Annotated in this window: 44 protein-coding genes and 3 rRNA genes (2 of these 47 running past the window's edge); 24 read left to right on the top strand and 23 right to left on the bottom strand. The window is 51.7% G+C overall.

Features of this window, described 5'->3' with window-relative positions:
* Positions 1–952 carry the 3' portion of a PilT/PilU family type 4a pilus ATPase gene (locus ACWI0H_RS01940; RefSeq protein ID WP_485874655.1) on the top strand. Its footprint begins 224 nt before the window's first position, so 952 of the gene's 1176 nt are visible here — the last part of the coding sequence; the start codon falls outside the window, past its left edge; it ends in the stop codon at positions 950–952.
* Positions 953–974: 22 nt separating this feature from the next.
* Here the strand turns inward: ACWI0H_RS01940 and ACWI0H_RS01945 are convergent, their stop codons facing one another.
* Positions 975–2114, bottom strand: a complete 1140-nt coding sequence (locus ACWI0H_RS01945) for an anhydro-N-acetylmuramic acid kinase (RefSeq protein WP_485874656.1) — start codon at positions 2112–2114, stop codon at positions 975–977.
* A gap of 145 nt (positions 2115–2259) precedes the next feature.
* On the opposite strand from ACWI0H_RS01945, the gene tyrS reads away from it, so the two are divergent.
* The 6 genes from tyrS (at position 2260) to ACWI0H_RS01975 (ending at position 10146) form a co-directional block, all read left to right on the top strand.
* A complete protein-coding gene (gene tyrS, locus ACWI0H_RS01950) occupies positions 2260–3459 on the top strand; it encodes a tyrosine--tRNA ligase (protein ID WP_485874657.1) in 1200 nt (399 codons plus the stop codon).
* A gap of 467 nt (positions 3460–3926) precedes the next feature.
* Positions 3927–5459: ribosomal RNA gene (locus ACWI0H_RS01955) — 16S ribosomal RNA — on the top strand.
* A 318-nt stretch (positions 5460–5777) separates the two neighbouring features.
* Positions 5778–8669: ribosomal RNA gene (locus ACWI0H_RS01960) — 23S ribosomal RNA — on the top strand.
* Between the two features lie 151 nt (positions 8670–8820).
* Positions 8821–8936, top strand: a 5S ribosomal RNA gene (rrf, locus tag ACWI0H_RS01965).
* Together the 16S, 23S and 5S rRNA genes form the textbook arrangement of a ribosomal RNA operon.
* 330 nt (positions 8937–9266) lie before the next feature.
* Complete coding sequence (locus ACWI0H_RS01970; RefSeq protein ID WP_485874658.1) at positions 9267–9455, top strand: hypothetical protein; 189 nt, start codon at positions 9267–9269, stop codon at positions 9453–9455.
* A 115-nt stretch (positions 9456–9570) separates the two neighbouring features.
* Positions 9571–10146 (top strand): isochorismatase family protein, encoded by a 576-nt coding sequence (locus ACWI0H_RS01975; RefSeq protein WP_485874659.1) that lies wholly within the window; start codon positions 9571–9573, stop codon positions 10144–10146.
* Positions 10147–10170: 24 nt separating this feature from the next.
* Here ACWI0H_RS01975 and yaaA read toward each other — a convergent pair whose 3' ends face one another.
* Complete coding sequence (gene yaaA, locus ACWI0H_RS01980) at positions 10171–10950, bottom strand: peroxide stress protein YaaA (RefSeq protein ID WP_485874660.1); 780 nt, start codon at positions 10948–10950, stop codon at positions 10171–10173.
* Between the two features lie 131 nt (positions 10951–11081).
* A complete protein-coding gene (locus ACWI0H_RS01985; protein ID WP_485874661.1) occupies positions 11082–12113 on the bottom strand; it encodes an NADP(H)-dependent aldo-keto reductase in 1032 nt (343 codons plus the stop codon).
* 246 nt (positions 12114–12359) lie between these two features.
* Between ACWI0H_RS01985 and ACWI0H_RS01990 the strand changes: the two genes are divergently transcribed.
* Together ACWI0H_RS01990 and ACWI0H_RS01995 are read left to right on the top strand one after the other, a co-directional pair.
* Positions 12360–12854, top strand: coding sequence for a tetratricopeptide repeat protein (locus tag ACWI0H_RS01990; RefSeq protein ID WP_101146652.1), 495 nt, complete (start codon positions 12360–12362; stop codon positions 12852–12854).
* Between the two features lie 33 nt (positions 12855–12887).
* The gene (locus tag ACWI0H_RS01995) at positions 12888–13400 is read left to right on the top strand and encodes a hypothetical protein (RefSeq protein WP_101146651.1); all 513 of its coding nucleotides are present in this window, start codon (positions 12888–12890) and stop codon (positions 13398–13400) included.
* 31 nt (positions 13401–13431) lie between these two features.
* Here the strand turns inward: ACWI0H_RS01995 and ACWI0H_RS02000 are convergent, their stop codons facing one another.
* From ACWI0H_RS02000 to ACWI0H_RS02025, 6 genes are all read right to left on the bottom strand, one after another.
* Positions 13432–13974, bottom strand: a complete 543-nt coding sequence (locus tag ACWI0H_RS02000; RefSeq protein ID WP_101146650.1) for an LOG family protein — start codon at positions 13972–13974, stop codon at positions 13432–13434.
* A 45-nt stretch (positions 13975–14019) separates the two neighbouring features.
* Entirely contained in the window at positions 14020–14541 is a 522-nt protein-coding gene (locus ACWI0H_RS02005) for a DUF501 domain-containing protein (RefSeq protein WP_035586146.1), read from the bottom strand.
* A complete protein-coding gene (locus ACWI0H_RS02010; protein WP_008956368.1) occupies positions 14513–14839 on the bottom strand; it encodes a hypothetical protein in 327 nt (108 codons plus the stop codon). The genes ACWI0H_RS02005 and ACWI0H_RS02010 overlap by 29 nt, the downstream gene beginning before the upstream one ends.
* Before the next feature lie 52 nt (positions 14840–14891).
* Entirely contained in the window at positions 14892–15293 is a 402-nt protein-coding gene (locus ACWI0H_RS02015) for an acyl-CoA thioesterase (RefSeq protein WP_101146649.1), read from the bottom strand.
* A gap of 97 nt (positions 15294–15390) precedes the next feature.
* Positions 15391–16197, bottom strand: coding sequence for a hypothetical protein (locus ACWI0H_RS02020; RefSeq protein WP_485874662.1), 807 nt, complete (start codon positions 16195–16197; stop codon positions 15391–15393).
* 108 nt (positions 16198–16305) lie between these two features.
* Positions 16306–16737 carry a hypothetical protein gene (locus ACWI0H_RS02025; RefSeq protein WP_101146657.1) on the bottom strand — a complete coding sequence of 144 codons (432 nt, stop codon included), beginning with the start codon at positions 16735–16737 and terminating at the stop codon, positions 16306–16308.
* 37 nt (positions 16738–16774) lie between these two features.
* On the opposite strand from ACWI0H_RS02025, the gene ACWI0H_RS02030 reads away from it, so the two are divergent.
* A complete protein-coding gene (locus ACWI0H_RS02030) occupies positions 16775–17950 on the top strand; it encodes a MalY/PatB family protein (RefSeq protein ID WP_101146647.1) in 1176 nt (391 codons plus the stop codon).
* Here ACWI0H_RS02030 and ACWI0H_RS02035 read toward each other — a convergent pair.
* From ACWI0H_RS02035 to ACWI0H_RS02045, 3 genes are all read right to left on the bottom strand, one after another.
* Entirely contained in the window at positions 17947–18891 is a 945-nt protein-coding gene (locus tag ACWI0H_RS02035; RefSeq protein WP_485874663.1) for a co-chaperone YbbN, read from the bottom strand. The genes ACWI0H_RS02030 and ACWI0H_RS02035 overlap by 4 nt on opposite strands.
* 473 nt (positions 18892–19364) lie before the next feature.
* Positions 19365–21074 carry a UvrD-helicase domain-containing protein gene (locus ACWI0H_RS02040; RefSeq protein WP_485874664.1) on the bottom strand — a complete coding sequence of 570 codons (1710 nt, stop codon included), beginning with the start codon at positions 21072–21074 and terminating at the stop codon, positions 19365–19367.
* Positions 21074–22819 carry an ATP-dependent nuclease gene (locus tag ACWI0H_RS02045; protein WP_022520324.1) on the bottom strand — a complete coding sequence of 582 codons (1746 nt, stop codon included), beginning with the start codon at positions 22817–22819 and terminating at the stop codon, positions 21074–21076. The genes ACWI0H_RS02040 and ACWI0H_RS02045 overlap by 1 nt, the downstream gene beginning before the upstream one ends.
* 416 nt (positions 22820–23235) lie before the next feature.
* Here ACWI0H_RS02045 and ACWI0H_RS02050 point away from each other — a divergent pair, with 416 nt between their 5' ends.
* The 3 genes from ACWI0H_RS02050 to ACWI0H_RS02060 all read left to right on the top strand — a co-directional run bounded on the left by ACWI0H_RS02050 (position 23236) and on the right by ACWI0H_RS02060 (position 31321).
* The gene (locus ACWI0H_RS02050) at positions 23236–24078 is read left to right on the top strand and encodes a hypothetical protein (protein ID WP_485874665.1); all 843 of its coding nucleotides are present in this window, start codon (positions 23236–23238) and stop codon (positions 24076–24078) included.
* 309 nt (positions 24079–24387) lie between these two features.
* Positions 24388–25347 (top strand): toll/interleukin-1 receptor domain-containing protein, encoded by a 960-nt coding sequence (locus ACWI0H_RS02055; RefSeq protein ID WP_485874666.1) that lies wholly within the window; start codon positions 24388–24390, stop codon positions 25345–25347.
* A gap of 598 nt (positions 25348–25945) precedes the next feature.
* Entirely contained in the window at positions 25946–31321 is a 5376-nt protein-coding gene (locus ACWI0H_RS02060; RefSeq protein ID WP_485874667.1) for a hypothetical protein, read from the top strand.
* 7 nt (positions 31322–31328) lie between these two features.
* Here the strand turns inward: ACWI0H_RS02060 and ACWI0H_RS02065 are convergent, their stop codons facing one another.
* Both ACWI0H_RS02065 and ACWI0H_RS02070 read right to left on the bottom strand, forming a co-directional pair.
* Positions 31329–32210, bottom strand: a complete 882-nt coding sequence (locus tag ACWI0H_RS02065; protein ID WP_101147618.1) for a hypothetical protein — start codon at positions 32208–32210, stop codon at positions 31329–31331.
* A 212-nt stretch (positions 32211–32422) separates the two neighbouring features.
* Entirely contained in the window at positions 32423–32572 is a 150-nt protein-coding gene (locus ACWI0H_RS02070) for a DUF4113 domain-containing protein (protein ID WP_101147619.1), read from the bottom strand.
* Between the two features lie 366 nt (positions 32573–32938).
* Between ACWI0H_RS02070 and ACWI0H_RS02075 the strand changes: the two genes are divergently transcribed.
* Together ACWI0H_RS02075 and ACWI0H_RS02080 are read left to right on the top strand one after the other, a co-directional pair.
* On the top strand, positions 32939–33262 hold the full coding sequence (locus ACWI0H_RS02075) for a type II toxin-antitoxin system RelE/ParE family toxin (protein ID WP_101147620.1): 324 nt from the start codon (positions 32939–32941) through the stop codon (positions 33260–33262).
* Between the two features lie 26 nt (positions 33263–33288).
* Positions 33289–33582 carry a helix-turn-helix domain-containing protein gene (locus ACWI0H_RS02080; RefSeq protein WP_008958885.1) on the top strand — a complete coding sequence of 98 codons (294 nt, stop codon included), beginning with the start codon at positions 33289–33291 and terminating at the stop codon, positions 33580–33582.
* Between the two features lie 581 nt (positions 33583–34163).
* On the opposite strand, the gene ACWI0H_RS02085 is transcribed toward ACWI0H_RS02080, so the two are convergent.
* Together ACWI0H_RS02085 and ACWI0H_RS02090 are read right to left on the bottom strand one after the other, a co-directional pair.
* Positions 34164–36497, bottom strand: coding sequence for a TOTE conflict system archaeo-eukaryotic primase domain-containing protein (locus tag ACWI0H_RS02085; protein WP_101147621.1), 2334 nt, complete (start codon positions 36495–36497; stop codon positions 34164–34166).
* A gap of 116 nt (positions 36498–36613) precedes the next feature.
* On the bottom strand, positions 36614–36907 hold the full coding sequence (locus tag ACWI0H_RS02090; RefSeq protein WP_157826565.1) for a lysozyme inhibitor LprI family protein: 294 nt from the start codon (positions 36905–36907) through the stop codon (positions 36614–36616).
* Positions 36908–37023: 116 nt separating this feature from the next.
* On the opposite strand from ACWI0H_RS02090, the gene ACWI0H_RS02095 reads away from it, so the two are divergent.
* Positions 37024–37284, top strand: coding sequence for a hypothetical protein (locus tag ACWI0H_RS02095; protein ID WP_157826566.1), 261 nt, complete (start codon positions 37024–37026; stop codon positions 37282–37284).
* A 227-nt stretch (positions 37285–37511) separates the two neighbouring features.
* On the opposite strand, the gene ACWI0H_RS02100 is transcribed toward ACWI0H_RS02095, so the two are convergent.
* Complete coding sequence (locus ACWI0H_RS02100; RefSeq protein WP_485874668.1) at positions 37512–38039, bottom strand: hypothetical protein; 528 nt, start codon at positions 38037–38039, stop codon at positions 37512–37514.
* 161 nt (positions 38040–38200) lie between these two features.
* On the opposite strand from ACWI0H_RS02100, the gene ACWI0H_RS02105 reads away from it, so the two are divergent.
* Positions 38201–39454, top strand: coding sequence for an IS256 family transposase (locus tag ACWI0H_RS02105; protein ID WP_054641842.1), 1254 nt, complete (start codon positions 38201–38203; stop codon positions 39452–39454).
* Between the two features lie 207 nt (positions 39455–39661).
* On the opposite strand, the gene ACWI0H_RS02110 is transcribed toward ACWI0H_RS02105, so the two are convergent.
* The 6 genes from ACWI0H_RS02110 to ACWI0H_RS02135 form a co-directional block, all read right to left on the bottom strand.
* Positions 39662–39802: a hypothetical protein gene (locus tag ACWI0H_RS02110; protein ID WP_485874669.1), complete on the bottom strand. Its 141-nt coding sequence runs from the start codon at positions 39800–39802 to the stop codon at positions 39662–39664.
* Between the two features lie 46 nt (positions 39803–39848).
* Positions 39849–40364, bottom strand: a complete 516-nt coding sequence (locus tag ACWI0H_RS02115; RefSeq protein ID WP_232774954.1) for an opioid growth factor receptor-related protein — start codon at positions 40362–40364, stop codon at positions 39849–39851.
* Positions 40361–40876 carry a gamma-glutamylcyclotransferase family protein gene (locus tag ACWI0H_RS02120; protein WP_071695207.1) on the bottom strand — a complete coding sequence of 172 codons (516 nt, stop codon included), beginning with the start codon at positions 40874–40876 and terminating at the stop codon, positions 40361–40363. The genes ACWI0H_RS02115 and ACWI0H_RS02120 overlap by 4 nt, the downstream gene beginning before the upstream one ends.
* 41 nt (positions 40877–40917) lie before the next feature.
* Entirely contained in the window at positions 40918–41952 is a 1035-nt protein-coding gene (locus tag ACWI0H_RS02125; RefSeq protein ID WP_101147624.1) for a helix-turn-helix transcriptional regulator, read from the bottom strand.
* 41 nt (positions 41953–41993) lie between these two features.
* Entirely contained in the window at positions 41994–42614 is a 621-nt protein-coding gene (locus ACWI0H_RS02130; RefSeq protein ID WP_101147625.1) for a DUF2201 family putative metallopeptidase, read from the bottom strand.
* 112 nt (positions 42615–42726) lie between these two features.
* The gene (locus ACWI0H_RS02135) at positions 42727–43962 is read right to left on the bottom strand and encodes a PcfJ domain-containing protein (RefSeq protein ID WP_101147626.1); all 1236 of its coding nucleotides are present in this window, start codon (positions 43960–43962) and stop codon (positions 42727–42729) included.
* Between the two features lie 887 nt (positions 43963–44849).
* Here ACWI0H_RS02135 and ACWI0H_RS02140 point away from each other — a divergent pair.
* The 7 genes from ACWI0H_RS02140 to ACWI0H_RS02170 form a co-directional block, all read left to right on the top strand.
* Complete coding sequence (locus tag ACWI0H_RS02140) at positions 44850–46274, top strand: DUF262 domain-containing protein (protein ID WP_101147628.1); 1425 nt, start codon at positions 44850–44852, stop codon at positions 46272–46274.
* Positions 46271–48268: a DUF262 domain-containing protein gene (locus ACWI0H_RS02145; RefSeq protein ID WP_101147629.1), complete on the top strand. Its 1998-nt coding sequence runs from the start codon at positions 46271–46273 to the stop codon at positions 48266–48268. Before ACWI0H_RS02140 ends, ACWI0H_RS02145 begins: the two co-directional genes overlap by 4 nt.
* Positions 48269–48701: 433 nt before the next feature.
* Positions 48702–49867, top strand: a protein-coding gene (locus ACWI0H_RS02150; RefSeq protein WP_485874670.1) for an IS3 family transposase whose coding sequence is annotated in 2 segments (ribosomal slippage) — positions 48702–48963 and positions 48963–49867 — 1167 coding nt in all. Because the reading frame shifts where the segments join, the coding sequence is not laid out codon by codon here.
* Positions 49868–49935: 68 nt separating this feature from the next.
* Positions 49936–51420 carry a sigma-54 interaction domain-containing protein gene (locus tag ACWI0H_RS02155; RefSeq protein ID WP_485874671.1) on the top strand — a complete coding sequence of 495 codons (1485 nt, stop codon included), beginning with the start codon at positions 49936–49938 and terminating at the stop codon, positions 51418–51420.
* A gap of 55 nt (positions 51421–51475) precedes the next feature.
* Complete coding sequence (locus tag ACWI0H_RS02160) at positions 51476–54862, top strand: type I restriction endonuclease subunit R (RefSeq protein ID WP_485874672.1); 3387 nt, start codon at positions 51476–51478, stop codon at positions 54860–54862.
* Between the two features lie 2 nt (positions 54863–54864).
* Positions 54865–56685 (top strand): DNA recombination protein RmuC, encoded by a 1821-nt coding sequence (locus tag ACWI0H_RS02165; protein WP_485874673.1) that lies wholly within the window; start codon positions 54865–54867, stop codon positions 56683–56685.
* Between the two features lie 64 nt (positions 56686–56749).
* Positions 56750–57671, top strand: partial view of a type I restriction-modification system subunit M gene (locus ACWI0H_RS02170; protein WP_485874674.1) — the 5' portion only. It continues 680 nt past the right edge of the window; the window shows 922 of its 1602 coding nt (coding positions 1–922); the start codon lies at positions 56750–56752; the stop codon falls past the right edge of the window.

Consider the following 57671-nt stretch of genomic DNA (forward strand, 5'->3'; position numbering starts at 1 on the left):
CGAACGGTTTGCCAGTGAGCATGAAGCGAACTTCGCGCTGAGTCGCGAGGGCAAAGGGCGTTTTCGGGTCAGCGCGTTTCAGCAGCGCAACCAGATGGCGATGGTGGTACGCAGCATCGCGATTGAAATTCCTCGCCTGGAGGCGCTAGGCGTGCCGGAGCAGTTGGCTGAATTAGCTCAGGCCAAACGCGGGCTGGTACTGGTGGTAGGCGGTACGGGAACCGGCAAATCAACGACTCTGGCAGCGATGATTCAGCAGCGCAACGAGACCGTCGGCGGTCATATCATCAGCATCGAAGACCCGATTGAGTACCTGCACCCGCACAAGCGTGCGATTGTGAATCAGCGGGAAGTGGGGATAGATACCGAGTCATTTGAGGTGGCGCTAAAAAATACCCTGCGTCAGGCGCCGGATGTGATTCTGATTGGTGAAATCCGCACCCGGGAAACCATGGAGCACGCACTCACCTTCGCCGAAACCGGCCACCTCTGTCTGGCAACGCTGCACGCCAATAACGCCAATCAGGCGTTGGAGCGCATCATTCATTTTTTCCCCCATGAACGCCATGAGCAGATATGGATGGATCTTTCGTTGAATCTGCGTGCGGTCGTTGCTCAGCAACTGCTGCCCACGCTTGCGGGTGGGCGCCGTGCAGCCATTGAGATCATGCTGCAGTCGCCGCGCATTGCCGACTTGATCCGTAAAGGGGAGGTCGCCGAGATTAAAGCAGCGATGGCCAAGTCCCGCGATGCCGGCATGCAGACCTTCGATCAGGCGCTGCATGATCTGCATCAAGCGGGGCATATCAGTAGAGAGGTGGCCATGGCACACGCCGACTCGGCTAACGACCTGCGCATGCTGCTCAACGTTAGTGATGCTAAGGGGCGCAATCTCTCGTTAGATGAACAGGTGCCGAGCCATTTAAGCCTGCGCGATGGCGATGATTACTAAGCGTTAACTGCGCAGCAAAAAACTACGCAGCATAAATGCCGCCCAGCACCCGCAGGCCCTGCGCACCGGTGACCGAAGGCAAGTTGCCAGGCAGGTGATTCAATCGCTGATGAGCCAGCCAGGCAAAGGCGCCGGCTTCTATCCAGTCTTCAGGCCAGCCATATGCCGATGGCGAAGTCAGCGTGGCCCGAGGCAGGTGATGGGCAAGGCGCTGCATTAAGTAGCCGTTGTGAGCACCGCCGCCAGCGGTGATCAGCATGAGCGGGCCGTCGTCGATCCGCAGTTGTTCAATCCCTTGGGCGACACTGACGGCTGTGAGCTCGGCCAGCGTCGCCTGTACATCAGCGGCGGCTTCCTGGCCGCTGAGATGTTTTCGTAGCCAATCCAGATGAAATAGCTCACGCCCTGTGCTTCTCGGCGGCGGCTGCTGGAAGAACGGTTCGGATAACAGTCGAGCTAACAGCTTCTCATCTATCTTTCCGCTAGCCGCCCATGCGCCGTCCCGGTCAAAGCGGCCGCCCTGATGCAAGGCAAACCAGCCATCCAACAAAACATTCGCGGGCCCGGTATCAAAACCGATTACTGGATCGCTCGGCTGGCTTGAAAGCCAAGTGAGGTTGGCAAAGCCGCCCAGGTTAAGTACCAACTGATGCGCGTCTGCTCGCCCAAACAGCGCCTGATGAAAGGCCGGTGCCAGCGGGGCGGCCTGTCCGCCAGCGGCTAGGTCTCGGCGGCGAAAATCGGCGACCACCGTGCAGCCGGTAATTTCTGCCAGCAGGCTTGGATTATCCAACTGAAGCGTATACGCCGGCCCACCGTTGTGGCCTGTGGGGGCGTGTTCAATGGTTTGGCCGTGGCTACCGATGGCGCTGATTTGTTCTACGCCCACTGAAAGGGGTGCTAATAGGCGTTGTACGGCGCGGGATTGGCATTGGCAGAACGCGTGTTCCGCTGCTGCGAGTTGCGCGAAACTTACCTGCTCTGCATGACACAGTGTGAGCAGCAGGCGATGTAGCTCATCTGGCATGGGTTCGGCATGGGTGGCCAATAAACGCGGCGGCGAGCCATTTTCGATAGCGATAAGTGCCGCATCAATACCGTCCAGACTAGTGCCGGACATCAGGCCAATATAGTAAAGCGGCGAAGCGTTAGGCGTTTTCATAAGCAAACTCGTACAAAGCGGGGCTGAGGCTAAACCTGGGTCAGCGCTAAACCAAGGCTCAACCAAGGCGAACGAGCATGGTAACATCGTCGGTTATTTATCACCTGAGCCCGGTATGGGCGGTTCTTTATAGTGGAGAGAGGCAATGAGTGAGGTGGATCAGGCTTTAGCGCTGTTATCGCGCGGTACGCATGAAATCCTGGTAGAGGATGAGTTAAAAAAGAAGCTGGCCTCCGGCCGCAAACTGCGTATTAAAGCGGGTTTTGATCCCACGGCCCCTGACCTGCACCTGGGACACAGCGTGTTATTAACCAAAATGCGCCAGTTTCAAGACTTAGGCCACACGGTTATCTTTTTGATCGGCGATTTCACCGGTCGTATTGGTGACCCCACCGGTAAGAACGTGACGCGCAAACCGCTCACCGAAGAGGACGTGAAAGCCAACGCCGAAACTTACAAAGAGCAGGTGTTTAAAATCCTCGACCCTGAAAAGACCGAGGTACGTTTTAACGCCGAGTGGTTTAGCGAGCTCACCGCCGCCAAAATGATCGAGTTGGCCGCCCAAAGCACCGTTGCCCGTATGCTGGAACGGGACGACTTTGAAAAGCGCTATAAGGCCAATCAGTCCATTGCTATTCACGAATTTCTCTACCCGCTGGTACAAGGCTACGACTCGGTAGCGCTTGAGGCGGACGTGGAGCTGGGCGGCACCGACCAGAAGTTCAACCTGCTAATGGGGCGTGAGATTCAAAAGCACTTCGGCCAGGAACCCCAGGTGGTCATTACCATGCCGCTGTTGGAAGGTTTAGACGGCGTGCAGAAGATGTCGAAGTCCTTGGGCAACTACATTGGTGTCGATGAAGCGCCGGGTTCGATGTTCAACAAACTGGTCTCCATGCCGGATAGCTTAATGTGGCGCTACTTTGAGTTGCTCTCTTTGAAATCGAACGAAGAGATCGACGCGCTTCAGCAGAGCGTTGAGCAGGGCGCGAACCCACGGGATATAAAGATGGAGCTGGCGCGAGAGCTGATTGCCCGTTACCACGGGGACGAAGCAGCCGCCAATGCGCACAAGTCTACGGGTAATCAGTTGGCCGATGGCGAACTCCCAGAAGATCTGCCGGAAGTCACGGTCGATTTCGAAGGCAGCGAGCAAGCGCCCATTGCGGCAGTGCTTAATAGAGCAGAGCTTGCGAACAACAGTGCCCAAGCCAAAGATATGCTGGGTAATGGCCGGGTCAAGGTCGACGGCGACGTCGTTGCCAAAGACACCATGCTGGCAACAGGTAAGAGCTATGTGATTCAGGCGGGTAAGAAACGTTACGCCCGTGTGACACTTATTTGAACTTTCTGTGCTTATTTTTCAACAACCTCATTGCCAACCCGTCAGTGAGGTCGTATAGTACGCATCCGCTGCCGGGGACGCCAAGCGTTACCAGCGGTGAATAAGGTGTAAAAGCCTTGGTTTGTCAGGAAGTTAGCGCAAGTTTCATCGCTCGCTTCGTTCCGCTAAGCACAGCGGTTGACAACCACCAGGAAATGCGTAGAATACGCCTTCCTCGCTGAGGTAAGCCAAGTCAACGGCTCGCCAGGTTGCTTTCACAGTGACCAGGACAGCGAAACCGCTCTTTAACAATTTGATCAGGTAATTCATGTGGGCGCTTGCTGACGTTGGTGACAAATCACCAAATATCAAGGCAAGCGAACATATCGATACTCTTCGGAGTATCACAGTGAATTCGTTTGAACCTTGAGCCAAGTTTGATCCGCTTTTGTCACTTTCGAGTGACGAGTAAGGATCACAATGATTGTAAACTGAAGAGTTTGATCATGGCTCAGATTGAACGCTGGCGGCAGGCCTAACACATGCAAGTCGAGCGGTAACAGATCTAGCTTGCTAGATGCTGACGAGCGGCGGACGGGTGAGTAATGCATAGGAATCTGCCCGATAGTGGGGGATAACCTGGGGAAACCCAGGCTAATACCGCATACGTCCTACGGGAGAAAGGGGGCTTCGGCTCCCGCTATTGGATGAGCCTATGTCGGATTAGCTAGTTGGTAAGGTAATGGCTTACCAAGGCGACGATCCGTAGCTGGTCTGAGAGGATGATCAGCCACATCGGGACTGAGACACGGCCCGAACTCCTACGGGAGGCAGCAGTGGGGAATATTGGACAATGGGGGCAACCCTGATCCAGCCATGCCGCGTGTGTGAAGAAGGCCCTCGGGTTGTAAAGCACTTTCAGCGAGGAAGAACGCCTATCGGTTAATACCCGGTAGGAAAGACATCACTCGCAGAAGAAGCACCGGCTAACTCCGTGCCAGCAGCCGCGGTAATACGGAGGGTGCAAGCGTTAATCGGAATTACTGGGCGTAAAGCGCGCGTAGGTGGCTTGATAAGCCGGTTGTGAAAGCCCCGGGCTCAACCTGGGAACGGCATCCGGAACTGTCAGGCTAGAGTGCAGGAGAGGAAGGTAGAATTCCCGGTGTAGCGGTGAAATGCGTAGAGATCGGGAGGAATACCAGTGGCGAAGGCGGCCTTCTGGACTGACACTGACACTGAGGTGCGAAAGCGTGGGTAGCAAACAGGATTAGATACCCTGGTAGTCCACGCCGTAAACGATGTCGACCAGCCGTTGGGTGCCTAGAGCACTTTGTGGCGAAGTTAACGCGATAAGTCGACCGCCTGGGGAGTACGGCCGCAAGGTTAAAACTCAAATGAATTGACGGGGGCCCGCACAAGCGGTGGAGCATGTGGTTTAATTCGATGCAACGCGAAGAACCTTACCTACCCTTGACATCCTGCGAACCCGGAAGAGATTCCGGGGTGCCTTCGGGAACGCAGAGACAGGTGCTGCATGGCTGTCGTCAGCTCGTGTTGTGAAATGTTGGGTTAAGTCCCGTAACGAGCGCAACCCTTGTCCTTATTTGCCAGCACGTAATGGTGGGAACTCTAAGGAGACTGCCGGTGACAAACCGGAGGAAGGTGGGGACGACGTCAAGTCATCATGGCCCTTACGGGTAGGGCTACACACGTGCTACAATGGCCGGTACAAAGGGCTGCGAGCTCGCGAGAGTCAGCGAATCCCTTAAAGCCGGTCTCAGTCCGGATCGGAGTCTGCAACTCGACTCCGTGAAGTCGGAATCGCTAGTAATCGTGAATCAGAATGTCACGGTGAATACGTTCCCGGGCCTTGTACACACCGCCCGTCACACCATGGGAGTGGACTGCACCAGAAGTGGTTAGCCTAACGCAAGAGGGCGATCACCACGGTGTGGTTCATGACTGGGGTGAAGTCGTAACAAGGTAGCCGTAGGGGAACCTGCGGCTGGATCACCTCCTTAAACGATGCGTCACGCTCAGTAAGCGTCCACAATGAATTACCTGATCAGAATGCTGTTGATACGCAGTGATAAGCGAGTCTGTTTTTTTCACGTTAAAAAGAAAAAATAGCTTTTAAGGTTTTATAAATCTTTAAAGGTCCTTTTCTTCTTTTTAAGTCGAAAGAACGCTTATCACTGCTTATAGCAGTCGCTCTTTAACAATGTATATCATGCTGACAAGAACACTTCGTAAGAAGTGGTCTTAAATTGTGATACGCGTCAGCGTATCCGGCAAAATGAAACGTGATCATTGCGAGTCCAGACTCCTTCGGGTTATAGGGTCAAGCAATGAAGCGCACACGGTGGATGCCTAGGCAGCCAGAGGCGATGAAAGACGTGGTAGCCTGCGATAAGGTTCGGTGAGGTGGCAACAACCTGTGACCCGGACATCTCTGAATGGGGAAACCCACTCATCATAAGATGAGTATCGTGCATTGAATACATAGATGTACGAGGCGAACCAGGGGAACTGAAACATCTAAGTACCCTGAGGAAAAGAAATCAACCGAGATTCCCCTAGTAGCGGCGAGCGAACGGGGACCAGCCCTTAAGCATGTGACTGATTAGGCGAACAGATTGGGAAGTCTGGCCGTAGCGGGTGATAGCCCCGTAGTCGAAAATCTGATCATGTGAAATCGAGTAGGTCGGGGCACGAGAAACCTTGACTGAAGACGGGGGGACCATCCTCCAAGGCTAAATACTCCTGGCTGACCGATAGTGAACCAGTACCGTGAGGGAAAGGCGAAAAGAACCCCGGAGAGGGGAGTGAAATAGATCCTGAAACCGTGTGCGTACAAGCAGTCGGAGCCCACTTGTTGGGTGACGGCGTACCTTTTGTATAATGGGTCAGCGACTTATATTCAGTGGCGAGGTTAACCGTATAGGGGAGCCGTAGGGAAACCGAGTCTTAACTGGGCGACACAGTCGCTGGATATAGACCCGAAACCGAGCGATCTATCCATGAGCAGGGTGAAGATTGAGTAACATCAATTGGAGGCCCGAACCAGGATCTGTTGAAAAAGATTTGGATGACTTGTGGATCGGAGTGAAAGGCTAATCAAGCTCGGAGATAGCTGGTTCTCCTCGAAAGCTATTTAGGTAGCGCCTCACGTAGTACCGCCGGGGGTAGAGCACTGTTTCGGCTAGGGGGTCATCCCGACTTACCAACCCGAGGCAAACTCCGAATACCGGTGAGTAACGCGTGGGAGACACACGGCGGGTGCTAACGTCCGTCGTGAAAAGGGAAACAACCCAGACCGTCAGCTAAGGTCCCGAAATCCTGGTTAAGTGGGAAACGATGTGGGAAGGCTCAGACAGCTAGGAGGTTGGCTTAGAAGCAGCCATCCTTTAAAGAAAGCGTAATAGCTCACTAGTCGAGTCGGCCTGCGCGGAAGATGTAACGGGGCTAAACCAGGTACCGAAGCTACGGGTTCATTCTTCGGAATGAGCGGTAGAGGAGCGTCGTGTACGCCAATGAAGGTGAATTGAGAAGTTCGCTGGAGGTATCACGAGTGCGAATGCTGACATGAGTAACGATAAAGGGAGTGAAAAACTCCCTCGCCGGAAGACCAAGGGTTTCTGTTCGACGCTAATCGGAGCAGAGTGAGTCGGCCCCTAAGGCGAGGCCGAAAGGCGTAGTCGATGGGAAACGGGTCAATATTCCCGTACCGGACATGGTTGCGATGGGGGGACGAAGAAGGCTAGGTGAGCCAGGCGTTGGTTGTCCTGGTGAAAGTGAGTAGGCTTGGATCTTAGGTAAATCCGGGATCCTTTAAGGCCGAGACACGAGATGAACTGACCACGGTCAGGAAGTCACTGATGCCACGCTTCCAGGAAAAGCCTCTAAGCTTCAGATCATGTGCGACCGTACCCCAAACCGACACAGGTGGTCAGGGTGAGAATCCCAAGGCGCTTGAGAGAACTCGGGTGAAGGAACTAGGCAAAATGGTGCCGTAACTTCGGGAGAAGGCACGCCGGCGTAGGGTGATGAGACTTGCTCTCTAAGCCCGAACCGGTCGAAGATACCAGGTGGCTGCAACTGTTTATTAAAAACACAGCACTCTGCTAACGCGCAAGCGGACGTATAGGGTGTGACGCCTGCCCGGTGCCGGAAGGTTAAATGATGGTGTTAGCCGCAAGGCGAAGCTCTTGATTGAAGCCCCGGTAAACGGCGGCCGTAACTATAACGGTCCTAAGGTAGCGAAATTCCTTGTCGGGTAAGTTCCGACCTGCACGAATGGCGTAATGATGGCCACGCTGTCTCCACCCGAGACTCAGTGAAATTGAAATCGCCGTGAAGATGCGGTGTACCCGCGGCTAGACGGAAAGACCCCGTGAACCTTTACTATAGCTTCACACTGGACGCTGATGTTGCCTGTGTAGGATAGCTGGGAGGCTTTGAACTCTGGACGCCAGTTCGGAGGGAGCCAACCTTGAAATACCAGCCTGGCATCATTGGCGTTCTCACTCAGGTCCGTTATCCGGATCGAGGACAGTGTGTGGTGGGTAGTTTGACTGGGGCGGTCTCCTCCTAAAGAGTAACGGAGGAGCACGAAGGTACCCTCAGCACGGTCGGACATCGTGCATTGAGTGCAAGAGCATAAGGGTGCTTGACTGCGAGACAGACACGTCGAGCAGGTGCGAAAGCAGGTTCTAGTGATCCGGTGGTTCTGTATGGAAGGGCCATCGCTCAACGGATAAAAGGTACTCCGGGGATAACAGGCTGATACCGCCCAAGAGTTCACATCGACGGCGGTGTTTGGCACCTCGATGTCGGCTCATCACATCCTGGGGCTGAAGTCGGTCCCAAGGGTATGGCTGTTCGCCATTTAAAGTGGTACGCGAGCTGGGTTTAGAACGTCGTGAGACAGTTCGGTCCCTATCTGCCGTGGGCGTTGGATGTTTGAGAAGGGCTGCTCCTAGTACGAGAGGACCGGAGTGGACGACCCTCTGGTGTTCCGGTTGTCACGCCAGTGGCATTGCCGGGTAGCTATGGTCGGACGGGATAACCGCTGAAAGCATCTAAGCGGGAAGCCCCCTTCAAGATGAGACATCCCTGAGGCCTAGAGCCTCCTGAAGGGCCCAGCGAGACCAGCTGGTTGATAGGCACGGTGTGGAAGCGCTGCAAGGCGTTGAGCTAACGTGTACTAATGGCCCGTGAGGCTTGACCCTATAACACCCAAGGGGTCTGGTCGTGATGATGACGTGAAGGTTGAGAGATCAACAGAAAGCCGGATACGCAGCGTGTGGCTCAGGTAACAGAATACCAGGGCGGCAAGCAATGAGACGATCACAAACAGCATGATGTACATTAACAGTTACGCCTGACGACCATAGCACGCGTGAACCACCTGATCCCTTGCCGAACTCAGCAGTGAAACCGCTTAGCGCCGATGGTAGTGTGGGGTCTCCCCATGCGAGAGTAGGTCATCGTCAGGCACCTATTCAACGAAGAACCCAGCCACCCGGTTGGGTTTTTTGTTGCCTGAAAGAAAAACGTAGCGCTCAATAAGCGGGCATGGCGGAGCCTGCTGTGAATGTCATTGCGAGGCGCTTGCGACGACGCAAGCTCACGCCCGCGGCGGCCTATCCCTGAGATTGCGTCACTGCGTTCGCAATAACAAAGCTGTACTCATTTTTGATATTAAAGCAGTCGTTTTAAATATATCTATAACAATAAGTTGCGTATTAGATATGGTATTGTTGCCAAGCAGCATCTAGTATTATATTGCACGTACCCAGAAGTAAAATCTCAGGAGGAGAAACGGTATGACGACGCAATTAGCCAAAAAGCTAGCCATCGCCCTATTTATGGCTTTGATGGCAGGCGGTCTTGTCGCTTGTGATGATCAAGGCCCCGCAGAAGAAGCGGGTGAAAACATTGATGAAAGCACAGAAGAAGCCGGGGAGAGCATGGAAGAGCTCGGCGAAGATATGGAAGATGCAGCCGAGAACTAGGCCGAGCATTTGTTTGTTGAGTTAGCCTAAGCAGTCGCTGAAAAGCGGCTGCTTTATTGTTTGTGTTGCGTCTATTATGGTTAGCCTAAATAACGATAAAAACGGCGGAGGCAACGTGCAACTACAACGCGATAAAAGTCTGTTGTTAATGGTCGATTTCCAGGCGGGCTTGCTGCCTGTAATCGATGGTGGTCAAGAAGCCATTAACGAAGCGGCTTGGCTAGGTGAAATGGCGTGCATGCTTAAGGTGCCTGTATGGTTAACAGAGCAAAACCCTGAAAAATTAGGTGGTACCGCGCCATCTTTAATGGCCGCTCTAAACGACTATCGCCTATGGCAAAAACAGCACTTCGGTGTCATGGCAGAAGCTGAGTTTGAATCAGCATTAAAAGCATCCGGAAAAACGCAGATTGTTCTGTGTGGAACAGAAGCGCATATCTGCGTGCTGCAAACGGGGTTGGGGTTGCTAGCGGCAGGTTACGAGCTGTATTGGCTTAGCGAAGCGTCTGCCAGCCGTCGACCACAAGAGGCTACGTTGGCGCGTGAGCGTGCTTGCGCAAGCGGTGCTGTGGCTGTGACAGCTGATATGGTGGCTTATGAGTGGCTACACCGCTGTGACACAGCGCAGTTTAAAGAGGCGCATCAGCGGTTTTTAAAGCCGCGTTCTTCACGCCCCGTACGTTTTTTCTAGATTTTACTAACCTGGCTATTTGCTTTAGCGATCGGTTTCTTTGCGAGTGAAAACGAAAGTATCTCCCTGAGATGCCGAGGCATCGAAGCGATAACCAGCAACATCGAATGCCTTGAGTTCATCTGGTTCGTTGACTTGCTGCTGAATCATCCAGGCGCTCATCAGGCCACGTGCTTTTTTGGCGTAGAAGCTGATGATTTTAAAGGTTCCGTTTTTCTCATCTTTAAACACTGGCGTAATGACCCGCGCATTGAGCTGCTTGGTATCTACCGCTTTGAAGTACTCGTTCGAGGCGAGATTCACCAGTACGTTGGAGCCGCTTTCAGCAATTGCCTCATTGAGTGCGGGTGTTAGGGTGGGCTTCCAGTAAGCATAGAGATCTTTACCGGCACTGTTAGGCAGCTTGGTGCCCATCTCCAGCCGATAGGGTTGAATTAAATCCAGTGGCCTAAGCAAGCCATATAATCCGGAAAGTATGCGCAGATGCGATTGTGCATAGCGGTTCTCTGCTTCACTAAAATTTTCCGCTTGCAGGCCCGTATAGACGTCGCCTTGAAAAGCCTGGACAGCAGGTTTGGCATTGCTCAGAGTGAAGGGCGGACGCCACTCTTCAAAACGCGCTGCATTCAAGCTCGCTAATTTATCGCTGATCCCCATGAGCTCGCTGATTTGTTGCGGCGAGTAGTCGCGCAAAATAGTGATAAGCGCTTTGCTCTGTTTCAGAAAATCGGGCTGTGACACTTGCTCTGTAGTCGGTGGGGTTTCGAAATCCAGCGTTTTGGCGGGAGAGATAACACTCAGCATCGCATGCTCCTGGTCGTGCTCTGGTAAATAAAAGCTTGATATAAGTGAGCTCAGTATACCAAGCCTCGGCGAAGGCCGAGGCTATAGTGGTGATAGCTTGGTGAGAGTCGACTGTGCTTTTAACGGCTGTTTTAAGGGCAGGGGTTCGGCATGCGGCGGTGAATGCCTTCGATTGCCTCTAGCACGTCGTTGTCCAGCTTGAGGCTTTCGCTGGCAAGATTACTTTCCAACTGCTCCATGGTGGTCGCGCCAATAATATTGCTGGTCAAGAAGCTGCGTGAGTTAACAAACGCCAGCGCCATTTGGGCGGGATCTAGCTCGTGCTTTTCAGCCAGAGCGACGTAAGCCTGGGTGGCCGCTTCGGCTTCCGGCGAAGTGTAGCGCTTGAAGCGCTCATACAGCGTTAAACGGCCTTTGGGTGGCTGCGCGCCATTCAGGTATTTACCTGAGAGTACCCCAAAACCTAGCGGTGAATAGGCAAGTAGGCCGACGTCTTCACGGTGGGCAATTTCAGCCAAACCGACTTCAAAGGAGCGGTTAAGAAGGCTGTAGGGGTTTTGAATAGACGCCACGCGGGGTAAATCCAACTGATCTGCCAACTGCAGGGAGCGCATGACACCCCAGGGCGTTTCATTAGAGAGCCCAATGGCTCGCACCTTGCCTGCATCGACCAGTTCTTTCAGGGCGGAGAGCGTTTCTTCTAACGGCGTCGCATCTTCGTCTTCGCTATGTACGTAGCCTAGCTTGCCAAAGAAGTTGGTTTGACGGTCGGGCCAGTGCAGCTGGTAAAGATCTATGTAATCGGTATTTAACCGCTTTAAGCTTGTATCGATAGCTTGGTGAATATGTTCACGAGTCAGGCGTGGGCCTCCACGGATATGGTCAAGCCCTGGGCCAGCGGCTTTAGTAGCTATAATAAGGTCGTCCCGAGCGCCACGCTGCTTGAGCCAACTGCCGATATAGCGCTCCGTAAGACCTTGGGTAGTGGCCATCGGGGGGACAGGGTACATTTCAGCGGTATCAATGAAATTGATGCCAAATGCCACGGCTCGGTCAAGCTGCTCATGGGCTTCGGCTTCGCTATTTTGCTCGCCAAACGTCATCGTGCCTAAGCAGAGTCGACTGACCTCCATGCCGGTTCTGCCAAGTGGGCGCGTTTGCATTTTTATCTCCTTACTAAGGCGGCATTGCCAAAAAATAAGCCACCCTGGCAGGGTGGTAAACGGCGTATGCATGGCATGTTAGCGAGGCTCTTGGAAAGCAGCAAATTAATGGGGTTGAGTCGTCGCAAAGGCAGGCGTATGCTTGCCAGCCCATCGACCGGCTAAAGGCCGGTTTCTCGTGTGGTTGGTAGCTGTTTTTGGTGGCTGCTGGCCCAAGGTCCCAACAGATAGGCAGGGTGGTTTGCCATGCTGCAGGCATCAACGTTGTTTACTCGGCTAGAATTTCGTCTAGCTAAACGGCTGTTTCATAATCGCTGGCTATTGCCGCGTTCTCCGCGTACCCAGCGTTTAACGATGCGCTTGTTTAAGCGTTGTGCGGAGGCGGGTCACCCTGATGCGCTTTCCGTTTATGGTCATATGCTTTTTCATCGCAGTCAAACGCCTCAGGATAAGGCGCGTGGTGCGCGGTATGTTCTGGAAGCAGCGCATGCAGGAGATGTAAAGTCTCAGTACCAAGTAGCGCAAATCCATGAGCATGGCTGTGTGCAATACCCCCGTCGCGAAGATTATGCGGTGACGTGGTATGCCCGCGCTGCCCAGTCTGGGCATTTTTTAGCCGCCGAGCGTCTTGCCCGAGCTTATCGCCTGGGTGAGCTAGGCTTGACGGTAGATGATGAGCGAGCCGCTTATTGGCAGCGACAGGCCGAACAGCAGCCGCTAGATGACGTGGCCGTCGCATAAGCGCTTTCACGTTTTGATTGAGTGAGGAAGGTTGTGTCCGAGACGCTACCCACAGTACTAGATATTGAAGCCTCCGGATTTGGGCGTGGCAGTTATCCCATCGAAATAGGCATCGCACGGGCTGATGGAAGCTGCTGCGCCTTTCTCATTCAACCGCTAGATGAGTGGACGCACTGGGACCCAAAGGCGGAGCTGCTGCACGGTATCTCTCGTGAGCGCCTCATTCAGGAGGGCTATCCCGTGCGTCAGGTTGCCCACTGGTTAAACGACGAGCTGCGCGAGTTAGGCAAGGCCTACAGTGATAGCTGGGGCTACGACAACACCTGGCTTTCCCTGCTCTTTCATCACGCGGGTATGCTGCCGCGTTTTCGTCTTGAGGCGCTAAGGATACTGCTCAGCGAAGAGCAGCAAGCGTTATGGAGCGACACCAAAGAAGCAATGATCGCCGAACGCGGTATTCACCGTCATCGGGCAGGTGAAGATGCACGTTTGCTACAATTGACTTATCAGCATACCCGCCAGCTCACCGAGCGTATGGGCCGCTAGTAACGTCTCCCTCACTCTTCCCCCGTCAGCACTATAGCTGAGCTTCTAATGCATCAAGCAGTTCATTGGATGTTGCTGCGTCGAGCAGCATGTCACGAGTGGCGGATGCCAAAAAGCCATGGCTGACAGTACTGTCTAAAAAGGTCAGCAGCGGTGAATAGAACTCGTCGATGTTAAGCAGCCCCATGGGTTTTTCATGCAGGCCCAGATAGCCCCACGTCCATATTTCAAACAGCTCTTCAAAGGTGCCAATCCCGCCGGGTAAGGCAATAAAAGCGTCGGCATTAGCCGCCATGGTGGCTTTGCGTTCATGCATATTACGCACCCGAATCAGCTCGCTTAACCCAAAGTGTGCCTGTTCTCGCTCCACTAAGTGTTCAGGCATTACGCCAATGACATTACCGCCTGCCTCCAACACTGAATTCGCCAGCTCACCCATCAGGCCAATGCGTGCCCCACCATAAACCAGCGTGTGACCACGCTCGGCAAGCGTGCGTCCTAGTTTATTGGTCGCCTGCCGGAAAACTGGGCTATTACCCTCACGAGAGCCAAGATAGACACAAATTCGAGCCATTCGCTTTTTCCTAACGCTAAAAATGAAAAGTGACTAATCCGTTACTTAGGGTAGGCAGCGGTCGACCTGGTGGTGTTGATCCATCCATTGCCCTATAACGTTGTTACCGCAAAGGTGATGAGCATACTGAGTGTGCAGACAGCGCACTTGGTGCCAGTTACTAATGCCGCCAATGCCGCGCTCGGTCATTACGTCGGTATAGCCCAACTGAGCGACTTCTTGGCGCTGGGCATCGCTCATATAGTCCCAGCGAGCAGCCACATAATCACGGTGACTTTGCAAATAAGCCTCAAGAAAGTCTGGTTCTTCCTGCAGCCGCTGTTCGAGCGCTTTGATAACGCCCACCGCTTCAATGCGAGAAATTTCTACTTTAAGCACGTCTGAGCAGAGCCAATACAGCGTAGGAAAAGGTTTGCCATCAACGATAGGAGACATGCGTAGCACCAGCGGCGTGCCTTCGCCGTCAGTGGCGGCTACTGCTTCAATGCCACGCGGTGCGCGGCCAAGCTGTTGAGCAATAATGGCGAGCTGACGTTCGTCAGGCGCCTGATTGGTGCGTATCACCATCGGGTTGGTCTCTCACAAATTTGTTTGAGCGGCCAACGGCACGGAAAAAGCAGCGATTGAGCTGTTCGGGCGACGCAACATAGCACCACGTCCGCTCACAGTATTCAGCGGCTCGTGCCATTAGCACATCATAAAGGCGATTGAAGGGGGCATCATAATCGTAGGGGTCTGCCCCAAACAAGCGGATATGCGGATAGTCAGCGAAGCGCTCAACAAAGTAGTGCTCAAGATCCGCTTCAACGGCACGGTGCTGCGCAACGTTGTCAGGGTCTATCCAGAGGTTGTAGCGGATGGCCATAAGCGTGGCTCCTATTGCCCCGGCAGTGCGGGGCAGCGTCGGTCAGGCGTGTTCATTCAGGGGCATCTTGCAGGTGGGCCGTTAACGCCTCACGTAAATTTCCCTCGATGGGCTTGGCACACTTAGCCTGGTGGTCGTACTGCACCATAACGGTGTGACCCAGGTTGGTAAGTGTGCCGTGCTGGCGCGCCTCTTGGGTCACCGTAAACGAACTGTTGCCCAAGCGTGTTAAATACGTACGTATTTCGATGTCGTGACCGTAAAACAGTTCAGCTCGGTAGTCGACTTCCATACGCGCCATAATTAAGCGCCACTTCTTCGGGTTTAAATCAGGCGTGAAGAGTTTGAATAAGTCGTTACGGGCCAGCTCAAACCACGCGGGTAGTCGAGTATTATTGATATGCCCTAGGGCGTCGGTGTCGTAAAACGCTGGCTCAATGGTACGCGTAAACATGGCATGTCCTTGTTATGAACGAAGGGTTATCAATGACTGGTGATTAATGAACGGGATTAGCAGCAGGTCTTCAGGATTAACCCAAGCAAGTGCTTGGTCAAGTGGCACGGCGTCGGTACCACGCCGTCAGTTGCATCCATCCCAATAGCCATAGCGTCGCCGTGGCAAACCCAGCCAAGCTGCCCCACAACAGGCCTAGCGTTGGGTAAGTATAGGAAACACATAGGGTATAGCTCAGCAATGAACCAAGCCCCATCGGGTAGTGTTTGATAACAGTGGCTACTGGGGCCGCGCCGTGATTGAGATGAAGAATCAGCAAAAAAGGCAGCATGGTGACCGGAAAGGCGGCCAGCGTTCCCGCCCAGGCGGGCGGAAGCCAATGCGCTAGGCTCGTAATGGCAAATATGATCGCGGCGGCAAGGCAGGCCCGTGCAGCAAGAGCAGGGAGCGAAAACGATCGACTGGGTGGACTTTTTACATCTGGAATAGCGCGGAACAGGCCACTAAATGCGGCAATAGCCCCTAGTGTTACCAGCGTGCCGCTGAGCCGGGTGAAATCAAATTGGGCGAGTAGCGTGCTGGCGGCTAGCCACGCAGTGAAACCGCCTAGCACACCGCTGGCCATGCCTTTAACGCCTGGTTGACGTCCTGCTACCCAATAACCGGCGCCTAGCGCCATCGTCGCGGTAAACCCAGCCAGCGTATGTACTGCGCTTTGGGTCGCAAAGACGGGTGAAATTTCTAAGCCGATAAAAAATAGCGCCAACGCCGTGCCCAATGGATAACCCGCCAGCAGCCCGGCCATACGTGGACTGGCGCGCACCGCAATTGCCCCTAGCCCCAATACCATACTGATTGAAAGGCCAAGCTTTGCTAGCTGCCAAGTGAGCGGAATTTCTATCATGTAGCGTGTTCCTTGCTGTTATTTTTTGGTGCTATTGGTGTGTCGTTGTTTTATGACGCCATTTAATGGCCTTCACCCTTTCGGTTTTCTAAGCGAGCGTGCTGCCGATTAAACTAAACGCAGCCCTTGCTGGTCGCGCCAAGCGGCTTCTAACGCCTCTTGCAGAGGCGCTTTTAGGTGGGCAGGGAGGGCGTCCTGAGCTGCTTTCAATGAATCAAACGAGCGATTGCGTAGCCAGCAGTATGCCCAGGCGCAGGCTTCGGCATCACTATCGGGAGTCGGGCGGGCAGGCATTTGATTAAGCAAAAATACCGCGGTTTTGGGCGCCCATAGTGGGATCTCATCGGCGCTGGCCGTGCTCCACGTATCAAGTGTTGCGCCGCTGGGCGTGGTCTCGGGTTCGCCCAGCTTTGCCACTCGGGCTGTCTCCGCGAGAATCAACGCCAAGCGATCGGCATCAGCTTGGCCGAGTGCACGCCACTGCCGCAGCAGCGCCGGCAGCCCTGCCCGCATCTTGGTATAAAAGTCATCTTGCGGCATGCTTGGCATCACCCCTGTTCAATAAGTGAGATTTTTCATGGCCTACGATTTTGCCACGCCTGTGGAGCGACGCCACCCAGAAGGTGGCTGGGCATCGCAAAAATGGCACCGCTACGGCGACGACGTGTTACCCCTTTGGGTCGCCGATATGGATTTTCGCTCCCCGCCAGCAGTCGTTGATGCGCTGCAGTCGCGGGTGGCTCACGGTGTTTATGGCTATGGTGAAGTGCCTGCTACGTTAACAGAAACGCTATGTCAGTGGAGCGCCCAGCATTATGACTGGCCCATTCAGCCCGAGTGGCAGCAGTGGTTGCCAGGGGTAGTGCCTGCCTTGCACTTGGCTGCGCTCGCGCTGACCGAGCCTGGCGACGGTGTATTAACAGTCACACCCATCTATCCGCCGTTTCTAGCAGTGGCAGAGCGCACCGGGCGGCTGCCTCAGCAGGCGATGCTCCAAGCGCCTTCGAGCCCCGGTGCGCCTTGGCAGCTCGATATTGCCGCCCTGGAGGCGTCGATTACGCCGCGTACCCGCCTATTGCTATGGTGTCATCCCCACAACCCGACAGGGCGCGTATGGCATCAGGAAGAGCTTGCTGCGCTGGCTGAGCTTGTAGAACGACATGATCTTTGGGTGGTATCCGATGAGCTTCACTGCGACCTGCTATTAGATGAAGGCGCGTGCCACCGTCCGCTGGTGGCAGCATTTCCTGAACTGGCCAAGCGCACAATCACCCTGTGGGCGCCCTCTAAAACCTTTAATTTGGCTGGGTTGACCAGTGCCTGCGCGGTGATCCCTGACCCTGCTCTGCGTCAGCGCTTTGCAGCCGCAGCAAAAGGGCTGCTGCCCGATAGCAACATACTCGGCTTAGTCGCGGCGGAAGCGGCTTATCGGGAAGGTGAGCCGTGGCGGCAGGAACTATTAAACGTACTACGTGAGCATCGTGCGACGCTGGAGGAGCGAGTGGCTAGCTGGCAGAGTGTTCGTTGGAGTACACCGGAATCAACGTATCTAGCCTGGCTGGATATGCGCGAGGCGGGCCTGGGCAATGCGCCCCATAAAAGGCTGCTGAAAGAGGCGGGGGTGGCACTTTCAGACGGGGCTGCCTTTGGCTGCCCCGGCTTTGTGCGGCTTAACTTCGGCACCACCGCTACCCAACTGGAAATGTCATTGTCACGCATGGATGCAGTGCTAAAAAGCAGTGAGACCCGTTAGTAGAGCATGGCAAATAGTTTACGGCGGTAGGTAACGGTCAGCGGATGATCGGCGCCTAATGCATCGAACACCTGCAGCAGCGTTTTACGCGCTGCGTCATCATTGTAGGCACGGTCGTGTTTCATCAGCGCCAGCAGTGCTTCCAGGCCTGCATCGTAATGACCGTCAGCCACTTGGCGCAGGGCGCGCTGGTACTGAGCTTCGCTGTCGGTACGATCGCCCAGGGCTGCGATCTCTTCGGCTGAGAGTGCCTGTTCGCCAAACTCAATGCTGGCGCGCACGCCCCGTGCAGGTGCCGCGTCGCGCTCTTCCGGCGGCAGGTTGTCGAGCACTTCACGCGCCTCGCTGCCACGCCCTTCGGCTACCAGTACCCGGGCGAACGCGACTTGATAAGCGTAGTGTTCCGGGTACTGGCCCATCAGGGTTTGATAAATTTCGCGCGCGCCCGCGATATCGCCTGCCTGCAGTGCTTCTTCCGCCTGCTCTTCGGGGGTGGGGGGCGCTTCGCCGGGGGCGGGGAAGTAACGATTCAACCACTCGCGTACTTCTTTCTCCGGCAGCGCTCCCTGGAAACCATCCACCAAACCGCCCTGGCTAATCAGCTTCACATCGGGCACTGAGCGCACGCCCAGTTGGCCGCCGATTTCTGCATTCGCGTCTATATCGAGCTTGCCGAGCAAAAAGGCGCCTGCGTATTCCACTACCAGTTTCTCGAGCACTGCGAGCAGGGTGCGACTGCTATCGGTGGAAGGCGAATAGCAACCCATCAGTACCGGCACCTGCATGGAGGCTTCCAATACCTGCTGAATATTGCCTGCGTTCAATTCAATGATGACATCTTCAGGACGCACTGCCGCACGCTCATCGGTAGGCGCGGTAGCATCGGTATTTCCAGTATCCGCGGTGAGCGGCTTACCTGAACGGGGATCAATAATCGACATGGGTAGACTCGTCAGCAAAAAATGAACAATAGTTACCCATGATATGCAGGCATGCCCCGGCGGATTCAAGGAAAAAGCAGGAAAATAAAAAGTCAGAGGTGAAAAAAACCGTACCTTTCGGTAATGGTTTTTTCTGGGCGTTTTTACATAACTAGCAGTCACAAAAAACCAATACCTAAAAAGGTATTGGTTTCTTCTATATTTGGTAGCGGGGACCGGATTTGAACCGATGACGGTTATGAGACTGATGAGATAGGGACATATTATATGTCCTAAAATTGCATCTAATGTTCTAAAATCATCATTAAAAAGGGTTTTTTATAGGTTGCATTCGTGGAGGCAGTGTCACTTAAGAACACATGAGGGAATTTATACTTGGCACAGAAGTAGGAGGAATTCCTTGAAAGGAAGTGACCTTCGGGCCAATCACAGGGCACAGTCAAGCTGTTGAGATAGGTCGAACGTAGATGACCTTATGCCTCAGTTTCCTGAAAGCCAAGATCGAGTAATCCTGGCCGTAAATCAACTAACGCACTGGCTGGCACACCAAGCCAAAACAAGTTCCGGGCGCGGGTAACCGCAACATAGCCAATACGCCCGATCTCTGTATCCACGCCGTTCATTAAGCCTTCGGCATGTTCCTTGTTTGTCAAATACAGCACTGCATCCAGGCTTTCTCCCTTCGCCTGATGAACTGTGTCAACGCGAATTCGGGGTCGGTAATTATTCCCATTCAGGTCAGCGGCAGATAGTAACGGTCCATCAGGCAAATCTCTTGTAGTGAGTTTGCTACCAAGCTTATCGACGCTCGTCAGACCACAATCTTTATTAATTTGAGCCAGTAAAGTTTTGACTCTATTAAGTAATAGGGGGTGCCACTGCGCTTTTCCATTGAGCGATACACCGGGCAGTCCCATATCAGGATTGCGAGTAAAAGCCCAGATGAGCCGACGTAACGCCTGATCCTCATGTTGGGATGTTAGCTTAGCCAACATCCCATTTGGAGCATCAACGAGTAGGTTGACGATACCGATAGCCACCAGCCTGAATGCACCTTGATAGTCTTTAAAACGCTCGCGCAGAATTGCAGCCTGTGTAAACCGTTTGACGATGCCCCAGCCCGGAGACCCTTTGTTGCCAGCCAGTTTATCTGCCTGTTTGCGTCCGCGGCAGAGTACCGCCGAACGCTCCAACCTAAGGCCAGCGGCCTCCACTGCTCTCTGAAACGAAACAATGAGTTGCTCTCTGTCATTCTTACCGTAAGCTACAAAGAAGGTACCATGGACTGTATCAGGCGCTTCCCTATCTGCGGCATCGGTTCGTCCGGCCAGATGGTTGGCCAGATCAAGGATTGGTGGCACGGACCGGAAGTTTCTCTTCAATTCGAGGCTATTTACGCCGTCACGTTGCCCGTACTTTGACAAGAACGCCCCATCAGCACTGGCAAATTCATAAATACCCTGATTTGGATCTCCTATCAGCGAGACCTGGCAACCAGCACTCACTAGCTGCTCGATGATGACCTGATGAACCGTTCCGATATCCTGAGCCTCGTCAATCAGGATATGCGGATAACGGCGAACCAGAGCACGCAGAATCCCAGGTTGATCTGCTAACGTGCGATAGCACCAGTAACGCCCGAGGTTGTGTGTGTAGGCACCGATCCGCCCAAGGCGATGCACCACGTCTGCAGCTTGGGCAGTATTGAGCCTGTGCATTTCACTTTTAATATCCGAGTAGCAGAAGTAGACACCTCCAGCGTCAATACCGACCTGCATTTCATTGATAGCGCGCGGGTAAGGATCCGTTTGAAAGGTGAATCCTTTCAGAAATGCTTCTCCACCGGTCACAAGGAAAGCCGTCTGTTGCGCGCCCATCGTCCGATAGGCATGAGGGCGCAACACATTGCTGGTGATGAAAGTATCCAGCGTATTTATGTCCACGCGGTTGTTGACGTTGCTGCTGAGCCCCAGATCTTGATATTCCTTTCGGAAAGTATCTACAGCGACATTGGAGAAGGACAGGAGTGCCACACGTCCACGATGATTACCAAGTTTTTGACGAATATTGGCCAGACGTCGCACGGCAGTGAATGTCTTGCCGCTGCCAGCACAGGCAATTACTGACAAGGGCTCTACTGAGGCATCTATAACCTGCGTCTGCTCTTCGGAAGGGTGGTTCACTACTTGGCCTCCGCTGTTTGACAGGCATGAGAAATCGCATTCTGGATATAGTCTGGCACTACAAAAGCATTGCCTTCGGCAATAACTTGCGCCAGTGACTGGCCAAAGCGCCCCTTCTGCACATTATTTTGTTTGCGCTCAAACATGCCGCTGAATAAAGTCCGTGCTTTGGCTGCATCGCCATCTTCCTCTTCGACCTTAGTCTGGAGGTCTTGCGCGATTCTCGGGTGCATATTTCTAAGTGCAGCCAGCATTGCGATGCGATTAACGTCAACCAACGCCAGATCATATTCGAGAGTTTTGAGACCGCAGAAAACCTTAACGAGGGAATCCTCGTTTTTCTTCATCCTGGCGGTATTGTTTGAAACCCTAATTTCCTCGTCGAACGTGGGATAAACGGCCACCGTTTCTCCGGTTTCATCCGCTTCACTTACTGGATCCGCGTCGGTGATCACGGATACTGGAATTTTCAGGGCCTCCTCGCCAAACAGAGGCAAAAAAGAGTCAAAATTGAGTCCTTCGACACTGATTAGGCTGACGCCGTGCTTGCGCAGGTTATAGCCACACATTTCCGCGAGCACATTGACCAGCATCAATTCGGCCGCGCCTTCAACGAAGATGATACGACGGGCAAAAAACAGTTCAGCGCGGGTCACATCAAGGTAGCGTTCGAGCTTTTCTCTTTTTCCCCTTTCAAATTGGATGGTGCGTGGGAAGAAAGTCTCCACGCCAGTGGCTGTTTCGACCAGACAGGTGAGACTGTCGAGATTAGCAATGCTGGCGAAGTTGGGGGAATGGCTAGAAACAAACAACTGAACGGGCTTCTCACCCTCCCCATCTTGAATCGATTCCAGATAATCTAGCAACACCGCCTGCAACTGCGGATGCAAGTGTGCCTCAGGCTCCTCAATGATCAGGCCTCGGTAACTCGCGTCAGCGTTCCTGGCCAGCTCACAGAGAACCACCGCCATGTAAATCAGATTGTTAAATCCAAGCCCGTTCTGTTCAATTTCGAAGTCGTCCACTACTAACGACAGGCGTGATGCCAGCTTCTGAAAATCGCTTCCGCTCAATCCCAAATCCAACACTTGGGCTAGCTGAGACCCTAGCATCGTGTCATGCCGACTTGTGATGGCCGAGTGAGCGGTAATAATCGGATCGTGGCCCCTTAGCTCTTCATCGAGCAGTTTAAGTGCTTCATTAATTCCATCACGACCTTCATCATCGGCAAGGAGCTGAAATAGTCGAGCCAGCTTGCTATGGCGATTGGGCTTGAGACCCTGTGAAGCATCTCTAAGAGGTGGCAGGTAGACACCGCGAAGGTTCTCGATCATATCCGCGGTCAGGCCTATCTCTTCATGGTCTCCACACCAACGCCTTACTCGCAGCCTGCCAATCTTGTCAGCTTCTGAATAACGGATGTTAATGTGAGCTTCAAACCTGCCATCTTCGTCCGGCTTCAGTGCTGCCAGAAAGTCTGCTTCGTCGTCTACGTCCAAATCCTGGAAGACGTACTTAAACTGGATGTCACCTGCCGGATCGCCCCCCTTTGGTCGATGCATATCGTCGTTGTTAAAGCGCGGGTATGGCTCGTCGTATCCTGCAAGTAGCGCGCGCAATGCATCAACAATAGCGGTCTTGCCAATGTTATTAGAGCCGACCAGGACGTTCAGCCCGGGCTGAAACTCAAGGTCAACAGATTGCAATTTTCTGAAGTTCGTTATTTTCAGTTTTGCTAGATACACTGATGTAGCGCCCCCTGTGGATCGGTTTTTAATTCATCCATTGTTATCACGACTGTGTAATCAACACATCACCTGCGCCCCATTCCAGAAAAGGTCATAAGCGGTTACCCCAGCAATAGCATGCTTCTATACCAATGTGATACCCCAAGCCCTGGGGAGGAAAAGGGCTATTTCCGCTCCCTAAATAAATTTTATCCCGCTAGCCCTTTCTTAAATCGTTTCAAACCTTCGCGGTTACTGGGAGGCCACAGTGGCCTCAAGCCTGCCATATTTTGTACGCCTTGAGAGTGCTTACTAAAATTAGATATGCTTGCGGCAACAGGTACCTAAAGCTCATTAGAAATAAACGGTTTCGGGTACCGACAGCCTGAGAGAAGGCCGGTAAGCTATCTTTCAAACTTCACGGAGATAAGCACATGACCCACCTCAAGCCGCCAGCCTCTCCCCTAGCCGTTTGCGAAGACATTCTGCGAAAGAGTAAACAATACAATTTGGAGCATCACTGTTTGCCGAGTGAGAGCAGAGTGATTGATAGACTGTTGAACAGAGGCCACGAGCTGGAAAGCGCCTATCTGGAACTGCACCGTAAGCTCGGCCATCACCCTCATGCACTGCAGGAATTTCTCGCCAAGCTTTTGAGTACAGCCGCATTTTGGAAACCGGAAGACATGAAGGCCGCCCGTGCTAGTCGATATCGTCTCATTGAGGTCAATCGGCAGATTGCGGACAAGGCTATGGAGCTCTCGACGCTGCTGGATGAGCGCAGCGTGCTCCATAATCTTTCCGGCTTCGCCAGCAATACCCATTATCATGTCTGCGAAATAATCGAAGAAGCCTCTGAACACAACCCTTTGTTTGGAATGGAGATTGGGGATAAGCTTAGCCGCTTACACTATCAATATGACCTAAAATATTGGCCATCACTAAGCGACTTCATGGACGAACTAGCTCAGGATGCTAGCGACGCAGATATTGAAGCTACTGATCCGCTAACCAAGGCGGCCACGGAGAGCTCTAGATCGTCAAAAGGTGATTTTCTCAGGGCCTTCCTCGCTGCCATCGAGGAAAGCAGTGCTCAGGTGTTTGGGCGGCTGCCCAGTGACTTGAAGATCACGGACAATACCATGGCCTCCTTGATTAACTGCGCACTGGAGCTAAAGGTGGACGAGATGGCATCCGCCGACTATGTGAAGCGCTTCCGGCAGAAGGAACGCGAGCGCAGTAGAAGGACATCCTATTGGACATCAGCCAGCAATTGAAAAGATTAAATAAACACTCTGCTCGGAAATACCTGATTCGAACAAAATTTCAATTTAAAAGTAGAGCGGTATAACCATATTGGATGTGCTATGCGTCACATGCTGCATCAACGCAAATGCTCCCATCATGAACGCTAACCGGGTCTCACAGTGCAAACAGGTCGTTTATTAACACTGGCTGCTTTGCGCCGTTGTGTGCATGCCATAGATAGGACGGATAACCTCTTGCCGAAATGCTAAATATATTTTTCTTTAAGAGCTGAAAAAGTCGTAAGATCAGGCAGGTCTTATAGGCTTGGAGTACTCATTTTGCCAAACGTTTTTTTCTCATACTGTCACGCTGACGAGGTGCTGAGAGATCAGCTAGAAAAGCAGCTAGCGATGCTCAAGCGTCAAGGTGTTATCGACAGCTGGCACGATCGAAGAATTGGTGCTGGTCAGGAGATCGACGCAGCCATTGATCAACATATCAACAGCGATGAGATAATTTTGCTGTTAGTGAGTCCTGATTTCATTGCTTCCGACTATTGCTACAACATAGAGATGGCGCGTGCCATGGAACGCCACAACGCTAAGGAGGCAATCGTCATTCCAGTGATTTTGCGAGCATGCGATTGGCACCACGCCCCATTTGGAAAGCTGCTTGGCACCCCCCAGGATGGAAAGCCGGTCACTCTCTGGCCGGATAGAGACGAAGCATTGTTACAGGTCGCGAAGGAGGTTCGCAAAGCGGCTGAAAGGTGGCGAAGCACTCAATCAAGCGCCGAACGAGTGGATGTTGGGGCTTTGATGCATACCCAGCAGACTGTAGTTGCCGGCCCGCGTTCGAGTAACCTTCGAGTCGCTAAGACTTTTACTCAGCTGGACAAAGACCGGTTCCAAATCGACACATTTGAATACATTGCGCGCTTTTTCGAAAACTCTCTGAATGAGCTCCAAGCACGGAACCCAGGTTACGAAGGTGTATTTCGTCGAATCGATGCTAATCGTTTTTTTGCGACCATCTATAAAGATGGAGAGAGCGTCGCGACGGCGACAGTGTATGTTGGAGGGCAAATGGGAGCAGGGATCTATTACAGTCAGGGTGGTGACTCTTTCAGCAGTAACTCCTTTAACGAGGCTCTTTCGGTGCAAGCAGACGACCAAGCCCTTTACCTAACGAGCATGGGAATGGCTTTCCAAGGGCGTCAACATCAGAAGCTATCTCAGGAAGGGGCAGCAGAAATGCTTTGGGAAATCGTTATCGCGCCACTTCAGCGTGCAAGATAACTTCTCTATCGGAAACTGGGCCCCTGCTGGTTCATGGGTGGTAAACTCTATCCCAAAATAGGCTTTGCATGGGATAGGTTATTCCGATGGCTACCTTCTGAGTCTGCCTAGCGCTTGGGTGCTGGAACGTCTGCTGGGCCCACGCTCACTTTGGACGATTGTGACATCAAACTCGTCAATTACCAGTGAGCAGTGATAGTTGCCTTTTGCCCACGATACCTACTTAGAGTTAAGCAACTGTTTCCCTCAAAGTGGCCAAAGATATTTGGGCGCACCGCTAGTTGGTGCCCTAAAAATTTTTTGCCACCACTTGTGAACCATGCCACTCAGGCAACCCCTGGTCTGTCGTGCATGTAACATTAAATGTTGTCTGGGCATGCCACACCTGTTCACGAGGTTTAGCAAGGCAGAATTTGTTTGGCTGGTGGCGACACCATCTTTAGTTATATGAGTAATCCAAAATGGCAGGTTGACAGCTCTGGTGCGCAACTACTTTGGTTACTCGTGCTTGGTATCAAGAGATATTGGTGGCTATCACTATTATTTATATGTTTTTTAGATATATAGTAACTGTCTATATAAGAATGAATAAGTCGTAATGGTAGAGCATACGTTCGCGGTCAAAAGAGACGATATAAGCACTGGTAAGCAAATAGCGCGCTTTGGCCACCCCTATCGCGATATATGCCAATGGGCTGCCCAGCATGATCTCAGTGATGCTCTGGAACTGGCTTTTTGGACGCTTGGATTGGATCACCAGGTCGTCGCGATTGGCAACCTGGTTAATGAATTTCACCATCCTGAATCAAAAGACATTCTGGCTCGATGGCGGCAAAACCCCACCCTTGCCTCGCTAGATGATCTGGCGAAAGCCATTCGTCAAGATCCCTTGATCAACCTTCAGTATCCTGCATTTCCTCATGCAGGAGACGCTACAAAAACGAAACAAACATATAAAGGCAGCCTTAAAGAGCAAACGTTTCTTATAACGTTAATTACTTACCCGCTGCCTGGGGCGGAGCAATCATCTGAATACGTGTTAAGGCGTGCGCTACGCTTGTGGTTGGTCGCGCAGGCGGCGAATCGGGTAGTGACAGAGCATTGCTTAGCGGATCGAAATATCAGTACCGCAGCGCGCTTTTTGATTGCAGACCGCTATAAAGCGCAGTGGCAACTCGTTGATGATGTTTTGCGCCGTGCCCGACGTTACCTGACACCTGATACTTGGACATTTGAACGTTTTACTGACGCGTTGTCTTTGGCAGCTGAGCAGTACAAGCAAAGCCATACATTTGGTAAAAGTGGCACCGCATTCATCAATGCCATCATCGAGATTGCCAGTGGTGATACAAAAGCTTTCACCACTCAGCGCGATTTCCCTCCGCAGCCTTTTGTGCATGCTGAGTTATCTGCACCCATTTCTGAGCCGACACCGTTAATAAGCCTTGATGAGTCATCTGAACAGTTCATAGAAGTATGTCCTAACCCGGCGGGGTTGTTAGATGAAGAGGCTGATGAGGCGATTTACTTACTGCCGGTTGATGCAACAGATACCCAGGCTCAACAAGAACTGACAGGGCGTAGCTTTTATCAACAACAAGCGGAAACGTCCCATTACCTACCGTGGAGCTATTCCAAGCTTTTGCCACCTGAGCGTTTACTGATTGAGCAGTGGATTGCCCAGCAGCTCAAGCATGCTGATCAACGAGAGCGATTGGGCGGAGCGTTAGTGTGGCTCGCGATACGTTTTTCGCGGTCTCTTAGCCAAGTGCTTGCAATGGGCATTGGAGACGAGGCCCAAGGGGAGTGGTCTTTATCATCAAACCTCAAGCAAATGCACCGCCTGCCACCGCGTCGACGTAATGCCTGGAAACCCGATATCGCCGCGCAACCTTACGTGGCAGCTGTTCACGAAAAGCAGCGTATTGGACTAATCCCTGAAGTAAGAGAGGCGCTTTTAATCAGTAGTCAGCCATTACCCACCCAAGCGTCATCGCTGGCAGAGCGTTGGCAAAGCGCATCACCAGCCCAGAAAATTGAGGTGTGGTTTAATGAATGCATGAGCATAGCGTGCCCACGCGTTACCAGCGGTAAGCTGACTGAGGTATGGGGCCAAACTGTTTTTGATGCCTCAGGCAATCACCATTTCGCGAGGATGCTAACCGCTCACCCCAATAGCGCGTTACCTGGTGCATGTAGCTATGCCAGCTGGGATATCGAGGCGATTGAGCAAGGGCTTGCATTACCTTATCAATTCCAGGGTGCCGAAACGTTACAATCGACGAATCAAGGCAGCTTGTTGGTACCGCTTGAAGCCCAGCTCAATAGGGCGATTAACGAAGCGACTCAGCAGCTCAAAGAAACGTTAGAAGGCAATGATCTGGTGCGTCTACATAATCAGTGGACCAGCTACTGTGTCATGGCCCTCTATGCGGCAACGGGGAGTCGGTACCTTAAAGACCCTTTTGAAAGCCCACGGTTTTTTAATCACGACCTCCCTGCTGTGTTTATAAATGATAAAGCGGAAGGCAGCGGTGTGCGGAATGGTCGTATGGTGCCATTGGCCGATAAGGCGATTAAGTTTGTCGAGGCTTACCTATCGTACCTTCAACGTCTCGCCGAGAATTTGTTGAGCACCCATCCTGCAATATCCTCACGAATTAACACGCTATTAGAATTGCCTGCGAAGGCTGAACAGCCCCTATTCTTTTTACTCGATGAGTCGCTCAATTGGCACTCTATGTCAGCGACTGATCTACCAGGTGCCACCTTATTCGACTGGCCACTACCCCCCAATCTTTTCCGTCACCGAGTAGCACAGCAATTACCCTTATTAGGCGTCGATAACGAAGTTGTGGATGGTTGGCTGGGGCATGCGGAAAAAAGTGTCGCCACCTATGGCGACACCTCGGCCCGCAGCTGGATGGACGACTGGACAGCATATCGCAAAGAGGTCAATGAGCTCTTTGAGCGACTATCGTTTGATTTGCTAGCACCACCTGCCTCCTTGCCAGTAGCTGCCGTGAGCAGCTTGCGTGATTCAGCGTCATCTTCCCGGGCATTTGGGCAGCGGCTACGCGAAAAAAATCGTCGCTTGGCAACACGAAACGCTATCAGAGCAGCGCTTAACGATATTGAGTTGTTTCTAAAAGGGCGTGATATGGCCACGCTGTCCGCTGATGAGATCAATCAACTGGGGCGGCAAATGTTGCTTCAGCAGGGAAAAACGCCTTACCCCTCTGCAGCCTTACGGTTTAGTGTGCTGACACGCTTGCTAGAGCGGCATGAGTCACCGCATCGCCAAGCGTTTCAGCGCCGTTACATTCCGATGTTGCCGGAAAAAACGCTGATTCATGAGCACGCACCCGCTTACGCTGCATTAATGACTCAATTGACGCATTGGGCATCGACTATGCGTCCATACGCCACCCGAACCCACTGTTCTAAACGCCAGGCATTAGCGCTCGGTGCGTTACTTTTGTGTATTGAAAAACGTATTTGTTATATGCGCCTGCTGAAGGATGTGTGCCAAGGGGACAACTTTCGGCTGTTATATCACCGTAAAACCTATTACTTGGAGTATAGCGAACAGTTAGATAGCACCAGCTGGCAAGCCCCCGTACAGCGGCACACAGTGTCATATCATGTGGCATCACTACTAACTTACGGCCAACGCCTAACATCTACCAAAGCGCTCGACGATCCTTGGACGATCCCAAAACAAGCGCCGCCTTTGCCTGAGGCATTGATCCAGTGCTGTGAGAGTCAAGAGTGTATAACGATCCAGCAGATACTTGGGCAGGCGGCCGCTATTGTCGATCAAGCCAATCTTCTGAGATTACCGGGCGTATTGGCTGGCGCGTTAGCAGGGCGGATAGTGGCCACCAGCCTCCCTATGCAAGCGCACATTCGTATGGTGCACGGCAAATCGCTGATGTTCCCACCTTCAGCAGTCAACACTGAGGATTTGGAGCTCTCGACAGCGTTGCCAGCGCTATTACGAGCTAATGGCGATAAACATGAGCTGCAGCAACAGGCGGTACTTCTTTTTAAAGAGGTGAAGCAAATCTTGGATGGCTACACCAAGGCGCAGGCTAAAATAACGGCAAAAACACTGGAGCAACTAGTAACCCAGCGAAACGGTAAAGTAAGTAGTGCCATCATGCTGTTGGTCATCTGGATCGCGACGGTTATCCGGAGTGGTAAGGGGCGAGCGGGCAGGCGCTTTAAGCCGTTCGAAAGCAGTAGTATTCATCGTTACTGGGGCGCGTTGCGTAAGCTTTTTGAGGAGCTTGCGTACGGTGTCGACCTGATGGCGATCGGTAGTGAAGAGATCACCGCCTTTTATGCAGGTCTGATTGATTATCAAGAAACCCAGTTGAGCGATATGAGCTATTTTAGCCATCGTCTACGCTCTTTTCACCGCGTAGCCGCCTCTCTCGGCGTTGAAGAACCGGATTGGGATGAGCTACCCGTTGCAGAGCAAGGAAGACACGTGCGTGCTGAAATGCTCTCAGAACGAGAATACCTTGAGACACTGAAGCGGATAGAAGCATCGCAACGAGACCCCGATATTGCGTGTTTACTTCAGTTTGTATTGCTATGCGCGTATCGCTTTGGTTTGCGGCTGGATGAAGCGAGAGGGTTGCTCAGGCGAGATTGGTGTGAATCTCATGGCTACTGCTGGGTTTTGATTAGGAACAATCGTTATCGAACATTAAAAAGTGAGGCCTCTCGACGTGCTGTGCCGCTTTTGTTTTCTCTCGAGGCGACAGAGCAACGTATGCTTAACGCTGTGCTTAATCGTCATGATGCGCTACTGGGGGGTGAGGCGTCCCTACCGCTGCTAGGTGAGATACGCGATGGGAAAGTCGAAGTAGCGCTTAGTGCATCAGCAATCAGCGCTGCTGAGATAGATGCGTTACGTCACGTGAGTGGCAGCCCAACACTATCACTACATCACGCCCGTCATGCGTTTTACAATATAACGGCAGCCTCTCTGCTACAGCTAAAAACGCCTGTCGCCACCAAAATAACCCAGCATATAGATAGCGCTGACATTCGTCAGATGGTGATGGGGCAGCAACATTACTGTTCGCGTCGCGTGATGATGGGGCTGGCGCGCTTAATGGGGCACCGCCAGCCATCGACTGGGCTGCTTAACTATAATCATTTAATTCTAGAATGGGCGGATGCGCTGACACCTGTTAAAGGGACAAATGGCAGCATTCTCAAAGAAGCAATCAAGCCGCAGGATTTTAAACGTTACACGCCGGCTGCTGTGCTACCTCAAGGACTTACTTTATTTAACGAGCCAACACCGCATTTATTGATGAAAGCGTTGCGATTAGGCGCGCTACGGCAGAATGTGCGACGATCGAGTGAGGCGTTGGGATTGTCCCCGGTACATGCTGCTATCCTTGAAGGTGTTATTCAGGAAGCTGAAAGCAATATGCGCTTCAAAATTCGGGGAAAAGACCAATGGATAACATCGCAAGAATACCCCTTAGGACTGCTGCGCAGTATCAGCGACGCTGCATGGGATCGCCTGCTCGAGCAGGCTAAAAAAATTGATGGCGAAACCTTAACGATTAATGGGGCACTAGAGCTCAGTGAGTTAGCTTGTCAGGTTGGACGGCACCGGCATCTACTGATGAGTGAAACGAGGCACGTGGCAGTTATCGCTCTTACTGTCAAAGCATTTAAAGTGTCTTCATCCAACTACGTCATTGTTGGAAAAAACTGCAGCGATGACGTAAAGCGAATGCTGCACTCGTATGGGTTGAAAGAGATAAGTGATACGGGTGTTCAGCTAGATATGTTTGAAGTTGTAAAGGGCGGTAGAGAGATGAAGTATCAGCAGTATGCCGGGCTACTACTAGGTAAAAATGAACGCGATATTGTTAGAAATCGGTATGAGTTGGCAGTCGCTTACATAGTGACTGCCACTTATTTGTATATGAATAAAAGGTAGTTTGGCGTTAGCTAGATTGCAGCTGAAAGGTTTCGTAAGGATTGTCATCGCTCGCAATAGAAAGAGTAGACAACACATATGTCTTTTGTTTGTTGGGGCCTTTGGGGTTTTCAAAACGATCGCCGGTATAGTATAGAATGTCGTTATTAACTTTTGCACAGGCTAATGTCATTATATGATCAGCATGGTTGCAGATTAGCGTGAAAGGTTTGCTTGATATTTTATTAGTTGAATCGATGCTGTAAAGAGAAATTGTGTTGTCGTATTCATCATATCCTGCTGGTACAGCATACCCTTCCATTGGCGTCGGTTTATGTGTTGAAAACGTTGGTGCACAATACTGACCGCTAACTAGGAGTTCCACTTTTGGTTGTGTTTTGTTATCTATTTCAGGTGATACGGTAAACGGATGCTTAATAGATCGTGCATTTTTTTTGTTAATGAATTTTTCAGAGTGTTCTGTAATAAATGCTTTGTCGTCTGATGATTTTTGATCGGTATAGGTGACGCTTAAAATATCTTTTTGCGTGATAACGGAGTACGTTATTTTGTAAGCTAAGAGGGCAAGCTTATGTGTGAGCGCTTCTTGATGGGGTTGGTTTTCTAAAAACAGCATGCCAATATATTTGTTTTTATGCTCGCCTTCTGTTTCTATGAAAAATTTATTTTCAATGCGGTCTTCGGTGTCAGGTGATAGATCTTCGATGTACTTAGTTAAAATACTTTGTAAGTGGTAAGTGAAATCTTTTATTTCAGTATTTGCTAGATTTTCTGGGGTGCATTCGATGCCGTTGATATATTGAAGCTTTATAGCATCTTCTAAAGAAACTACTTTTATGATGAGGTTTTCAGGATACTGAAAATGCGTTTTCTTTTGTTCTTTGGGCATGTTGTTCCTCAATACTTTAGGATCGAAAGGTTTAGGCTCTATGCTAAGAAAAATTTATATTGTGTAGTGAGATGTACTACCGACTCCTTCTTATTTGCTACTATATGTGCGCAAAAATAATTTATCAGCTACTACATGTGCTCGAAAGGTTAAATAAACGCAGTTTTTAATGCTATTTCCTAATTTAGCAACTATAGCTTCCGTACGCGTGATTAGCGTACATGCGGCAGCTCTTCCCATCGAGTGGTGTAGCTCGGAGTCCGGTGTTCAGAACGTAATGTCCAGGCGTTGCCTGCCCGTGGCAACCCTAGCTGTATTGTCCCTTGTCCTAACTCACGATTGAACTGGTCGACAGTGGCCATCAGCCGGTGCTGAGTTTTGCTTCGGCTTCTATTTGCGATGTTTCCGTTAGTGTAAGTTAACAGTTGGCTTTGGGAGAAAGGTCGAGGAGCATGACGTCGGCTTTATGGTAGGCGTAACCCTTACAGCCACAGCTGTCGAAGTCCTTGTGTGGCATGAAACAACTCGCGGCTTTCCCTCGTCGGGCGGTCTGATGTCGCCACTGTTGCTGGGTAAGACCAAGGCTAACGATAGACGTGATTCATGGATAAACGGAACCTAATGGAGCATTGGCACCTCGTAGTTTTCGACATCAAGCTTGAGCCATTTGATTTATGAGTCTATTATATCGGTATTGATATAAGCATTATGAAAATTGAGGAGTCAGCGTGGCGCGCAAGAAACCTGTTGCATTCGTCGGAGACTCTAAGGATAGGCTGCGCGACTTCCCTCTGGATGCCAAGAGAGAAGCGGGGTTTCAGATAGACAAAATTCAGTCTGGAGGTCAGTCAGACGATTTTCGTCCGATGCCAAGCGTTGGCTCTGGTGTGATGGAAATCCGTGTTCGAGAAAATAACGGTGCCTTTCGGGTTTTTTACGTGGCCAACCGAGATGATGTGGTATTTATTCTCCACTGCTTCCAGAAGAAAACCCATAAGACGTCCCAAAAAGACATCAATTTGGGCAAACAGCGATACAAAGAGCTGCCCTGAGTCCAGCTACTAAGTGAGGTGAGATAATGGCCATCGAATATTACAACAGTGTGTGGGATGCCATTGAGGATACGCCTGAGGAGGCGTTGAATATGAGGCTCCGTTCCGAGCTCATGGCAAAAATTGCTGGCCGTGTCAGGGAGTGGAACATTACTCAGAAAGAAGCAGCCGACCGATTAGGAATTACTCAGCCGCGCCTCAATGATCTGCTGAACGGTCGCATTAACAAGTTCAGCCTTGATGCCTTGGTCAACCTGACAGGGCCGGCTCACTTCCATCTCGAACTAGAGATTGAAGACGAGAAAGAGGTTGCTGCCTGAGAGTGACCAGCTCAGCGTGCCGTGTTTGAGCATTAGCCATCAGTGGATCGCAATATGATGCACCACGTGGCGTATTTTTATTGCGAGCAACTCAAGCAGAAGGTCATTGAACCAAGGTTTACGGTCGCCTGTGGGCAATCATTCAGGCGATCGGGTTTATTGGTTATCACCCGCTGACTGAAGCGCTATCTGCAGTGGCTTGGAGCTGAAATCAATCTGGATCAGCTCAATAGCTTGGTGGAGGATAAAGATATGTTGGCAGAGAACTTAGAGAACTGGGCTCAACAGGAGCGGTTCTGAAGGCCGTCTCGATGAAGCTCGCGATAATCTTCGGGCTCAGCTTAGCTTCAAATTTGGTGAAGTCCCGCACTGGGTGGAGAATCGGATCGAACAAGCTGATCATGACCAACTGAAAGTCTGGTCACGCGATATACTGTTTGCTAGCAACCCTGACGAAATGTTCAAGCAGTAACTCGCCAACAGTCTGATGGGGAATAAAGGGGTGCTGGCAGAAAATCTTGAAAGCTGGGCTCAGAAAGAGCGTCACCAAGGCATCGCTTGATTAGTTGTGCTCTCAACGTCTAAAGCAGCTTGGTTTGCCCTGAAGCGGTAAACTGGTACCCCATGGCTTTGTAGCCTTTCTCTCGTTTTCGGTACATGAGTTCAAGCATTGGCAGTCCAGTATCAAGGTAGTCATAGACAGTGACTTCCTGCTTGCCTTCAACGGCTCGGTGGATCCTGCCAGCGTACTGCGACAGCGTTCCTTTCCAGGCGATGGGCAGGGCTAAAAACAACGTATCTAACCGAGGCAAGTCAAAACCTTCTCCGATGTATTTGCCGGTTGCAACGATAACCTGGACCTTATGTAACTGCGCTTCCGCTGCCTGACGTTCTCTGACACGCATCCCTCCACGCAACACAACCGACGTTATGGATTCAGCGGCCAACAGTGCTGCCAGTGTCTCGGCGTGCTCTCGTCGTTCCGTCAGTAGAAGGCAGTTTGCCTGGTTGTTCACGCAGCTTGCTACATCCTGAACAATGTCCTGATTCCGGGCGTTGTTCTGTGCAAGCCAGCGGTAAACTGAGGCTATATGAGGGCGTTCACGAGACTGACAAATATCGGCAGGTGGAATTTCATGACGCTCCCGAACGATGACGCGCTGAACAAACCGGGAGCTATGTTCCGCACGAACTTTGTGACGAACGGGCCCCGCAACCATCAGCATGATCTTTTGGTGCCCATCTTGGCGGTCAGGCGTTGCGGTCAGGCCGACGACGTAGCGAGCGCTGACTTCATTAAGAAGCATCTCGTAGCGAGGGGCTGAGATATGGTGGCATTCATCGATGATGATCTGGCCGTATTCACTAACCAGGTCGGAGACCGTATTGTCTTTCTTATTGATCAGACTCTGGTAGGTGGCAACGTCGATCTGACCGGTAGGTTTCTTTTTCCCACCGCCTATCACACCCACGGAGACGCCCTCCATAAATGTTTCCAGGCGCTCCTTCCACTGATCTAATAACTGGCGATTGTGAGTGAGGATTAAGGTGTTGACCTGCCGCTTGGCTACAAGGCCAATGGCCGTTACGGTTTTACCAAACGCGGTCGGCGCATGAAGTATTCCGGTATCATGCTCGGCAAGTACCTCCACCGTCCTATTCTGATCATCACGCAGCGTTGCTTTCAGGCTGATGCCATTTAGAATCTGGCCTGGCATTCTGCGGTCATCGATTGCTAACGTTATTCCCTGACCCAGCAACAATGCCTGGAGCTCATCAAAACAGCCTCTTGGTACCGAGAGATAACCTTGCTCGATTCGGGCACAGGATATATAGCGAGGAATACCATGCGTTGAGAAACGCAGTGCCTGTGTTTTGAAAAATACGGGGTTGGCAAAGCTCGCCATGCGCTTAATTCGTGCAGCCAGCGTCCCCGGTATGTCTGACAACTTCATATAAATATGATTGGCCAGTATGAGCGTGATGGTTTCAGGACAACCGATAATTTTCTCTGTCTCAACTGGTAACGCTTGCTCCCACGGCATTGTAACGTCTGCGGTAGCATCGGAATCAGGCTCCCTGCCGACCTTTTCTCCGAGCTGAGCCGGTGAAAGAGGCTTGTGCCGACTGAGCAATGCCCATTGATCCGGATAAGGAATCAAGACATCGTCGACGAATACTGTACATCCGCGATTTCGCGCCTGGTATTGGAGCGGAAGAGCAATCAAATTGCCAAATCCACCAGCGGGCATCGTGTCCTGATTGGGGAATAACCGGTCATAGGAATTGAAGGACAAGCCCGGATGGTGGTCCATGGCTTTATCCAGCAACTTGAACCCCAACGTCCTCGCTGCCCAAGCCGGAACGGCTTCCGAAAAGAATATCCACAGATGGGCTCCCGCTCCAGACCGGGAGATCTCAACAAGATAAGGGATATCTTCATCACGACAAGCCTGAGCTAGCGCACGGACATCTGCTTTCCAGTTCTCTTTATCAAAATCTACTGCCAATAAATAGCAGGAGCTATCCGGTAGTAAAGGGTAAAGGCCAACCACCTGCTTGCCCGACAGATGGTCGTATACTGCACTAAAGTCTAGGGGTTTGAATTTTCTGTGGGGACATTCTCCGCACTTGATCTGGGGTTTCTGACAGAGCCCTGGAACCCATTCGTTGACACAGGCGACGGCATAGCCGGAACGGCCACCGGAATTCTGCCAGCGAAGCGCATAGACATCCTGCCTGCCACGAAAAAGCTTCCGGAACAGTTTGGTTTTTTGATCGGGGGTTAGCTGCGGTACTGGAGGTCGGGGCGCAGCATGATGCAGCTCGCTCTTCCGGGAAAGAAGGGCAGCCTTTTCCTTCTCAAGCGCTGATAATCTCAGCTCAATAGCCGCGAGTTCTTGATCTGCTCGGATACCTACCTCGTGCTTAGTGCGGTTCTTTTATTTGATGATCTAGTACTTCAGTACAGCTTATAAGCGCTAGTTTATCGTCAGTGCTGTAATAAAGGTCATCATGCCTGTTAGCCTGACTAATAGGGTTGCATCAGGTTTTTCAACTCATCTGCTCGCTTGGTGGTTTCGCTGAGCAAGCATGAATTGGCGTTGATGCGCGCCATTGTTCCTCCTTCCGGGTCAGCATAGAAACCGCAGTTGGCTTCCTTGTATGTAATCCATGCGCGTTGGGCGGTAAGCAACTGGTCGCGCCGTTCACTGCTCAACTGGCTACAAAGCTGCTGGTAGTTGTCATTGAGCCTCTGGTCTTGACGCTCATATTCGTTTGATATGCAGGTAACCATATCGACAGTGCTAACAGCTTGCTGCATACATGCTTCATACGATTGCGAATTTTCATTACCGTAAGTGACCGCGCTAGCCAAGTGGGGTGGAAATATGGGGTCATAAGTGCTGGCGAGAGCTACTGTTGGTCGAGGCATGCTCTGTGGCGCGCCATCGTCAACGGCCTGCCGGGCCAATAATTGGGGTGTATCACTATGAACGTCCTTGTGGCACCACGATATGGACGGCGGCCTGGTACGAGCTAACCCCAGACGGCACACGCAAAAAGCGAAGTGCCCAATACAGCTATGGCACGCCTCAATCTCGCTACGCCTCTTCTGAGGCAGCAATGCAAGCAGTGATTCGACGCCGCGAAGAAGAGGAAGCGCGGTGGTACTGTGTACGCGTGATAATCGACGTGTGAATCGTTAAGTAAGCACCTCCAAGGAGACTGGATGGCCTTTCGTTATCAGAGGAGTATTACCTTAACCCCCCGGTGTGCGCTTAAATCTGAGCAAGCGTGGGGCAGGCGTTTCAGTCGGCCCCGTGAGGAGGCTAGGCGCGACGTGTTCAATTATATTGAAATATTTTATAACTCAAGGCGCCAAGCCAACACGGCACGATTCAATCATTAAATCTTAATACCAATAATTAGAAACACTCTGGGTCAATCAGCAGTGTGAGTCGCCTTGGGTCACGGGGATTCAGGGCCATACGCCCGCCACGCGTATTCCGTAGCATTATGCTGGGTTGTGCGCGAGTATGGCCGATATAAACTTCTTCAATTTCTCTTAGATACTGCCTTAATCGCGGCCAATGCCGGTTGGCACCAACATTTGGTCGACGTGTGCCCAACCCTTCAAAGGCGTCATCAAGGACATCTCTCAAGAAGTAACGTAGCTCGATCTCAGAGATCTCATTGAGGCTTAGTTCAGAAAGCCTTTCAAGCATAATGCCTATCAAAAAATTGGGGCTTAAATTATCAATGTCGGCCGCTTTAAGCAGAGCCTGAGCGAGACAGTTGGGATCTTCAGGATGTTGAATGTCCCCATATTCGCTGAAGTCTTTAGTGTTTTTTGGGTTGTTAGCTAGCGCATTACTAACTTTCGCAACAGCTTCTTGGAACGCATCTTTGGCTTTACTTTGCTCAATGTACAGTTCCGTGCCGAACACATCCATCCAGACTTCTTTCAACCGTGAAAGAGCATTCCAATAGGCTTGTGCTGCTCCTTTTCCTTTAGAGTTAAGCTCAAGTCTGGTGTATGGGAGGAGGTAGGAAGGGTGGCGTATCCTGTTGATTGATCACGACCAAGATCTCAACCAACACGAGTGGATACGCCATGACCGATTCTACCCTCCGGGCTCTTTCACAACCAGAACCCCAGGTCACTGACCCGCTGCACGAGCTGCTGCGACGAGGTGCCCGTGACCTGATCGCCAAGGCCGTCGAGGCCGAGCTGGCCACCTTCCTGGCGCAGTATGCCGATCAGCGGCTCGACGATGGACGTCAGGCCGTGGTCCGCAACGGCTACCTGCCCGAGCGCACGGTCCAGACCGGGATTGGGGATGTCAGCGTGCAGGTGCCCAAGGTGCGTGACCGCAGCGGCGGTGGTGCTCGCTTCAACAGCAGCCTGCTGCCGCCCTACCTGAAGCGGGCCCGCAGCATCGAGGAACTGATCCCCTGGCTCTACCTGAAGGGGATTTCCACTGGCGACTACCAGGAGGCGCTGGCGGCGCTGCTGGGCGACCAGGCCAAGGGGCTCTCGGCCAACACGGTGTCTCGGCTCAAGAAACAATGGGAAGACGAGCATACCGAGTGGCGGCAGCGTGACCTGTCAGACCGTCGCTACGTCTACTGGTGGGCCGACGGCGTGTACAGCAACGTGCGCATGGATGACCGCCTGTGTCTGCTGGTGATCATCGGCGTCACGGAGCAGGGCCGCAAGGAGCTGGTGGCCGTCGAGGACGGCTTCCGTGAGTCGGCAGACAGCTGGGAAACGCTGCTGACGGGGCTACGAGAGCGCGGTCTGACTCAAGCCCCCAAGCTGGCGGTGGGCGACGGTGCCATGGGGTTCTGGTTGGCGCTGAGCAAGATCTACCCGGAAACCGACCATCAGCGCTGCTGGGTCCACAAGACCGCTAACGTGCTGAACAAACTGCCGAAATCAGTGCAGCCCAAGGTCAAGGCCGACCTCCATGACATCTGGATGGCCGAGACCCGCGACGAGGCGCACAAGGCCTTCGATCGCACGTTGAAACGCTTCGAGGCCAAGTACCCCAAGGCGATGGCGTGCCTGGCCAAGGATCGGGACGAGCTGCTGGCGTTCTACGACTATCCAGCAGAGCACTGGGTGCATATCCGCACCACCAACCCGATCGAGTCGACCTTCGCCACGGTCCGTCTACGGAGCAAGCGCAGCCGGAACTGCGGATCCCGGGCGACGACCCTGGCGATGGTCTTCAAGCTGCTCCAGAGCGCCGAGAAACGCTGGAAGCGCATCAAGGGGTTCAGCAAGCTGGAGCTGGTCGTGAACAACGTCCGGTTTCAGGATGGGGAGCAGGTAACCGATCAATCAGACAGGACTGCCGCCTGACTGCCATCCACCAGATTTGACTATAACTCTTTCCTTTATCATCGAATGCAAAACTCATAAATAACCTTTATAAATTAATAGCGTGTCGGTAAGTTAATGCGTCAATGAGCGACTTTTGTTGCGCACATGAAATGAACCGATTATTCCGGGGTGCGGTTTATTTGAGGCCGTAAACGATGGCCTTGCATCGCATGCTGTTAGTGTGCCTCAAACTTCTGCCATTGCCATTGCCATTGCCATTGCCATTGCCATTGCCATTGCCATTGCCATTGCCAGCGCATTATCTACTTCAATCCCAAGATATCTTGCAGTGCTTTCCAGCTTCGTGTGGCTCAGGAGCCGTTTCACGGATTCCAAGTTGTTCGTGCAACGGCGTATCAATCTACACATGTGGTCATGTGCATGGTATTGCCTCCCGCCAAAACTGGATTGACGTGTCGGATACCACCCCCTGCTTGATGCCGATCTCCATGACCGCTTGCTGAAAGGCGCGGGCAAGGTCTGGCTGATGGCACAAGACTAACGACCGAATGATACGTGAGATTCGTAAATGGTTATGGCCACCGGCTTTCAGCCAGATGTGTGTTGGCATCGCCAGGGTTGGTTGAGCGACGATGCCATTCTCTTCCCGAGTGAGGCCAAAAAAATCGAGCATAACCTCCAGCGAGCGCTGCTGGTGCTGGCGCATAATGTCGCTACCCTCAAAGGCTGTTTTGACAGTAGGCGTTAAAAGGGGCGCAAAGCCGTTAAACCGTCCTGCCTCAGGGATAGGGAACAGCCACTGAATGTAGTCGTGGGTATGCTCTAGCCAGAAAGGCGAGAGTGACCAGATCTCTTCAAGTAGACGCCCTTTATGATCGTGGCCTTCCCCACGATAAAAAGCGATTAAGCGCGCATTATTGTCCATCATACCCCCCGCACTAATGGTTCAGCGTGACCATGCAACGCCATTTCGAGCGCGTGGCGTTCGGCATCGTGATCGTGGTGGGCCTCAATGCGTTCCAGCGCACGAATATAGTAGGCGGGTAATCCATGTTCACGTGCACCGGCCAGCACATGGTGCTTGTACCATGTATATGGACGAAGCCCTAGGGCGGTGACGTTGCCCACATACGCCTGCACCTCAAACTGACGGTCACTGGCAAGGTCCGTGACCATCAGCCAGGTTTCGTTGTAGGCCACCCCAAGCCCCTCGTAACGATCGAGGGTGGGCTTATGATGAGAAGCAACCTCCCAAATAACCCCATATACCGCGGACTGCTCTGAGGCGGGCACAATATCGCACTTGCCCGAGCCGTCCCCACTACGCTGATGAAACGCTAACCGATACGCAGGTAGCAGGGCGGTAGTCACAAAGCGTGCCGGAATCCGTGCGGCTAAGCGCTGCGTTGACATATTGGATCCATAAGCAAAGCAGAGCATGTCGTTCTCCTTAACGTGACGTGGTTATTAACAGCCCGTGTTTAGTGCGTATCGCAGGTGTCCGGGGTGTCCTGGTAATGTGCCAGTACCTGGGCCGCATTCGCCTTTAGGGTCTCTCGCCACGCACTTGGTGCAAGCACTTTGACATTGGTGCTCATGCCCATCAGCCACCAGAGGGTTTGCTGATCATCGGGCACCTGGGCGGTCAGGCGATACCACTGGCTGTCCGGCAAGGCGTCAATCGTTTGTTGCTCTGACAGCGGTGTTTCTTGCAATAACCAAGCGACCGGGCGTGCGATCTCTGCCTCTAACACCACATTGTCTGGACCTTGGCGATAGCCAAACGCACCGCTTTGGATATAGCGATCAATATCGAAATCGTCACGGGCTTGCCAAGCGCGCTGGCTGAACGCCGCGTGTTTCACCCGGTGCAGGGCAAACTGGCGGAGATCCTCAAACCCATCGACGTGTGCCAGTAAATAAGTAGCGCTATGGCGGCTAACAATCCCCTGGGGATGAAGCGTTAACGGTTTTTCTGTTTCAGAGGTGCGTGATAAATACATCACGTCGATTGCTTTTTGTTCCAGCAATGCCTCAGCGACCGTCTGCCAGATAGCTTCATCTAGCTCGGCGGGAATTAACGCTTTGCCATTAGGAATCGCGCGCACGCAGCGGGCCCATTTACTCAGGCCGTTAGACGCCATGCCGTCTAGTAACTGCCGTGCATCGTTAAAGTGGGGCATTAACTGACCCACCACCACCGGGGGGAGCAGTCCTTTAAGGTACTCCTCGGCAAGCACCAGCGTTAACGCACTCGGCACGTCCAGTGCCGGTAAGTGGCACTGGAACGCACGATCAAAATACCAACGGTAAGGTTTTTGGCTATCGTCGCAGCCAATCGGAAATTGCGTTGAGAGTTTTTGACCTAAATCACGCTGTAACGACCGCGTATCAATATGAAAACCGCGTTCCGCGAGTTTCTCTTTTAGCACCGGGGTAGAAATGCGCCCTGGGGAGCGAGGAATGAGCTGCAGTAGCGTCAAATAGCGAAAAAGCGTATCGCGCGCATCGGACATAGTGACGCCACTCCGAGGATTAATGATGAAAACGAAAGAGTCTACCGTGCCTCACAAAACTTAGCGACTCTCTCGGGCAGTGTATCCGTCTCCCGAGCGAGCAAATGAGCACGGTGACGCCATAGCGTCACGATGCTATGTTCAGGTGTCGTATTAGGCAGATGCGCCCAGAGCGCGGCGGGGTGTATGTCGGCCGTTTTCTCTAAAGATGTATTGGGGTGCCCTTCAAGCCACCGATATACCTTCCGCGCGCTTCGCCCAACGCAGACGGGAAACAGCAACGCATCAAACGGGAGCGTGATACCCAGCTCAAGCAACAGTGCGTTCACCTCGTGATCACAGGCGAGGTGCCAGCGGTGGTGGTTAGCGACCAGTGGTGCCGTTAAGTGGCCTGCAACACAGTGCCAGATTAAATGTGCTTGTAAAAAGCGGCGTGATTCATCGCAGAGAGTAGCGCTATAGCGGGGGCAAAAATAAAGATACCGACCATCGGTGCTCGCGCCATCAAACGATGGTGATACGACCGGCGTTAGGGTTAAAAACGGGCTTAAAAAATTCATGATAGGGAGTGTGTTAGCCCAGACGTCCCGATCCGCTTGCCACTTGGCGAGTTCTTGTTGGGCTGTCGCTGAAGCAGTTGATGAGCACGTCTGTATATCCATAGCCTGCCTTCCCTGAGTGAAGAAAGTAGTACGCTACGGCAGTGCTGCGACAACTAATGCCGCATTCACTAACATCGCATTAAAAAGAGGGCGGTGAAGAGAGTGACGAAGGCTAAGCGTCTGCTTGCGCAGCCAGCCATCGATGTATCACTTGCTGTGCTTCCAGCGACGGCGTGGTATTTCGTACGCCGCGTGCTTGGCTTAGTCCCCACTGGTGGCCCTGAGGCGCGATGGCAATCGTGACCGGTTCCGGTATATGCAGGTGATAAATCGCGACATGGCCCCGCGCAACGGGGTGGTCGTAGCTGCCCACACAGTGATGCATCCGCTTTCCTTCGAGCAGCAAGCCTTTCCACGATGTGATGGCCGAAATGGCACCACGGTTAGGCAACGGCGGTGAAGGATACGGCCCATGGCGCTTCTCAAGTAAAGAGGCATCACGGACCATATCCCCCATACCCATGCGCGTATTAAAACGTGTTATTTGTCGGTCGTGCAGTGCTTGCAATCCTTTCACCGTCGTTACGCGATGCAGCGCCTCCAGATTAGCCTCGGCCAAGCGCTGAGTATCGCTCAGCATCTCTTTCAGCCATGCACTCCCACGGCCAGACGTTAGCGCGTCATCCATCAGCAACAGTAAGCCCGGCCAGCGTTCACCGTGGTAATTCGCTAAGAAAATAAGCTGCTGCACGTAAGGCGCTGGGTGGTGGCGTAATAGCCGCGCTGTTGATGGGTCGTGAAGTGCGCGTTTAAGCACGATAAATTCCCGCTGAATCATAGGGCTGAGCTGGCACCGACGCAGCAGCTTGGCGCTGGCCTGTGTGCCTGGCAAGCCGACCATGCCGCATAGCGTGGCTTGTTTTTCGCTAAGCACAGCAGAGAGTGTCTGTTCAGACCACTGTGCCTGCAGACCTTTATCGACGAGCAGTAGAAGTAAAAGCGGCGACGATGCTGCCAGTTCTAACGCCGTGCTCAAACGCCCAGCCACTTGCGCCAGCGCGACGCCCAGGAAGGGCACCGCATTAATGGCAACTCGAAGTGCCTCTGGCATGCCTTGGGTTAAGGCATCGCCGTGGGTATCCATCAGCGTGTGCCAGCCAATGCCGGGCGGTTCTAAAAAAGCGCCTGATGCCAGCGGCTCACCTTCCGCCTCGCTTACCCACGCAAAGGGTGTTGCAGATTGCCAGGGCGAAAGCCGTACTACCATCGGATAACCCACCGACGAGGACACATCAAATGTAATGCGATGATCACAGGGTGGCTTCTTATTAGGCCAGATGCGCCGCAAAAAGCCTGAAAACCCCCTAAGGTAGGTGGATGTAAAGGGTTGGCTGATCAGAGAACGCATCGAGTGTTTAACCTAAAGGCAGGGTGGTCGACTGATGATGATAGATGCATGCGACGTTAAGTGTCGCTTGATTGGGTTAAGCTAGTACTAATGGTTTAGTAAGGTATTTATAGGATTGACTATTTCTTCTTATAGCATAGTGATACCCTCATTATTATTAATGATTGCTCACTATTTAGCATGACAAAAATAGTGCGACGGGGGGTGTCGGAGCTTTTGCTCACCCTCCTGGCATCTCTTTGTCGCCTCTGGTTGAAACAAGGAAACAGGAATGTCAGCTCTTTACGCCCTCGGTGAGCGGGTGGTTATCCGTGATTGCGAATGGATCGTCCTTCGGGCAGGCCCAGTGACAACGGCGGCTATGTGCTCACCGTGGAGGGCCTTTCGGAACTGGTGAGCGGCAAAAGCGCGCGTTTTCTTATCAAACTGGAAGAGTAGACCGGTGCCATTCGCATGCTCGACCCCGCTGAATCTCGGCTACGGCGTGAGCAGGCTCAAGTTAAGATAGGATCGGGTTGGGATGCAATCGCCAAGTTTGCTAACCCAGCTGTTGAGGGCCTTATAGCACAGTATCGTGCAGCGGGTATGCCAGCGATCTCGTAAATGATAAAGGCGAAGTAGTGGCGAATCTGGAGCTTGCTTGGTGGGGGCCAAACATTGGTGTTGCTATAAATGCGCGAGATAATCAGGCGTCACGGAAGTTAGGTCGGCGCGTCGATAAGGTCAACTTCACCATAGAAACATCCATCGGCTACAAGTTGTATTGCTGTCAGGATGAAACGGTGAGGTGTCCATTGTTACTGATCAGGATCAATCCCACTCTGACCCACAGAGTTGTGACAGGAAAAATCAAAATCACCCACAAGATGCTGGAGGACTGACCAAAGATGACGGTTCAGGTTGCAACATGCAGTGCTGCCCAGTTGTTTTCCGGTCACTTGCTGGGAGATCAGGTTACGGGTGATGCTCGCATTCTCAGCAGTGATGGCACGGCCATTGTTGGGGAGTTGACGATTCCCGAGTATCAACGCCCTTACTGTTGGCAGGATACCCAGTTGAGCGCTTTGCTGCAGGATATTACTGCACACAGCAGACACCGCCCGGCGCTGTCTTACTATCTTGGCAGCCTGATTCTGCATCAGGCCCATGGTCAGTTGAATATTATTGATGGCCAGCAGCGCATCACCACCTTGGCGTTGATGGGTTGCTTGCTACAACCGCACAGCGAAATTCAGGCTTCTTTGCTGCAAGGGTTGGAGTACGAGCATCCCATCAGTCAGCAGCAGATCAAGCACAACCTGAAATGGCTGAAAGAGAATTTCAGCAGCCAGCCGGAGTATTGGCAAGGTTTGGTGGATTTTAACAAGCTGCAGTTCACACTGGTGGTCACCCAGTCGGAAGACGACGCTTACCGCTTTTTTGAAACCCAGAATACCGGGGGTGTGCGTTTGGGTGGGCCGGATATTATTAAGGCGCACCACCTGCGTGCGGTAGATAAGCTGCATCAGAAGCCGTTTGCCAAACAGTGGGAATCCTTGGGCAAGCTGGATGACACCGTCAGCGCGCTGTTAAAGGGCCGCTATTGGCAGCGGATCAGTATGCGTGAGCTGCCTTCGCATCAGCAAAAAAAACAGCTGCGGGACTGCATCGTGTCGGAATTCGCACAACTAACCGGCAAGGGTGAAGATATCGCTTTTGGCCGTACCTATCGCTACACCGGACTGTCAGGTGATGTCAGCCACCATCAGGCGCAACAGGGCTACGATGTGCGCCAGCCGCTGAATGCCGGGGTCAATACCATTCGTTATCTGAGCTATTTCCAGGGCTTGTATAACGACTACTGGGAAAAACCCGACTTGCCCCATCTGCCCGGCTATCATTCACTCATCGTCTGGCTCAAAGGCATGGAGGGCTGCGGCTATCTGGAAGGTTTGTACAAAGCCTGCCTGCTGCTCTACATCAGCCAGTTCGGCGAGAACCAGCTGGAACTGGCAGCCAAAAAACTCTTCCTGGTGGTGTATTCACGTCGGGTCAGCAATCAGAAAGCCGTGCGTGAAAAATCAATTTATGCCTTTACCAGAGAGTATCCGGTACTGGATTGGATCGGGCTCAGTTACACGCCGGAGCAGTGTTTCGCCTATCTGGATAGCTTTGTGTTAATGGTGGAGGGCAGCAATCTGGATAAAAACAGCGTGAAAAAACGCTTTATGGACAAAGTCTGCGAGTTCTTTGTTTTGGAATTGAAGCCTGGACAATACAAAGAAAGCTTTGCTCAGGCGATCACTCTTAAAGTGGCAGGAGATCCGCTATGAGTTCAGTGGCAACCTGCCATCAGGTGAACACAGAACTACTGACCTTACAGAAGGTGAACGACCGTGGCCTGGGTTTTCTGATTCCCAGTTATCAGCGGCCCTATGTCTGGTCAGACGACGATGTGGTCAAGTTGTTTGAGGACATTAAAGAGGCTTTCTCAACCGGCGAGACGCAATACTTTATTGGTAGTTCGCTTTCTGCTCGGCGAGCTTTTGACGATCGAGAAGTGTATGAACTGATCGACGGGCAGCAGCGCACAACGACCCTGATGCTCATTTCTATCGCCTTCAAGGCAAAGGCAGAGGGCGTGTATTCGAAACTGGCCGAAGTATCGCTGTTGGCTGAGCATTCACGCCTGAGCTTCGAGATCCGCGATTCTGTCAGCAATCTGCTAGGCAGTTATGCGGGGCTGGAAAAACTTCCCCGGCCAGGGGATGAAGAAATCAAACACGATGAATACCTGAAATCGCTGGCAGCCAACCTGACAGTGCTCCAGCAGCAGGTCGAAAGACTGAAAAAGGACCCTGACTTTGATCTCGGTGCCTTTGCCGATTACCTGTACAGCAAGGTTATTTGGGTCAATAACATTGTGCCAGTCACCATGGACCTGAACCGCCTCTTTGCCAGCATGAATACTGCCGGCATTCAGTTGGAGCCGGTGGATCTGTTGAAAGCTCGCCTCCTGAAGAAGATCAACACCGATAAAGCGTTGTACAGCAAGATCTGGCAGGCTTGCGAGCATCTTGAAAACTATTTCGAGCGCAACCTGCGTCAACTGTTTCCCCAAGCCGGTTGGAATGATCTGGAATACAAGGATATGAAACGGTTCAGTGGTGCCTTTTCACAACCGGACAGCGCATCGGGCATAGAAGATAGCAAGGGTAAATCAGTGGCTCAGTTATTGGCAGAGATGAATGCCGGTGATGCCCCGGAAAATGTCAAAGAAAAAGAACTGAACGACACTACGGAAAATATCGACGCAGAAACGGTTTACTGTCGTTCCATCATCGGCTTTGAGCTGCTGCTGATTCATGCCCTGCGAATTTTTCATGCACAAAAGGGTTGGCCTGATCTGGGGCCACGCATCAAAGCCGGTAACTTACTAGCCTGCTTTGAGGGGTTGCTAAAGCAGGATGAGGCCGTCATTAAGGCCTTTATCGAGCTACTGTGGCAAGTGCGCTACCAGTTTGATACCTGGGTGGTGAAGTGGGTTGAACATGATGACAGGGAAGACCCTCAGTTACGTTTAACCACCATCAGCCGATCCTTGTCTGGAAATCATTACTACATCAACCGTACGGCAAAAGATCTGGGCGAATTGGTGCAGTTGCAGTCTGTGCGTAATTTTACCGGCGATCGCTCAGCCCAGTATTGGCTAACAGCGCTGCTTGGACGCTTGATTGACCAGCCTGATATGACGGACTCACAGGTACTGGCAACACTGGAACAGCTGGATAACGAACTGTCGTTAACCACTGAAACCCAGAAAGAAGCCAGCTTTAAAATAGCCAGCGGGCGGCACCCAGTGTTGGCTGCCTGGTTCACGAAGGAGCGGTATTTGGATACGCCCCATGGTACCAGTTTTGAGCACTACTGGTTTCAGAAGCTGGAGTATCTGCTGTGGAAGCATGGCGATAAGCGCAATGACAAGCTGAAACGCTATCGCATCACCTCGAAGAATTCTGTTGAGCATGTGCATCCTCAGAATGAGGAGCATAAAACTGTCCTAGCAAAGAGTTCGTTGGATGCGTTCGGTAACTTGGTGCTGTTGAGTCCGGGTGAGAACTCATCCTACAGCAATCAGACTGTGCTCAAGAAAAAGGCAGATTTTCAAAGTAAACCCCGGTATGACTCATTAAAGCTCAAAGCGATTTTTGAGCTGTACACCGATGTCGGAAATCAGTGGGCCGAGGCAGAACTTGCCACACACCAAAAACGGATGCTTGAGGTGCTGCGGATGCATTACCAACAGGGAGAAGGCTGTGATGGGTAGCCAAACCAACGAGCAGGCACTGGAGACTACTATCGAGCAGGCCCTCACTGGTATGACAACCGAAGAGATGAAAGCTGCCGGCGATGTGAGGCAAACAAACACCGGCCGACGATCTGGTGGCCAACAGCGGTTTTCGTCTTGGCTTGCCTATCGGTTTTAATGCCCAGTATGCCATTGATGAAAAGCTGTTCTGGCGATTTTTTGGAGCAAACTCAGAGTATTCAGCTGGCTAAGCTAAAAAACATAATCTTGCTGACTGGCAGCGCAAGCTGCTGGAACACTATGGCCAGCTTATCAAGAAGCACGGCATCCTGCATCTACTGAAAAAGGCTCTGTCAGTCGATAAAGAAATTAGCCACGGATAAGTATAAAATGATCTTGCCCAGTAACAGTGGACACCTCAAAAATGTAATACGCTACGATGAGGTGAACCATGGCAAGATCGACAACATCAATGAAGAAAAAATCTTATACCCGTTACTCAGATGCCTACCGTCAAGAAGCGTTAGCGCTGGCTGATCGCATTGGTGTGGCAGCAGCGGCTCGTGAGCTGGGCATACATGCGAGTCAGCTTTATCAGTGGCGCTCCAAAGCGCAGCTTCAGCAAGAGACCTCTGAACGAGAGCAGTCGTTGGCAGAAGAAAACGCCCGCTTGAAGCGCCAATTAGCCGAAGCAAATGAAGAGTTGGCCATCACAAAAAAGGCCGCGGTGTACTTTGCGAAGAGCCTGAAGTGAAGTACGCCTTTATCCATCGTCATCGCCAGGCTTTCAGTGTTCAGCGTATGTGCCATGTTGTCGGGGTCGCTCGGAGTGGCTACTACGCTTGGCGGCAGCGCGAAGGAGCTTCGTCCCCAAAACGCAGCCAGCAAGCCATTATTGATCAGCGCGTGGCGACGGCTTATCACCAACGTAAGGGGCGCTCAGGCGCCCCGAGATTAGCACTAGACCTTCGAGATGATGGGCTGCCGATCAACCGTAAGACGGTGGCTGCCAGCATGCAGCGTCAGGGTTTGCGCGCTAAAGCAGCCCGTAAGTTTAAGGCCACCACAAACTCTCAACATTCGCTGCCAGTAGCGCCGAATCTGCTAGCACAAAACTTCACTGCCTCAGCCCCCAATCAAAAGTGGGTGGGTGACATCACCTACTTAGCAACGGGCGAAGGCTGGCTTTACCTAGCAGTGCTGATTGATCTTTATTCTCGTAAGGTGGTTGGTTGGGCAATGAGTGAGCGTATGACGGCCGATCTTGTCTGTGACGCGCTACAAATGGCGCTATGGAAACGCAAAATGCCTAAAGGCGTGATAGTCCATTCGGACAGGGGCAGTCAGTACTGTTCCATGCTTTACCAATCGCAGCTTACACGGTATGAGCTTAAGTGCAGCATGAGCGCCAAAGGCAACTGCTATGATAATGCCTGTGCCGAAAGCTTCTTTCACAGTCTCAAAGTTGAAGCGATCCATGGGGAGCAATTTAAAACGCGAAACGACATGAGGCGCCGGGTGTTTGAGTACGTTGAGCTAGACTACAACAAGCAACGGCGGCACAGTGCCATTGGGATGATCAGCCCAGAGGTATTTGAAGCCCGAATGATCGCTTAAACCAGTGTCCACTCTTGCTGGGTAAGATCAAAAACTCCGTCTGCCAACCAATTGGATTCAAAACGCGGATGCCTAAGTCATTACACAGGACATTAATTAGCTGGATCGGGGCTAATGATCTAAAAGCTGTGGGCCATGAACCTGCTGGCCCAATATGCTCGACGTTGAAAAACATCCCATTTGACGCAGTGCAACTACTCTATGCCTATCCATACGAGCAGGTGTCTCCCTATATTGCTTGGCTCGAACGTCACACTGACATCGCAATTGATGCTTGTGAGGCAAGTCTTAGCTCCCCTGTCGATTTTGGAGAAATTTACTTGGCGGTGGAACCTTACCTAGCCAAGCTTGCTTCAACAGGTACAGAAATATCCATTCTCCTAAGCCCTGGAACTCCGGCTATGCAGGCAGTCTGGATTCTATTAGGAAAAACTAAGTTCTCGGCTGTTTTCTATCAGTCTTCCCTTGAAAAAGGGGTGGAACAGGTAAAGATTCCATTCGAACTTGCTGCAGAGTTTGTGCCTGCGGTTTCAGATATTTCAGATGACAAACTGAATGCCCTCATGGATTCTCGGGCGCCTATTAATGCCGCGTTCGATAATATTGTTACTCAGAACCCTCACATGCAGTTGCTCAAACATCAGGCGCAAATTCTTGCTGAGCGTAATGTACCAATACTGATCTATGGTGAAAGTGGTACAGGCAAGGAGTTATTTGCCCGAGCGATTCATAACGCTAGTTCTCGTTCTGATAAGCCGTTTGTTGCATTAAATTGTGGTGCCATTCCAGAAGAGCTGGTTGATTCAACACTCTTTGGTCATAAGAAAGGTGCCTTTACAGGTGCGGTCTCTGATCGTCTTGGCGTTTTTCAGCAAGCTAATGGTGGCACTTTGCTTCTTGATGAGTTCGGAGAGCTATCTGCACAGTCGCAGGTCCGCCTACTCCGAGTGCTACAAGAAGGAAAAATAGTACCGGTGGGTAGCGATAAAGAGCGGCCTGTAGATGTACGCATTGTCACAGCCACACATCGCAATCTTATGGAAGCAGTTGCAGACGGGCACTTTCGGGAAGACTTGTTTTACCGTGTGGCCGTGGGTGTTTTGCATCTTCCACCTCTTCGTGCCCGTGAGGGGGATCTTTCGCTTCTCGCAGACATGGTGCTTAAAGCTCATGGCGAGCAAGACTCCGTATTTTTTGGTAAAAAACTTTCCGCTAATGCAAAAGAAATTATTCTCCAACACTCCTGGCGTGGAAACGTTAGGGAACTGCAATCAACTCTTATACGGGCAGCACTTTGGGGCTCCGGCGAAAGCATAGCCGGTTCAGATATGCGCCTGGCTCTGTTTACTATGCCTGAGCGTGATCCCGGGCTACTCAATCACGATGTGAGTCAAGGTATTGATTTAAATATTTTAATGGGAAGCTTGGCTGCCCATTATATACAAGGTGCTATGGCTCACACTGGCCAGAATAAGACTAAAGCTGCAAGGCTTCTCGGGCTGAAGAGCCAGCAAACCTTGAGCAATTGGATCGAAAAATACGGCATTGAATAAAACTGGCACAGTCCTTGCTGATGTTACAAGGATTGGCACAAGCAGAGTCTCTTTTATGAAGTCGGTTAATTTTGAATTTCTTCGGCCAAAGTATGATGTATTGGCAAACCTCGGCGGTTTAACAGAGGCTGTTCTATATGTAGATCCCGGTAGTGCTTTGACCAGACTACGGAGCTTTGCCGAGGAAATGACAAAGACTATCTACAATGAAGAGTCCCTGCCTCGGCTCCCTCAGGCCAGTTTTTATGAGCTGGTTAAAAATCCTGTCTTTGCTGACTGTGTCGATAAGTCGCTTATCCATCAACTTAACTTTCTTAGAATTCAAGGAAATGACTCTGCGCACGGTGCCGAAGGCGACCTCCGTAGTGCCAAAATTGGGCTTTCGACTGCCCACCAGTTAGCGGGTTATATGGCGCTTACCTATGGTGGAGCAAGAAAAGATGGCTTACCAAGTTTCAAGGAAATCACGGATCCAACTAGTGCCATCCTAGAGTTGAAGCAATCGGTTTCCAGTTACGAGCAAGATTTAAAAAAACAGCAAGATGAACTTCACCGGGTAATGGATGAGCTGGATCGTGAGCGTGCCAGGAAGGCCGAGACTTTCAAGAAGCCAGAAGAGCAAGAGCAGCGGGAGCGCAAACAGCATAGCCAGAAAACCGCTGATTCCCTGCAATGGGATGAAGCAAAAACACGAGCACGGCTTATTGATGTAATGCTGGTAAAAGCGGGTTGGGATATCGAAAATCCCGCCCAGGTTGGTCAGGAAGTAGAAGTGAAATTCCCCGATAACCCTTCAGGAAAGGGATACGTAGACTATGTTCTATGGGGAGAAAACGGGCATCCACTTGCTCTGATTGAGGCCAAGAAGTCTGGCACCGTAAACCTGCAAGCGGGACGAGAGCAAGCGCGTTTGTATGCCAATTCATTCGAGTATATGGGGTTCAAGCGCCCGGTTATTTTCTACACTAATGGCTATGAAACCTTTATTTGGGATGACCACCAGTACAATGCTTACCGTCCGGTCTACGGGTTTTACAGTAAAGAGAGCTTAGATTTTCTTATCTATCAACGTCACTACCGTGCCGCTGAGCTTGAGCGTTTCAATCCGGAACTGAAAATTGCCGACCGACCTTATCAAATTGAGGCCATCAAGACAGTTGCGGCCCACTTTCAGCAGCAAAGGCGCAAAGCACTAATTATTCAGGCGACCGGGACCGGTAAAACTCGTGTCTCTATTGCTCTAGCTGAGTTGATGCTGCGAACTGGCTGGGCAAAACGGGTACTGTTTTTGTGTGATCGAAAAGAGTTGCGGGTCCAGGCAGACGATGCTTTCAAACAAAATTTACCCAGCGAGCCACGTAACGTAATCGGTGAGAGTGGCCAGATTGATGCGTCTGCCCGCATCTATATCGCTACCTATCCTGGCATGATGAACCGGTTTGCCCAGCTGGATGTGGGCTTCTTTGATTTGATTATTGCTGATGAGAGCCATCGCAGTATCTACAACAAGTATCGCGATTTATTTGATTACTACGATGCGTTACAGGTTGGTTTAACAGCAACCCCAGTTAAATTCATCAGTCGTAATACCTTTGATATTTTTGACTGTGAAACTACCGACCCGACTTTTGAATTCGGGCTAGATGCGGCTATCAATAACGAGCCTCCATACCTGGTACCTTTTAGGGTCAAAGATCTGACAACCGAGTTCCTGCGAGAAGGCATCCACTACAATGATCTCACGCCAGATCAACAGCAGCAGCTCGAAGAGGATTTGGGCGAAGAAGAAGCTCACAATACCGTCATTGCTGGCAAAGATATTGGGCGTAAAATCTTTAGCGAGAGCACGGACCGAATCATCCTGGAGAACCTAGTCAACAATGGTATCAAGGATGAGACAGGATCTTTAGTTGGGAAAACCATCATTTTTGCTCAACGTCAGGATCATGCTGAACACCTTGAGACACTGTTCTGCAAGATGTATCCGCAATACGGCACTAAGGTATGTAAGGTCATTCACAATGCTATTCCTCATGTGGGTAGCTTGATTAAGGAATTCAAAAAATCGGATAACGAATTCCGCATCGCCATATCTGTAGATATGCTGGATACCGGTATCGATGTGCCAGAAATCGTTAACCTAGTCTTTGCTAAGCCTGTTAAATCCTGGGTGAAATTCTGGCAAATGATCGGCCGAGGCACACGCCTGAGGCCCAACCTCTTCGGGCCGGGACAGGACAAGGCTGAGTTCTTCATCTTCGATCACTACGGCAACTTTGATTTCTTTGAGGAGGAATACAAAGAGCCCGAAGACACCGGTAGTAAGTCGCTTCTGCAAACAACTTTTGAGGAACGCTTGGCTCTTACGCAGGCAGCCATAAAGCAGAACCATGCTGCTGGGTACGATATTGGCGTGCGTTTGCTCAAAGAAGACATTAATGACCTGCCTGACGAGAGCATTGCGGTACGTCGACATTTGCGGCTGGTTCACCAGCTTCAGCAAACGGACTTAATGGATAAGCTAGATGCGAGAACGCAGCATCTACTGGCGGAAACCATCGCTCCGCTTATGTCCAACCGAGTGCTTCGAGATAAGCATGCGACGGCACTGGATAAACTCATGGCCAGTATTGAATGCTGCCTAGTAGAACAGGCGAGCTGCTTCGAGGATGGCAAGGCAACATTGATCGCGGAAATAGGAAGACTGGCTGTCAATATCCAAGCGGTTCGGCAGAAAGACAAGATCATTGAGGAAGTCAAAAGTGCTTCCTTCTGGACAGACCCTAGCATCGACAAGCTAGAGAATGCCCGGCTTGAGTTACGTGGAATCATGAAATATCGCACTGCAACGGTTTCCCCAGGTTTAGAGACACGTACCACTAGAACCCAGGATGGCAATGTTCTTGAAGAAGAGCGTGAGGTGTATATTACTGGCGCTAACGAGGCAATGACCTATCGTCGGCGGTTGAAAGCCATCCTCGACAAAATGCTTTCGGATAATCCGACACTTCAAAAAATCCACCGAGGTGAAGCCATTGCTGAGGAGGATTTACAAACACTGACGTCCACTATCCTAACTGCGCACCCAGGTGTAAGCCTTGATGTCCTGAATGACTTTTACGGTCGCACTGCCAATCAGTTGGATCTTACTGTCCGAGAGGTCATCGGCCTCGATTCTCAGGCGGTAGAAAAACACTTTAAAAAGTTTCTGCATGCACATCCAGCCCTTACCGCCCAGCAGGTTCGCTTTATGAATCTGTTGAAGAACTACATCTCCCAGCACGGCTCCATCGTCGTTGAAACTCTTTATGATGCGCCGTTTACCTCGGTATCGCATGAAGGGATAGATGGCGTATTCAAGTCCGATGATGTGGGCGAACTGATCGACGTGCTAAGACCGTTCCTTAAACCAGACATCCAGCCCATCAGGATACAGGGATAATTATGCAGAACATTCAATGGACGACTGAATTGATCGTTATTGCCAGCATGATTGGTGCTGCTATGGCTCTAATGGGCTTTTTGCTGGCGACAGTAGTACAAAGCCGCAAGTCCACCTGGCTCACCACTCAACTTGAGCAGTTTCAAGAAAATCTGCAGCAAGCAAACGACCAGCGTCAGGCAGCCCAAGAGTCAATCAAAGCGTTGGAGTCCTCGCTGCACGAGAAGGATTTGGCTGAAAGCCGACTGCAAGCCGAGATTTCTGGTGCTCAACACAGTGAACAGCGCCTGATTGGCGAACTCCAGAGTCAGAAAGATGAGCTGGCCGTGGTCAGCAACAAGCTAGAAGAGTCTCGCCAACGCCACCACGAAACAGAAAGACAGCTGGAGACATCCCAAGCAGACAAGCGTGCTCTTCATGAACGAGCTGACGATCTGAGCCAACGCCTTGCGCATTCCGAGCGGGAGCTGCAAAAGCAGCGGGCGGAAGTCAGTCAAAGCAAAGAAGCACTTGCCGAAGAAGGGAAGAGGGCAAAAGCCCTGGAGTCTTCGGGCACTGAGGCTAGAGAGCAACTGAAAGAAGCCAAGGCAAACCTGTCGACCCAGCAAGAGAGTTACAGTCAGCTTCAGGAGCGGTACCAAAACTTGAGTAGTGAACATACTGAACTTAAAACCACGCTAGAACGTAAAGAAGAGCATTTCAAAGAACAGATGCAGCAGTTAAACGATACGAAACAATCGCTTACTAAAGAGTTCGAGAACATAGCGAACAAGATATTCGAGGAGAAAGGCAAAACCTTTACGCAAACCAGCCAGAGCAGCATCGATAGTATGTTGAAACCGTTTCGTGAGCAGATCGAAGGTTTCCAGAAGCGGGTCAATGATGTGCACGAATCTTCCGTTCGCGGCCAAACCGAGATGAATGGAAAAATTAGGGAGGTGTTGGAAATTGGCTTACAAATGAGCAAGGAAGCCCACAACTTAACCTCAGCTTTGAAAGGGGACTCCCAGCAGCGAGGGGCTTGGGGTGAAGCGCAGCTTCGTAGAACGCTAGAAATGAGTGGCTTAATTGAAGATGCCCACTTTGAGGTTCAAAGCAGCTTCAAGGATGCAGAGGGCAAGCAGAAACAAACGGATTATCTAATAAAACTGCCAGACAACAAGCATATCATCATCGATAGCAAGGTCTCCCTGGTTGCTTATGATCGAGCTGTATCCGCAGAGAGTCCTGAAGAGTACACCCTTGCCATGGCCGAGCACATTAAAGCGGTTCGACGCCATATTGATGACCTGGCTGCGAAGGATTACACCAACCTCACTGGTATGCGTAGCCCTAACTTTGTGCTGATGTTCATGCCCATTGAGCCAGCCTATATCGAAGCGCTCAAAAATAATAAAGACCTCTTCGAGTATGGCTACAAGAAAAACATTGTACTGGTTTCCCACACCACACTGATTCCCATACTACGCACGGTTTCCAACCTTTGGATGATTGAGCGCAGTAATACCGAAGCGCGTGAAATTAGTGAAAAGGCCGGTGATATCTACAACCAAGTTTGTTTGGTGGCTGAGCGGCTTAGCAAGCTGGGTGGCACCCTTAAAGCTGCAAGTAACCATTACAATGGTGCCGTGACCGCCCTGGCGGGCCAGCAAGGGCTTTATGGCAAGGTAGACCGCTTCAGCCAATTATCTACCAGAGTTAATAAGTCGTTACCGCATATTGAACCAGCGCATACCGATTTTGATTCTGAGCGGCTTACTTTGATTGTGCAGCCCATTGAAGAGCCTGAAGAGCAAGAAACGCCCGCTCTGGAAGGTGTATAGCAGCGGCTGATAACGTCGCCACTGACCAATAATAGTAACCAGTCATCAACGAGAAACAGATTCAATGCTTACAGGCCAACTTCGTAACGATATCGACAAGCTCTGGGAAAAATTCTGGACAGGGGGCATCACCAACCCGCTGACCGTTATAGAGCAGATCAGCTACCTCATGTTCGCCCGCATGCTGGATATGCAGGAAGAGATGGCAGAGCGCAAGGCAGCACGGACTGGTAAATCTTTTGACCGATTATTCCCCGAAACGCCGGAAGGCCAGCTCCTGCGCTGGAAAAACTTCCACCATATGAGTGGTAAAGAGCTACATAAGCATCTTAAAAACCATGTTTATCCGTACTTCGCAAGCCTCGGCCAACATTCTGAAGAGGAAGGTCTGGGCTCAAAAGGCAGCGCTGCGCAGGCCTTGGGTCACATTGGCGAATACATGCAGGATGCAGACCTGGAGATCAAGAACGAGTCCGTACTCGTCTCCGCTGTGGAAATGGTCAACAACCTGCCGCTCACCCAAAGCGATGTAAAAGGGGATATCTACGAATATCTGCTCAGCAAGCTTACTACCGCAGGGATTAATGGCCAGTTCCGAACACCCCGCCATATCATCGACGCCATGATTGAGCTGATTGATCCACAGCCTACCGATGTCATCTGTGACCCCTCTTGTGGTACTGCTGGTTTCCTGGCCAGGACGATGGAGTACTTGAATAAAAAGTATTCCAGTGACGCAGGCACCTTTACTGACGAAGAAGGTAACCTGCACTACACAGGCGACAAGCTTGAACCCTACCGGGAACACATTAACAAGCAGATGTTCTGGGGCTTCGACTTTGATACCACTATGCTCCGGGTAAGCAGCATGAACATGATGCTCCACGGCGTAAATGGCGCCAATATTCTCTACCAGGATAGCCTCAACAAATCGATCAAAGAGCACTATCCAAAGCAAGAAGAAGACTTCTTTGATGTCATCCTCG

It is taken from the genome of Halomonas sp. NYA30 (assembly GCF_976980765.1).

What these genes read in the sequence shown, in the direction of transcription:
- ACWI0H_RS01945 (WP_485874656.1), bottom strand. Translation starts at nt 2,114, where the DNA reads ATGAAAACGCCTAACGCTTCGCCGCTTTACTATATTGGCCTGATGTCC.
- tyrS (WP_485874657.1), top strand. Translation starts at nt 2,260, where the DNA reads ATGAGTGAGGTGGATCAGGCTTTAGCGCTGTTATCGCGCGGTACGCAT.
- ACWI0H_RS01970 (WP_485874658.1), top strand. Translation starts at nt 9,267, where the DNA reads ATGACGACGCAATTAGCCAAAAAGCTAGCCATCGCCCTATTTATGGCT.
- yaaA (WP_485874660.1), bottom strand. Translation starts at nt 10,950, where the DNA reads ATGCTGAGTGTTATCTCTCCCGCCAAAACGCTGGATTTCGAAACCCCA.
- ACWI0H_RS01985 (WP_485874661.1), bottom strand. Translation starts at nt 12,113, where the DNA reads ATGCAAACGCGCCCACTTGGCAGAACCGGCATGGAGGTCAGTCGACTC.
- ACWI0H_RS01990 (WP_101146652.1), top strand. Translation starts at nt 12,360, where the DNA reads ATGCTGCAGGCATCAACGTTGTTTACTCGGCTAGAATTTCGTCTAGCT.
- ACWI0H_RS02000 (WP_101146650.1), bottom strand. Translation starts at nt 13,974, where the DNA reads ATGGCTCGAATTTGTGTCTATCTTGGCTCTCGTGAGGGTAATAGCCCA.
- ACWI0H_RS02005 (WP_035586146.1), bottom strand. Translation starts at nt 14,541, where the DNA reads ATGGTGATACGCACCAATCAGGCGCCTGACGAACGTCAGCTCGCCATT.
- ACWI0H_RS02010 (WP_008956368.1), bottom strand. Translation starts at nt 14,839, where the DNA reads ATGGCCATCCGCTACAACCTCTGGATAGACCCTGACAACGTTGCGCAG.
- ACWI0H_RS02015 (WP_101146649.1), bottom strand. Translation starts at nt 15,293, where the DNA reads ATGTTTACGCGTACCATTGAGCCAGCGTTTTACGACACCGACGCCCTA.
- ACWI0H_RS02020 (WP_485874662.1), bottom strand. Translation starts at nt 16,197, where the DNA reads ATGATAGAAATTCCGCTCACTTGGCAGCTAGCAAAGCTTGGCCTTTCA.
- ACWI0H_RS02025 (WP_101146657.1), bottom strand. Translation starts at nt 16,737, where the DNA reads ATGCCGCAAGATGACTTTTATACCAAGATGCGGGCAGGGCTGCCGGCG.
- ACWI0H_RS02030 (WP_101146647.1), top strand. Translation starts at nt 16,775, where the DNA reads ATGGCCTACGATTTTGCCACGCCTGTGGAGCGACGCCACCCAGAAGGT.
- ACWI0H_RS02035 (WP_485874663.1), bottom strand. Translation starts at nt 18,891, where the DNA reads ATGTCGATTATTGATCCCCGTTCAGGTAAGCCGCTCACCGCGGATACT.
- ACWI0H_RS02050 (WP_485874665.1), top strand. Translation starts at nt 23,236, where the DNA reads ATGACCCACCTCAAGCCGCCAGCCTCTCCCCTAGCCGTTTGCGAAGAC.
- ACWI0H_RS02060 (WP_485874667.1), top strand. Translation starts at nt 25,946, where the DNA reads ATGGTAGAGCATACGTTCGCGGTCAAAAGAGACGATATAAGCACTGGT.
- ACWI0H_RS02065 (WP_101147618.1), bottom strand. Translation starts at nt 32,210, where the DNA reads ATGCCCAAAGAACAAAAGAAAACGCATTTTCAGTATCCTGAAAACCTC.
- ACWI0H_RS02070 (WP_101147619.1), bottom strand. Translation starts at nt 32,572, where the DNA reads ATGGCCACTGTCGACCAGTTCAATCGTGAGTTAGGACAAGGGACAATA.
- ACWI0H_RS02080 (WP_008958885.1), top strand. Translation starts at nt 33,289, where the DNA reads ATGGCCATCGAATATTACAACAGTGTGTGGGATGCCATTGAGGATACG.
- ACWI0H_RS02090 (WP_157826565.1), bottom strand. Translation starts at nt 36,907, where the DNA reads ATGCAGCAAGCTGTTAGCACTGTCGATATGGTTACCTGCATATCAAAC.
- ACWI0H_RS02100 (WP_485874668.1), bottom strand. Translation starts at nt 38,039, where the DNA reads ATGGATGTGTTCGGCACGGAACTGTACATTGAGCAAAGTAAAGCCAAA.
- ACWI0H_RS02105 (WP_054641842.1), top strand. Translation starts at nt 38,201, where the DNA reads ATGACCGATTCTACCCTCCGGGCTCTTTCACAACCAGAACCCCAGGTC.
- ACWI0H_RS02115 (WP_232774954.1), bottom strand. Translation starts at nt 40,364, where the DNA reads ATGATGGACAATAATGCGCGCTTAATCGCTTTTTATCGTGGGGAAGGC.
- ACWI0H_RS02120 (WP_071695207.1), bottom strand. Translation starts at nt 40,876, where the DNA reads ATGCTCTGCTTTGCTTATGGATCCAATATGTCAACGCAGCGCTTAGCC.
- ACWI0H_RS02125 (WP_101147624.1), bottom strand. Translation starts at nt 41,952, where the DNA reads ATGTCCGATGCGCGCGATACGCTTTTTCGCTATTTGACGCTACTGCAG.
- ACWI0H_RS02130 (WP_101147625.1), bottom strand. Translation starts at nt 42,614, where the DNA reads ATGGATATACAGACGTGCTCATCAACTGCTTCAGCGACAGCCCAACAA.
- ACWI0H_RS02135 (WP_101147626.1), bottom strand. Translation starts at nt 43,962, where the DNA reads ATGCGTTCTCTGATCAGCCAACCCTTTACATCCACCTACCTTAGGGGG.
- ACWI0H_RS02140 (WP_101147628.1), top strand. Translation starts at nt 44,850, where the DNA reads ATGACGGTTCAGGTTGCAACATGCAGTGCTGCCCAGTTGTTTTCCGGT.
- ACWI0H_RS02145 (WP_101147629.1), top strand. Translation starts at nt 46,271, where the DNA reads ATGAGTTCAGTGGCAACCTGCCATCAGGTGAACACAGAACTACTGACC.
- ACWI0H_RS02155 (WP_485874671.1), top strand. Translation starts at nt 49,936, where the DNA reads ATGCCTAAGTCATTACACAGGACATTAATTAGCTGGATCGGGGCTAAT.
- ACWI0H_RS02160 (WP_485874672.1), top strand. Translation starts at nt 51,476, where the DNA reads ATGAAGTCGGTTAATTTTGAATTTCTTCGGCCAAAGTATGATGTATTG.
- ACWI0H_RS02165 (WP_485874673.1), top strand. Translation starts at nt 54,865, where the DNA reads ATGCAGAACATTCAATGGACGACTGAATTGATCGTTATTGCCAGCATG.